This window comes from Xanthomonas hortorum, assembly GCF_040279205.1.
GTDB classification, from domain to species: Bacteria; Pseudomonadota; Gammaproteobacteria; order Xanthomonadales; family Xanthomonadaceae; genus Xanthomonas; species Xanthomonas hortorum_F.
This window is the reverse complement of record NZ_JBEOLS010000017.1, coordinates 1-57,671: the sequence shown is the minus strand read 5'-3', so window position 1 is coordinate 57,671 and position 57,671 is coordinate 1. Positions and strand designations below refer to the sequence as shown.

At 63.2% G+C, this 57,671-nt stretch carries 33 protein-coding genes and 4 pseudogenes (1 of these 37 running past the window's edge); 28 read left to right on the top strand and 9 right to left on the bottom strand.

The window, feature by feature from the left end; translation table 11 throughout:
• The 3 genes from ABS769_RS09210 to ABS769_RS09200 form a co-directional block, all read left to right on the top strand.
• Positions 1–363, top strand: the 3' portion of a protein-coding gene (locus ABS769_RS09210; protein WP_317060294.1) for a S9 family peptidase. The gene continues 1,986 nt to the left of window position 1, outside the view; only the last 363 of its 2,349 coding nucleotides appear in the window; its start codon lies off the left edge, out of view; the stop codon is at positions 361–363.
• The gene (locus tag ABS769_RS09205; protein WP_317060295.1) at positions 360–2,000 is read left to right on the top strand and encodes a DUF5597 domain-containing protein; all 1,641 of its coding nucleotides are present in this window, start codon (positions 360–362) and stop codon (positions 1,998–2,000) included. Before ABS769_RS09210 ends, ABS769_RS09205 begins: the two co-directional genes overlap by 4 nt.
• A gap of 234 nt (positions 2,001–2,234) precedes the next feature.
• Positions 2,235–2,531, top strand: a complete 297-nt coding sequence (locus tag ABS769_RS09200; protein WP_168958412.1) for a hypothetical protein — start codon at positions 2,235–2,237, stop codon at positions 2,529–2,531.
• A gap of 492 nt (positions 2,532–3,023) precedes the next feature.
• Here the strand turns inward: ABS769_RS09200 and ABS769_RS09195 are convergent.
• Both ABS769_RS09195 and ABS769_RS09190 read right to left on the bottom strand, forming a co-directional pair.
• Positions 3,024–4,106: pseudogene (locus ABS769_RS09195) on the bottom strand (DUF5694 domain-containing protein).
• Positions 4,107–4,342: 236 nt separating this feature from the next.
• Positions 4,343–4,613, bottom strand: a pseudogene (locus tag ABS769_RS09190) (hypothetical protein); the annotation flags it as partial.
• A gap of 178 nt (positions 4,614–4,791) precedes the next feature.
• Here ABS769_RS09190 and ABS769_RS09185 point away from each other — a divergent pair.
• From ABS769_RS09185 to ABS769_RS09155, 7 genes and pseudogenes are all read left to right on the top strand, one after another.
• Positions 4,792–7,149 (top strand): Tat pathway signal protein, encoded by a 2,358-nt coding sequence (locus ABS769_RS09185; RefSeq protein ID WP_317060297.1) that lies wholly within the window; start codon positions 4,792–4,794, stop codon positions 7,147–7,149.
• 495 nt (positions 7,150–7,644) lie between these two features.
• Complete coding sequence (locus ABS769_RS09180; RefSeq protein WP_430544128.1) at positions 7,645–10,401, top strand: TonB-dependent receptor plug domain-containing protein; 2,757 nt, start codon at positions 7,645–7,647, stop codon at positions 10,399–10,401.
• Between the two features lie 54 nt (positions 10,402–10,455).
• The gene (locus ABS769_RS09175; protein ID WP_317060300.1) at positions 10,456–14,817 is read left to right on the top strand and encodes an Ig-like domain-containing protein; all 4,362 of its coding nucleotides are present in this window, start codon (positions 10,456–10,458) and stop codon (positions 14,815–14,817) included.
• Complete coding sequence (locus tag ABS769_RS09170) at positions 14,814–16,412, top strand: family 43 glycosylhydrolase (RefSeq protein WP_317060301.1); 1,599 nt, start codon at positions 14,814–14,816, stop codon at positions 16,410–16,412. Before ABS769_RS09175 ends, ABS769_RS09170 begins: the two co-directional genes overlap by 4 nt.
• A gap of 192 nt (positions 16,413–16,604) precedes the next feature.
• Complete coding sequence (locus ABS769_RS09165) at positions 16,605–18,968, top strand: S9 family peptidase (RefSeq protein ID WP_317060302.1); 2,364 nt, start codon at positions 16,605–16,607, stop codon at positions 18,966–18,968.
• Between the two features lie 560 nt (positions 18,969–19,528).
• A pseudogene (locus ABS769_RS09160) lies at positions 19,529–22,422 on the top strand (TonB-dependent receptor domain-containing protein).
• 166 nt (positions 22,423–22,588) lie between these two features.
• Positions 22,589–24,964 carry a beta-L-arabinofuranosidase domain-containing protein gene (locus ABS769_RS09155; protein WP_317060303.1) on the top strand — a complete coding sequence of 792 codons (2,376 nt, stop codon included), beginning with the start codon at positions 22,589–22,591 and terminating at the stop codon, positions 24,962–24,964.
• Between the two features lie 166 nt (positions 24,965–25,130).
• On the opposite strand, the pseudogene ABS769_RS22720 reads toward ABS769_RS09155, so the two are convergent.
• The 4 genes and pseudogenes from ABS769_RS22720 to htpG all read right to left on the bottom strand — a co-directional run.
• A pseudogene (locus ABS769_RS22720) lies at positions 25,131–25,358 on the bottom strand (hypothetical protein); the annotation flags it as partial.
• Positions 25,359–25,368: 10 nt separating this feature from the next.
• Positions 25,369–25,728, bottom strand: coding sequence for a toxin-antitoxin system YwqK family antitoxin (locus ABS769_RS09150; RefSeq protein WP_317060304.1), 360 nt, complete (start codon positions 25,726–25,728; stop codon positions 25,369–25,371).
• A gap of 12 nt (positions 25,729–25,740) precedes the next feature.
• Complete coding sequence (locus tag ABS769_RS09145; RefSeq protein ID WP_317060306.1) at positions 25,741–30,507, bottom strand: RHS repeat-associated core domain-containing protein; 4,767 nt, start codon at positions 30,505–30,507, stop codon at positions 25,741–25,743.
• 303 nt (positions 30,508–30,810) lie between these two features.
• Complete coding sequence (gene htpG, locus ABS769_RS09140; RefSeq protein ID WP_317060308.1) at positions 30,811–32,715, bottom strand: molecular chaperone HtpG; 1,905 nt, start codon at positions 32,713–32,715, stop codon at positions 30,811–30,813.
• A gap of 238 nt (positions 32,716–32,953) precedes the next feature.
• On the opposite strand from htpG, the gene rsmD reads away from it, so the two are divergent.
• The 5 genes from rsmD to ggt all read left to right on the top strand — a co-directional run bounded on the left by rsmD (position 32,954) and on the right by ggt (position 36,919).
• Positions 32,954–33,577 carry a 16S rRNA (guanine(966)-N(2))-methyltransferase RsmD gene (gene rsmD / locus ABS769_RS09135; RefSeq protein ID WP_317060309.1) on the top strand — a complete coding sequence of 208 codons (624 nt, stop codon included), beginning with the start codon at positions 32,954–32,956 and terminating at the stop codon, positions 33,575–33,577.
• Positions 33,574–34,080, top strand: a complete 507-nt coding sequence (gene coaD, locus ABS769_RS09130) for a pantetheine-phosphate adenylyltransferase (protein ID WP_006448932.1) — start codon at positions 33,574–33,576, stop codon at positions 34,078–34,080. Before rsmD ends, coaD begins: the two co-directional genes overlap by 4 nt.
• A 47-nt stretch (positions 34,081–34,127) precedes the next feature.
• Positions 34,128–34,625 carry a hypothetical protein gene (locus tag ABS769_RS09125; protein ID WP_023904336.1) on the top strand — a complete coding sequence of 166 codons (498 nt, stop codon included), beginning with the start codon at positions 34,128–34,130 and terminating at the stop codon, positions 34,623–34,625.
• Between the two features lie 234 nt (positions 34,626–34,859).
• Entirely contained in the window at positions 34,860–35,144 is a 285-nt protein-coding gene (locus tag ABS769_RS09120) for a YfhL family 4Fe-4S dicluster ferredoxin (RefSeq protein WP_003489796.1), read from the top strand.
• Entirely contained in the window at positions 35,141–36,919 is a 1,779-nt protein-coding gene (gene ggt, locus ABS769_RS09115; protein ID WP_317060311.1) for a gamma-glutamyltransferase, read from the top strand. The genes ABS769_RS09120 and ggt overlap by 4 nt, the downstream gene beginning before the upstream one ends.
• 153 nt (positions 36,920–37,072) lie before the next feature.
• Here ggt and ABS769_RS09110 read toward each other — a convergent pair whose 3' ends face one another.
• Complete coding sequence (locus ABS769_RS09110) at positions 37,073–37,441, bottom strand: hypothetical protein (protein ID WP_317060312.1); 369 nt, start codon at positions 37,439–37,441, stop codon at positions 37,073–37,075.
• A gap of 510 nt (positions 37,442–37,951) precedes the next feature.
• Here ABS769_RS09110 and ABS769_RS09105 point away from each other — a divergent pair.
• Positions 37,952–39,694, top strand: coding sequence for a glycoside hydrolase family 9 protein (locus tag ABS769_RS09105; protein WP_317060313.1), 1,743 nt, complete (start codon positions 37,952–37,954; stop codon positions 39,692–39,694).
• A gap of 281 nt (positions 39,695–39,975) precedes the next feature.
• On the opposite strand, the gene upp is transcribed toward ABS769_RS09105, so the two are convergent.
• Entirely contained in the window at positions 39,976–40,608 is a 633-nt protein-coding gene (upp, locus tag ABS769_RS09100) for a uracil phosphoribosyltransferase (protein ID WP_006448928.1), read from the bottom strand.
• Positions 40,609–40,759: 151 nt separating this feature from the next.
• Here upp and ABS769_RS09095 point away from each other — a divergent pair, with 151 nt between their 5' ends.
• From ABS769_RS09095 to ABS769_RS09080, 4 genes are all read left to right on the top strand, one after another.
• Positions 40,760–43,318 (top strand): TonB-dependent receptor, encoded by a 2,559-nt coding sequence (locus ABS769_RS09095; protein WP_317060315.1) that lies wholly within the window; start codon positions 40,760–40,762, stop codon positions 43,316–43,318.
• Positions 43,318–44,436, top strand: coding sequence for a phytase (locus tag ABS769_RS09090; RefSeq protein WP_430544129.1), 1,119 nt, complete (start codon positions 43,318–43,320; stop codon positions 44,434–44,436). The genes ABS769_RS09095 and ABS769_RS09090 overlap by 1 nt, the downstream gene beginning before the upstream one ends.
• Complete coding sequence (locus ABS769_RS09085; RefSeq protein ID WP_317060317.1) at positions 44,433–45,812, top strand: metallophosphoesterase family protein; 1,380 nt, start codon at positions 44,433–44,435, stop codon at positions 45,810–45,812. The genes ABS769_RS09090 and ABS769_RS09085 overlap by 4 nt, the downstream gene beginning before the upstream one ends.
• Before the next feature lie 243 nt (positions 45,813–46,055).
• Positions 46,056–46,763 (top strand): glycosyltransferase family 32 protein, encoded by a 708-nt coding sequence (locus ABS769_RS09080; protein ID WP_317060318.1) that lies wholly within the window; start codon positions 46,056–46,058, stop codon positions 46,761–46,763.
• Between the two features lie 219 nt (positions 46,764–46,982).
• Here the strand turns inward: ABS769_RS09080 and ABS769_RS09075 are convergent, their stop codons facing one another.
• Entirely contained in the window at positions 46,983–48,479 is a 1,497-nt protein-coding gene (locus tag ABS769_RS09075; protein ID WP_317060319.1) for an aminotransferase class III-fold pyridoxal phosphate-dependent enzyme, read from the bottom strand.
• Positions 48,480–48,600: 121 nt separating this feature from the next.
• Here ABS769_RS09075 and ABS769_RS09070 point away from each other — a divergent pair, with 121 nt between their 5' ends.
• The 8 genes from ABS769_RS09070 to ABS769_RS09030 all read left to right on the top strand — a co-directional run bounded on the left by ABS769_RS09070 (position 48,601) and on the right by ABS769_RS09030 (position 57,580).
• Entirely contained in the window at positions 48,601–49,032 is a 432-nt protein-coding gene (locus ABS769_RS09070; protein WP_006448917.1) for an Lrp/AsnC family transcriptional regulator, read from the top strand.
• A 204-nt stretch (positions 49,033–49,236) separates the two neighbouring features.
• Positions 49,237–50,307, top strand: coding sequence for a tRNA preQ1(34) S-adenosylmethionine ribosyltransferase-isomerase QueA (gene queA / locus ABS769_RS09065; protein ID WP_317060320.1), 1,071 nt, complete (start codon positions 49,237–49,239; stop codon positions 50,305–50,307).
• A gap of 69 nt (positions 50,308–50,376) precedes the next feature.
• On the top strand, positions 50,377–51,522 hold the full coding sequence (tgt, locus tag ABS769_RS09060) for a tRNA guanosine(34) transglycosylase Tgt (RefSeq protein ID WP_317060321.1): 1,146 nt from the start codon (positions 50,377–50,379) through the stop codon (positions 51,520–51,522).
• Between the two features lie 131 nt (positions 51,523–51,653).
• Entirely contained in the window at positions 51,654–52,007 is a 354-nt protein-coding gene (gene yajC / locus ABS769_RS09055; protein WP_317060322.1) for a preprotein translocase subunit YajC, read from the top strand.
• A gap of 191 nt (positions 52,008–52,198) precedes the next feature.
• Positions 52,199–54,043, top strand: a complete 1,845-nt coding sequence (gene secD, locus ABS769_RS09050; RefSeq protein WP_317060323.1) for a protein translocase subunit SecD — start codon at positions 52,199–52,201, stop codon at positions 54,041–54,043.
• A 59-nt stretch (positions 54,044–54,102) separates the two neighbouring features.
• The gene (gene secF / locus ABS769_RS09045) at positions 54,103–55,071 is read left to right on the top strand and encodes a protein translocase subunit SecF (protein WP_006448912.1); all 969 of its coding nucleotides are present in this window, start codon (positions 54,103–54,105) and stop codon (positions 55,069–55,071) included.
• Positions 55,072–56,308: 1,237 nt separating this feature from the next.
• The gene (locus ABS769_RS09035) at positions 56,309–56,839 is read left to right on the top strand and encodes a hypothetical protein (RefSeq protein ID WP_317060324.1); all 531 of its coding nucleotides are present in this window, start codon (positions 56,309–56,311) and stop codon (positions 56,837–56,839) included.
• A 246-nt stretch (positions 56,840–57,085) separates the two neighbouring features.
• Positions 57,086–57,580 carry a tetratricopeptide repeat protein gene (locus tag ABS769_RS09030; protein ID WP_350498147.1) on the top strand — a complete coding sequence of 165 codons (495 nt, stop codon included), beginning with the start codon at positions 57,086–57,088 and terminating at the stop codon, positions 57,578–57,580.
• Positions 57,581–57,671 lie beyond the last annotated feature (91 nt).

Below are 57,671 nucleotides of genomic sequence, written 5' to 3'. Positions count from 1 at the left end.
TGCTACGACAACCGCATGGACAAGATCAGCTGGAACGAGCAGTGGATGGGCTGGCCGGTGGATGCCAGCTATGCGCAGGCCTCGGGCGTTGTCAACGCAGCCAAGTTGCAAGGCGATCTGCTGCTGATCGTCGGCGAGCAGGACAGCAACGTGGATCCGGCCTCCACCGCGCAGGTGGTCGATGCGTTGATCAAGAGCGGCAAGGACTTCGACCTGCTCAACGTGCCCGGTGGCGAGCATTCGGTGGGCCGGTCCAGCGGGCCGATCGACTATGTGCAGCGCCGCCAGTACGACTTCTTCGTGCGCCATCTGCGCCATGAACCCACACCGCATTGGAATTCACTACCGTCGGAGGCGCGATGATGCGTTTGTTTGCCTTGAAAGTTGCGCAACCGCGCGGCCGTATCGCAGGCCTGCTGTGGTCGCTCGCAATGTTGGCCGGTAGCACGCCGCTGTTGGCCAATGCAGAAGACCTGCCGCGCTTCGTTACTCAAAACGGCCGCCATGCGGTGTTCGTCGATGGCGCGCCGTATACCGTACTGGCCGCGCAGCTGCACAACTCCAGCGCGTGGCCGGCCGTGCTGCCCAAGGTGCTGGACGAAGTGGTCGCGCTGCATGCCAACACGGTGGAAGCGCCGGTGTACTGGGAGCAGTTCGAGCCATCGCCCGGGCGCTTCGATACCGCCAATGTGGATGCTTTGATTGCCGGCGCGCGCAAGCGTGGGCTGCGTGTGGCGTTGTTGTGGTTCGGCAGCTGGAAGAACGGCCAGATGCATTACGTCCCCGAATGGATCAAGCGCGACGAGGCCACCTACCCGCGCATGCGCGACGCCAACGGCGAACCGGTAGACGTGTTGTCGCCGCATGTGGCCGCCAACGTACAGGCCGATGCGCGTGCGTTTACCGCGTTGATGCAGCACCTGCGCAAGGTCGATGGCGACCGCCACACGGTGATCCTGGTACAGGTGGAAAACGAGCCCGGCGCGATCGGCACGGTGCGCGACCATGGCCCGGCCGGCGAGGCGGCGTTCGCGCAGCCCGTGCCTGCCACAATCGCGCAAGCGCTGGGTAAACCGCAGGGCAGTTGGCAGCAGCTGTTCGGTGCCGAAGCCGCCGAAGCCTTCAATGCGTATGCCACCGCGGCGTATATCGAACAGGTGGCCGCGGCCGGCAAGCGCGTGTATCCGCTGCCGCTCTACGTCAACACCTGGCTGCGCTACAAGGGCAAGCGTTATCCGGGGCTGGATTATCCCTCCGGCGGCGCGACGGTGAACATGTTCGCGCTGTGGCGCGCGGCCACGCCTTCGATCGATTTCATCGGCACCGATATCTATACCAACGATTACAACGAATACACCAAGGTCATCGGCCAGTACGCGCGGCCGGACAACCCGGCCTGGGTGTCGGAAACCGGCTTCGAGGCGGCGACGGCGCCGTATCTGTTTCATGTGCTGGGGCAGGGGGGAATCGGTTTTTCGGTGTTCGGCATGGATGGCAACCAGGACAGCGCCGCCAACCGCGCCGCGATCGCTGCGCATGCGGCCAACTTCAAGTTGCTGGCGCCGTTGCAGCGGATCCTGGCCCAGGCGGCCTTCGACGGCCGGCTGCAGGCGGTGGCCGAACAGCCCGGCGCGCCGCAACGCGCGCTGCGCTTCGGCGACTGGCAGGCCAAGGTGTCGTTCGGTGCGCCGATGTGGGGCGATGCGCCGGCGATCCTGCCGGGCAACGACGACCACGCCGGCCGGCTGCTGGTGGCGCAGCTGGGGCCGGAGGAGTTCCTGGTCACCGGCATGGCCGCGCGCATTGAATTTTTCCGCGACGCGGCCGATACCCGTCATGGACAACTGTTGCGGGTGGAGCAGGGGCGGTATGTGGACGGGCGCTGGCAGGTCGAAAGACAGCTCAACGGCGACCAGACCGACTACGGCCTCAACTTCGGTCGTGTGGATGCGGCGGGCGAGGTGCCTGTGGTGTTGCGTGTGCGGGTTGGCACGTATTGAGCGTGCGTTAGGCGACTGCGCAGCCGTGTGGCGGGTGTGGTCGGAGTCGGTGAGTGCTCTAGACCTGGATTGCAGTTTCTGTCCGCCGGTTGTCCTCACGTAAGGAACGCTTGCCACGCGGCTTGGATGGCGTAAGAGCGACAGCAGCACGGCGTAACTGCCAGCGGCGATTGTGCTGATTGGTCAGTAAACAAGCGTCATTGGTTATTTCTCAGTTTCTGCACCGGAGCCATCATGAGCATCAGTTCTATCGCCAGTTCCGGAATGCAGGTGGCCGCGCTGCGTCAGCAGGTGGCCGCCAGCAATGTGGCCCGCCAGCCGGTGGACGGCAGTCCGCGTCAGGCCGTTGCGGCCAGCACGCAAGCCAATGGTGGAGTGGCGGCCAGCGTGGTCGATGCCAGCTCCGATCCTTCTGCGCCAGCCACCGATCTGGTCGAAGGGCTATCGGCACGCAACGATTTCCAGGCCAACGCCACTGCGCTACGGCGCTCCGACGAGATGTTGGGCAGCTTGTTGGACGTATTGAGCTGAGAGCTCGGAGTGGACGACGGCCGTTGTCGATCTAATGCACGGCTGTCCGTTTGATGCCGTGCTTGGCGACACTTGTCTGCCACTTCGCTGCAGGGCCCTTGCCCGCCCACCATCGCGGGACACGCCGCAAGTACGTCCATGTAGGCTCTTACGCGGCATCCATGCCGCGTAAGGTCCCGCGACGGTGGGCGGGCAAGGGCCAGTCGAGAGTGTCGGTGTGCAGGGTGCAAGCAGTGCATGACATGCGTTGTCTGGATCACAACGAGTCCAATCAGCTCCCCAGTGCAAGCAGAGCGATAGTACGCTCTCCCCCAAGTCACCAATCAACTTACTGGTGCGGTGCCCTTGCCGGTTGCGGGACCGTGTGGCGGCATGGATGCCGCCACCGAGCCTACATGGACGTACTTGCGGCGTGTCCCGCGAGGGGCGAGGGCACCGCGCCCTCGACTGACTAGGCTTTTGACTTAGAGCGTCACGCTGAAGTCGTTGTACTCACTGCCCGCCAGTACTCAACACCTTCTCCGCATCGACGATATCCACGCCCTGTAATTGTCCCAGAAAGTTATCGAACCAGGGCTTGTGCGTGGCGCCCACTACCGCCAGCACACGTGCACCGGGTTGGTCGGCAAAGCTGGCACGCACGTTCGAGACCATGCGCAGGTTGCGGATTTCCCAGCCGGATATGTAGCGGTAGCCAAAGTGCTGCGGCGACCCCTCGCTCAGTGCCGCGCGAAAATCCACTGCGATGGCCAACTGCTGGCTGGCCGGCAGGTTGATCGCGCGATAGAGCTCCAGCAATTTGCCTGCGCTGGCCAGTTGGTCTTCGCGCTCACGCATGGCGTTGGCACGCGGTGCGGCCTTGTCTCAGGCCGCCTGGATGGCCTTGCCGTACGCGACAGGGTCGCCCAGGTCCACGTTGTCGCCGGTGTGATCGTCGGCCGGGTAGACGCGTTGCAAGCCGAGCCTTGCGGCCAGTCGCGCCGCGATCTGGTCGCTCTCGTTAGGGCGAGTTTCCATGGCGCGCAGTCGCGTCACCAACGCCGCATCCAGGCCATCGCCGCTGCGCTGTTCGGCCTGCGCAAGCTGCAACCATTGCACCAGCGCAGAGGACGGATCGCCGGAGGCCAGAAACAGCGCGGCTAGGTGTCGACGCTGTGCCGGTGTGGGCGCGCTCGGCAAGGTGCCGAGCGCTGCGCGTACCTGGCCTAGCGCGGTGGGAACATCCAGCCCGGTGGCACGTGCCGCGTCGCTGGTGTCGGGGCAATAGGTCGCACTGTCTTCGGGTAAATAGACTGCAGGATGACGTCGCATCAGATCGCAGGTTTCTCCCGAAAGATTCTCTACGGTGATGATGGTCGGCTTGTAGGCGGCCAGCCGGTCCATCAACGGTTGCAAGCGCGCCGCACCGATGTCGCTGCCCTTGGGCAACTGTGACAAGTGCACGCTGCCTAGGACCAGCACCTGGGTGCGTGGCGCGGCCATCTCGGCATCCAGCTGCGACAGATCGACCTGTGCGTGCGCGATGCAGGGCGCGATCAAGGCCAGCCACAGCCAGTCACGCGCTGAACGTTTCAACAGCTTGGCGGAGTGCGCACTGGTGTCAACAACCCGTGCTGCCGCGCGGGCAATGTGCGAGATGCGAGGTGGCTGTGGCTGCATGACGTTCCTTGTGTACGGGTGATGGCTGCGCGGCTGTCTGGCGACGATGCAGCTTGCGTCTGTGCCGCAGTGTGGCGGTCACCGCACACTCGGGCGTGGCCGAAAAGTCACTTGGCCAAATGGCAGGGGAGTCACGAGCAACCGCTGCGCCGTTATCGCGATGGCGCTGCACCAACCTGTGCAGCCGGCATGACGCGTGGTTTGAGCAGCGCCGTCAACCGCGCGCCGTCGGCGACGCCGAGTCCGGCGTTGGCATCCCGTCCGTCCGACGCACGCAAGCCGCCGTTGTCGCCATCGCCGCTGTCGCGGAAGGTATCGGGTTGGCCAGACAGGTGCTGCACCACAACGCTGGGTTGGCTGCGATTGCAGCGAGATCCGTGCCAATCACGCAGCCCACGCCGGCAGGGCGGCGCTGGTGCCGCCATTACCGCTGGTTGTGTATCAAACTGCAGACAGCAGGCTCGGCATCGCAGCAGGCACGACTGTGAGTCGATCGATGCCTGCTTGTGTGCAGATTTCCGCACAGGTGCCGGACACGTGCCACAAGACGCCGGGCGCGTTGTCGCGCACGATGGGGCAGAGATCACTTCGGGGCGCAACGATGGACCGTAGAACGTTTTTGCGTCAGGGCATGGCAGCGACCGCGGTGGTGGGTGCAGGTGCTGCGATCGCAATGCCGGGGACACCGCAAACGCCGACGACGCTGCCATCACCGGCTCTGCCACGTCTGGAAGCACTCCCCTCCGCCGCGCATGTCGGCAGCACGCTGTGCCGCTTTCGGCATCTGCAGCAGGACTGGACCGTCTACGAGCATCTCGACAATCCGCAGGGCCAGCTGACGCTGTGGACCGAGGCCGGCATGCTGCGCCTGGACAAACGCACCGAGCCGGCCTATCCGGCCGAGGGCAAGCCGTACTTCGGCATGTCGCTGGCGGAGGTGGCGATGGCCGAGGCGGATCTGCTGGCTGACCGCCTGCTGCGCGATGGCGACCCGGACGAGGCGCAGGTGCGCGATGTCGCGCCGCCACCGGCCTCGCTGCTCGACCCCAAGGACAATGGTGGGCGCTGGCCGTGGACCACGTTTGTCGGCACGCGCGAAAGCCTGGACACCATGCCGATCCTGCCCAATGGCCGCAGCCGCACCTCGCGCCCGGAGCAGGCGTTTGCCGAGTTGGGCGAAGAAGCCCTGATCAAGCGCCGCGAAGAAGGCATGCTGGGTGGCTGGATGCCGGCGGTGCGCAAGGTGATGCGGCGCGAGGGCGAGGCCGATAGCTGGTACGACGTGCTGGTGTTCGCCGATGTGCGTGCCAGCGATCGCTTCGTGGTGCAGACCTGGCATCGCACGATGCACGTACGTGGCGGCGAGATCGTCGGCGTGCATTACACCCACAGCTATCCCGCGTTTTCACCGTCGCGCAAGGCCGCCACGGCCGAACAGTTCTACGCCGCCCTGATCGATTTCGCCGCGTACTGGCAGCAGGCCCTGGACGGTACGGTGCAGGCGCAGCTGCCCGATGCCAGCTGGAACGACATGGCGCAGTTCGCGTTCGCGCGTGAGCTGGTGGTGCGGCCCGGTGGCGATTACCCCAAGTACGGTGCGGTGGAGCGCGACTACTACGGCAACGAGTACGACGGTTTCCAGGACACCTTTACCAGTTCGTTCTACGCCAACCTGGAGTGGGGCCGCTTCGCGCAGGCTGCCGCGGTGCTGGACAATTATTTCGACGACTTCGTGCAGGACGATGGCCTGCCAAACATGCGCGGGCCGGAGGTCGGGCAATTCGGGCTGACCCTGTCGCTGCTGGCGCGCTATCTGCGTTACACCGGCGATGCGGCGCGGCTGCGGCGTCTGCTGCCCAAGATCGCGGCCACTGCGCAGGTGCTATGCGACTTGCACGACCAGGCCCTGGCGTTGCCGCGCAACGCGCATGGCCATGGCCTGCTGCACGGCTGGAACGAATCTGATGCCTGTCTGTTTCCCGATCCATCGCTGTGGTGGAAACCGTACTACGCCAATAGCGCACTGACGATTCGCGGTTGGGAAGACATCGCGCAGATCTGGAGCACGCTCGGTGGCGATGCCGGTTTGGCCAACCAATGGCAGCGCCGTGCCAAACAATTGCGCATGCGCCTGGAAACCAGCCTGCGTGCCAATGTGCGCCGCGATGTATCGCCGCCGTATGTCGGTCCGTTACCGGGCGCCAAACTCACCTTTCGCCAATCGCTGCTGCAGGAAAAACCCAGCGAACAGCAATGGCCGCACCGCGCGTATGCCGAATTGCTGCAGGCCGATGTGTTGCCGGACGCGTTGGCTCACCTGGTGATCGATTGCCTGCGCGGCCATGGCGGCACCAGCATTGGCGTGGTGGCCAATATCGCGCCGCCGGAGCCGGGCAGCCGCGATCTGCTTGGATTCATTTCCTACGGTTATGCGCAACAGCTGCTGCGGCTGGATCGCATCGAAGAGTATCTGTTGTTCGTCTATGCGCACCGCTACCAGGTGCATACGCGCGGCAGCTGGACAGCGGGCGAAGTCAGCGGCATCACCGGCGGCATGCCGTTGTTCTGCATTCCCGCGCAGATGACCATCCCGCTGCTGCTGCGCTGGATGCTGGTCAGCGACGACAGTGCCGGCGAGCAGTTGTTTTTGGCGCGTGCGCTGCCGCGTGCGTGGTTGGGCAGCGGTGCAACAGTCGGCATCACCGCAGCGCCAACGCGCTGGGGCAAGGTCACGCTGACGCTGCGTACGGATGTCGATGAGCGCCGTATCGATGCACAGGTGCAACTGCCGGAGCAGGCGCCCAAGCGCACCTGGCTGACCTTGCGTGCGCCACAAGGCACGCGGCTGGAGCGTGTGCTCGTGGACGGCAAGCCTGCACGCCTGCAAGGCCCGCATGCGGATCGTGTGGCGTTGTCTGGCAGCGCTGCCGTGGTGGCAGTACAGGCGTGGTACGTGTGACGCACCGTGCCGCAGTGCCGGAATCGGCACGCGGCACGCGCTGGGTACAGCGTGGCGTCGGTGGCGTCGATCGCAGGATCCTGTGCGCTCGGTAGCCTGGTTACTTTGCATGTCAGCTGCGCTGATCGCGCCACGGTGTTGGCCGTGATGTCGACATGTCGACACAAGCACGTGAATTTCCGCATGGCTGCCGGATAAATTCGTCAAGACGGCGCCGAGGCGTTGCCGCAAGATTTTTTGACGTGATCTGTCATCGATTGGTCACGTGCTCTCAGGGGGAGAGCAGCGTCGTCGTCTTGCTTGGATAGTTGCCGCTTCGTGCGGCAACTCACTGGTGTCGTGTTTGTCGCGATCGATCTCTCATCTTGCGCTGTCGCAGTGCGGCTTGGCCGTGCGCGCAGGTTGGCCGTTATCCCCACGAAAGCACAAGGAATTCCGATGTCGCCCAGCCGCTCCGCCTTTCTGTCGCAACCTCTTGTTTCCACGCGTCATCCGTTGGTCAAGGCAATTATCCTGGTCTTGTCGATCGTTGCAGTGCCGGCAGGCGCACAGCAGCGCACACCCGACGACGACGCCACCCAGACCCTGGATCAGATCAACGTTACCGGTACCCATCTGCGCCGCGTCGATGCAGAGACGGCCAGCCCGGTCATCGTGGTCGACCGGCAGCGCATCGAAGACAGTGGCAAGAGCACGCTTGGCCAGTTGCTGCAGCAATTGCCGGCGATGGCCGGCTTCATGCCGGGCCCGGCGCTCAACTCCGGTTTCAGCCATGGCCGCGCGCTGGTGTCGCTGCGCAATCTCGGCCCAGAACGCACTCTGGTGCTGGTCAACGGTCATCGCATGGCCGGCCCTGCGAGCAGCGTGGCCTCGGCGCCGGGCGTGGACGTCAATGCGATTCCCGCATCGATGGTCGAGCGGGTGGAAGTGCTCACCGATGGAGCCTCGTCGGTGTATGGCTCCGATGCGATCGGCGGCGTGGTCAACATCATTCTCAAGGACAAGTACGACGGTTTTGCCGCCACGGTCGATTACGCACAGAGCACGCATGGCGATGCCAACAGCCGCACGCTGGGGGTGGAATGGGGCAAGACCTGGGAGCGCGGCGGGTTGATTCTCGGGCTCAGTCGCAATTCGATGAACCCGGTATTCAACCGCGATCGCGGCTACGCGGCCAAGGCCGTGGAATATCTCGACGGCCAGGTCAGCGAAATCCGTGGCGGCAACACGCGCGCGTTCTTGAACGACGGGCGCGTGCTCACACCCGCAGAGGGCGTTGCACCTGGCGCGGTCGGCGAAGATGCGTTTCGCCCGTATCAACGCGCGACCGACAGCTACAACGTCTACGACGCGCAGTATCTGATCACGCCGATCGAGCGCACCAACGCCTCGCTGCACGGCAGTTTCGAGTTCACCCCGAACGTGCAGGGCTATATGGACGTGTTCTGGACCCGCAGCAAAACCACTTCGCGGCTGGATGCGTTCGGCATGGAGATGCAGGGTGCGGCCGACAATTACTACAACCCGTTCGGCGATCAATTGGACCGCTATCTATTGCGCTCCACGCAGGCCAATACGCGCGTCTATACCGCGACGATGTTTCAGACCAACATCGTGGCCGGGCTGCGCGGGCGCGTGGAAGGCACCAGTTGGCAGTGGGATGCCGCAGCCGGCTATGCGCGCTACAAGGACACCTTGGTGCGCACCGGTTTTTCGATCACCTCTGCGTTGAACAACGCGGTGGGGGCCTCGTTCCTTGACAGCGATGGGGTGGTCAAGTGCGGTGCGCCGGGTGCGGTGATTGCCGGCTGCACGCCGATCAATATCTTCAACCCCAACGACCCGGCCACCATCGCCGCGTTGCGCGGCACCCAGCGGCCGGTGGATCTGATCGACGAGAGCCAGATGCGCTTTGTCGATATCAGCGCCAACGGCGATCTGTTCAAACTGCCGGCCGGAACGGTGCAGGCCGCCGTCGGCCTGGTCTATCGCACCAACAAGTTTGCGCAAGGCACCAGCAGCGACGTGGCGGCTGCCGATGCCGACGGCAATTGCGACTACAACGATGGCTGTATCCTCAAGCAGGGGCGCGACGAATCGGTACGCGAGGCATATGCAGAACTGCTGGTGCCGCTATTGAAGGAGGCGCCGTTTGCCAACAGTCTGAATCTCAATCTCGGTTCGCGCTATTCCAAGTACGACGCCTGGGGCGCCACCACCAACAGCAAGGTCGCCATCGAATGGCGGCCGATCGCCAACCTGCTGGTGCGCGCAACCGGCTCGCAGGTATTTCGCGCGCCGGCGCTGGGGGATCTGTATGGCTCGCCGTACACGGCTGTGGTGGATAACACCGGCGATTTCCAGGATCCTTGCGAGGGCCTAACCGGTGCACCTAATCCGGCCTGCGCGAATGTGCCCGGCGATGGCAGCTTCCGCAACACTGCGCAGTTCGATGTGGTGACGTCCGGTGCGAACAACGTCGGTTTTCAGCTCAAGCCCGAGCGCGGTCGCTCCTACAACGTCGGCCTCGTCTACGACCCGGATCGGATGCCCGGCTTGTCGCTCAACCTGGACAGCTGGCGCGTGGTGCTGGACGACATGCTGTCCGGTGTGGGCCTGCAGCAGGTGGTCAACGATTGTTTTGAGGGACGCGACGCCGCGTTCTGCCCGTTGATTCAGCGCGATGCGGCTGGCCAGCTGACCCGCGTGTCGGTGCCGTTTTCCTACAATAGTGGCAAGGTGGATATCCGCGGCTACGATGCCGGCATCCACTACACGCTGGCCGAGACCGCGTGGGGCGATTTCTCTGCCGGTCTGGACGCGACCTTCTTCTCCAGCTTTCGTTTTGCCGGCGAAACGCATAACTATGTTGGCGAAAATTCCAGTTGGGGCAACATGCCGCGCTGGCGTGCGGTGGCCAATCTGGCCTGGGACAACGGGCCGTGGCATGCAAGCTGGACCACCCGCTATCTGGGTCGTACCGTCAACGGAAGCGCGTACGACGATTTTTGCGCCGACACCGAAGCCGATGGTAGCTGCCGTTACTTTCCGATCGGGTCGGTGGTCTATCACAACGCCTCGCTGAGCCGGAAAATCGCGTCGCTGCATAGCACGCTCGCGCTGGGCGTGGATAACCTCGCTAATCGCGCGCCGCCGCGTTTTTACAGCTACTCCAATGCGGCCAACACCGATGCCACCACCTACGACACCTTGGGCCGTTACTTCTGGAGCAGAGTGCGGGTGGAGTTTTGAAGTGCCGATGCGCGTGCTGACCGTGTGGGCTGGCACTTTTCAAGGGGCCTGCGCATGTGCAGATCTCGCGTGATTTCGTTCCTGGATCGGCACCGGCGCTGGCTTCGCCTGGTCCAGCGTTCCGGTGCGGCCGCGCTGTTCTGGGGGTGTGCGGTATTGAGCGTGCCGTCGGCAACCGCCAATGAAACGCATGACACGCCGATTGCGGCGACCAACGCCGCCATCGGCGAGCCACGTTTTCGCGGGCTCGCGCATCCGGTGCCGAACAGTGGTGTGGCCTTCGCGCCTGGCGGACAACTGGCAAGGATCTATGCCGCCGATATCGCACACGGGGCCGGGCAGGCGCCGGGCAAGGATTTCTGGATCGACCGCATGCTGGCGCGCGACGGAGAGGGCGGTGGGGCAGGCGATAACAACCAGTGGTTGTTGACACGTGGCCGCGCCGCTTATCTGGCCGATCACCAACCTGCGCAACCCGGCTTCGTCGGCCAGGTGGCGTACTGGCATGCCACCGACTACGACGCGCTGCTGCGGATCCAGTCCATGCAGGGCCCGCAGCCGGTGCAGTGGAAAGAAGACGCCACGCAGCGACGGCAAACACCCAGCTATTTCAGCAGCGTGTTCGACGATGCCGGCGCGGGCGTGCGCATGCGGCTGGTCAAATACATCACCGAACAGAATGTCGCAGTGGCCAGTCTCACCTTCTCCAGCCTGGATGGCGCAGCGCATGCGCTATCGGTGCAGGCGCTGTCGCCGATGGCGCAGCATGCAGACGGCAATGAATTGACCGGTGCCTTCGCTGCCTACAACGCAATCACCACGGTGTTTCCACGCATGTCTGGCGATGGTTTTCGGGTGGATGGCAAGCATCTGGTGCGCGAGGTGGCCGTGCCTGCCAACGGCGAGGCTGCTGCAGTGAAAGTGCAGCTGGGCCTGCTCACGCACGAGTTGCCGGAAGCGCGCGCCGAGTACCTGCGCATCGCCGCGCAGTCGCCACAGCAGGCCTACCAGGCACATGTCGCCAGCTACAACCACTGGTGGGTGGACAACCTGCCGTATCTGGACACGCCCGACGAAAATATCACCAAGAGCCTGTTCTATCGCTGGTGGGTGCTGCGCTTTAATTTTCTTGATGCCAACGTGCCGGGCAACGACTATCAGTTTCCGGTCGCCATCGAAGGCGTGCTTGGTTACAACAACGCGATCGTGCTGACCACCGGCATGTTTCTGGACGACCTGAAGTATCTGCGCGATCCGTTGTATGCCTACGGCAGCTGGCTCAGTGCAGGCGAGACCGCCGGTGGCGGCAAGTACACCGACAATCCCGGCTCGCCGGAACACTGGTCCAACTCCTACGCGCAATACATCACTGCTTCGGCGTGGCGGTCGATGCAGTTGCATGGCGGGCCGGCCGCACTCGCGCAAAAACTGGCGCGTTATGGCAGCGGCGATGTGGATGGCGTCCTGGCCGCTTACGATCTCAATCACAACGGCTTGATCGAATACGACTGGGCTGCGATGACCGGCAACGACGCCGATGCAGTGTCGTTCGACTGGGCCAAGCAGCACGGGCAGATCCGCATGGATCGTACCGAAAGCGCCTATGTGTATGCCAACGCGCAGGCGGCCGCGCAGGCCGCAGCATTGGCAGGCGACACGGCAACGGCGCAACGCATGCAGGCCACCGCGCAACGTATCCGCAAGGCGGTGGTCGAGGTGCTGTGGCAGGACCATAGCGACTCCGCCGACTCGGTGGGTTTGCACGGCGATCTGCTCAAGCACCGCCAGGCCAGCGGGCCGCGCTTACCGGTGGACTGGAAGGAGACCAATAACTATTACCCCTTCAGCGTGGGCCTGATGCCCAAGCAGGGCGAGCCCGACTATGACCCCAAATATGTGCGGGCACTGCGTCTGTTCGCCGATGCGGCGCAGTACCCGCTGTTTCCGTTCTATACCGCCAACCAGGTGGATCTGCAGGCGCGCAGCAGCGGCGCCGATGCCGGCAGCAACAACTTTTCCACCATCAACGCCACTGTCGCGTTCCGTCTGTTGGGCGAGGCGCTGCGCGATTACCCCAGCCCGTTTCTGAGCGCGCAGAGTTACCGCACATTGCTGTACTGGAACGCGTGGGCTCCCTACATCGACGGCGACAACCACTACCCGGACCAGAACGAATTCTGGGCCAAGGGCAGCGCAGGCAACGGCGGCAAGATCGGCTACCGCTCATGGATCCACCACACCCAGTTGGGTGCGACCAACTTCAGCATGATCGAGGATGCGATGGGCTTGCGCCCGCGCAGCGATGAAAAGATCGAGCTGTATCCGATCGATATCGGCTGGGCGTATTTTGCCGCCGAACATCTGCGCTATCGCGATCGCAACCTGAGCATTGTCTGGGACCGCACCGGCACCCATTACGGCGGCAAGGTGGGCAAGGGATATAGCGTGTATCTGGATGGACAGCTGGCGTTTCGCGTCGACCGGCTGGCACACGTGATCTACGACCCGGCGAGCGGCAAGGTCAGTGCAGCGCCGGATGCGGTCAATCGCAATGGCGTGGCGCATGTGCTCGACGCACACCCCCTGCAACTGGCTGCGATGTCGCAGGTGCGCTTTGCGAGCACCTCGCGTACCGCCCAGATCCTGGCCAAGGCCGGTGTGGATGTGTCACTGCCCACCACTGCCAGCCGCAATCTGGCCGAAGGCGCCGCTGTCACCGCCAGCTTCGCCGCACCCGGATTTGCGGCGGCTACAGCGGTGGACGGCAGCACCGCCAGCACGCCGTTCTGGGGCACGGCCGGCTCGCCGTTGGCTAGCGACTGGATTGCGCTGGACTTGGGCCAAGCACGGCAAGTGGATCAGCTGGTGCTGTATTTCTATCGCAGCTCTTCGCCCGCTGGCGAGCAACACGGCTTTGCGTCTGGCACCATTCCTGGCTACGCCGCGCCGTGGATCTATGCCGTGCAATACCAGGACGGCGCCGGCAACTGGAAGCGCGTTCCCGGACAGGTGCGCGATACAGCGATTGCGCAGGGCAATCGCAACCGCGTGCGCTTTCCGCCGATCCGTGCGCGTGCGCTGCGTGTAGTGGTGACCCACGCCGGCAGCGCACGCACCGGCATCAAGGAAATTCAGGTCTTCGACAGCGGTATGCCCGCACCTGCACTCGCCGGCAATTCGCCGCCGCAGGTGCAGGCGTGGCAGCTGGACGATCCCGGATCCGATGGCACCGTGGTGGTGAATGGCCGCGTGGGCGACGACGGCTTGCCCAACGGCGCGCTGCAGGTGCACTGGCAGACACAGCACGCGCCCGACGGCGGTGAAGCGCTGTTTGCGGATGCTGCCGCGATGCGCACCGCGGTGCGCTTCACCCGCGCAGGGCGCTACACGCTGCGGCTGCTGGCCGACGATGGCGCGCTCGCCGGTCATGCCGATGTGCAGGTGGATGCGCCCGAAGCGCCGGCACTGCAGCAGGTGCCGGTACAGGGCATGGCCACTGCCAGCGCCGAAGTCACCAGTGCGCATCACCGCGTGGAGGCGCTCAACGACGGCTTCATCCCCGCTGCGGGCAGTGTGCCGGGCAACGCGCGTCGCTGGGGCAGTTATGGCCGCGCGCAACCTGCATCGGTCTGGTTGCAGTACCAGTGGCCACGGCCGGTGCGTGTCTCGTCCAGCACGCTGTCGGTGTGGGACGACCAGCCCGACGGCGGCGTGGCACCGCCCTCCAGCTGGAAGCTGCAGTTCCTGCGCGACGGGCGCTGGCAGGACATCTTGGCCAACGGCGGCTACCCGATTGCCGGCGGCGGCGCAGCGAGTACGGCGACTTTTGCGCCCATCGTGACAACCGGGCTGCGTGCAGTGCTGACCACGCAAACGACGACGACCGGGCATGCGGCAGTCGGCGTGGACGAATGGCAGGTGTTTTCCGAACTGCCCAGCCAGCTCGAGGCGATCGACCTGCGCACTGCGCCCGGGCAGCAGCCGACACTGCCGCAGGAGGTCACTGCGTTTTATGCCGATGGCAGCGTGCTGCCGGTTGCGGTGCAGTGGGCGCAGTTGCCGCTGGATCGTTTGAGCGGGGAGGGCGCAGTGGAGCTGCAAGGTTTGGTGGAAGGCGCGATTCCGATCAAGGCCAGCGTCTGGTTGCGCGCCACGCCGCCGGGGCAGATCACCACCGTGCAGGCGTTGCCAGTGGTGAGCGCGATGGCTGGGCATGCGCCGACGCTGCCGGGGGTTGTCAGCGTGCAGTACAACGACGGTTCGCGCGAACGGCTACCGGTGCAATGGCCGGCGCTGGCACCTGCGCGCTACGCGCACCCCGGCGAGATCGCATTGACCGGTACGGCCCAGGGGCGAGCGCCCACCGGGCAGGTGTCGGTCCCGCTGACGGTGCAGATCAAGACCGCCACTCCATGACGCGCATCCTCACTCGCGTGTTCGGACTGGCATGTGCAGTGTCGCTGGCCAATGTTCCTGCATGTGCCGCAACGCCAACGACGACGCCAACGCAAGGCAAGCGCCTGCATGCACCCGGCAACCCGATCCTGGCCGATGGCAGCAGCTATTCGGCCGACCCGGCGCCGCTGGTCGCCGACGGCAAGCTGTACATCCTGGCCGGGCGCGATACCGCCGCGCCCAACCAGAACGCATTCGTCATGCCGGGTTGGCAGATGTTCGTCAGCAGCGACCCGGGCAGCGGGCAGTGGATGCATTACCGCGATCTCCTGCGCCCGCAGCAGGTGTTCGCCTGGGCAGAGAAACGCTACGCCTACGCCGCGCAGATCGTGCAGGGGCCGGATGGGCGCTATTACCTGTATGCGCCGGTGCAGCAACGCAAAGCGCCCAATCCGGATCCGTTTGCCATCGGCGTGGCGGTGGCCGACAGCCCGCTCGGCCCCTGGACCGATGCGCATCCGCAAGGGCCGGTGGTGTCGCAGTCGGTGCCAGGCACCAACGACATCCAGAACATCGACCCAACCGTGCTGGTGGACGAGGATGGGCGGGTGTATCTGTACTGGGGCACCTTCGGCGCGTTGTACGGTGTGGAACTGCAGCGCGACATGGTCAGCTTCAAGGGCACGCCGGTGCGGGTGGAGACGCTGGCCGGCTATTTCGAAGCGCCCTGGCTGTTCAAGCGCAATGGCAGTTATTACCTGGCGTATGCTGCCAACAATGCCGGCCGCGATTCCGCCTGCACGCCCACGCTGTATCACGCGTGCATCGCCTATGCGAGCGCGCCGACTGCGCTGGGGCCGTGGACCTATCGCGGTATCGTGCTGCCGCCGGTGTCCTCGACCACCTCGCATCCCGGCATAGTGGCCTTCAACCAGCAGTGGTATCTGGTCTATCACACCGCCGATGCGCGCGGTGGCGGGCATTTTCGCCGCAGCGTGGCGATCGATCGCCTGGAGTGGGACGACAGCACGCAACCGGCGCGCATTGGCACCGTCACCCCGACCCGGCGCCCGCAGCCGCCCACACCACTGCAGCGCAATCAGGCGCCTGCCGCCTACGCCACCGCTTCAAACGGCCCGGACATTCCGCTGCAGTACTGGATGGCCGCGCTCAACGACGGCATCGTCAAGGCCAATCCGCTGCCGCCGCAACTATGGGGCAGCTGGACACCGAACAATCCGCCGCAGCAGTGGATTCAATACAGCTGGTCACAACCGGTGACCCTGGACCGCACCCGCATCGTGTTCTGGGCCGATCAGCCGGCCGGTGCGCAGATCGGCGTGGCGCCTCCGGCGCGTTGGCATCTGGAATTTCGCCAGGGCGGGCAGTGGCATCCGGTGCAGCCGAGCGACAGCTATGGCACGCGCGTCGATCGCTACGAAGCGGTGTCGTTTGTGCCAGTGACCACGCGCTGCGTACGCGTGGTGCTGGATGCCTCCGGCGCCGGAACCCGCCACGCCGCGCTGGCGGTGCAGGAATGGGAAGTGTTGGCGCCGCAGCCGCAGCGTCTGCCTGCAGCGAGCGCTGCCGACAGTACACACTGCGATGCGCCTTAACGCGGCTGAAAAAGCGCTGGCGCCCACGCTGCGGCTGGATGCTGGCGACGCTACGCAATCGTCGGCGTGCAGGCAGCTCAATCAGGGTGTGCCCGACTCGGGCAATCACCGCATTGCCATCAACCACGCTGTCCCATCTCGACTTGCATGACAGGTGTTGATCGTGACCACGCTCCATTCCCGGATAAACGCATGAAGCCACAGCTGCATCGCACACAGACCTCTCGCTGGCACACCATCGCCGCATGGTGCCTGGGCATCGCGCTCTGCCCGCTATCGGCAAGCGCAGTGGCTGCATCGGTCGCAGCCACGCCCACACCCACACCCACACCGGCGCAGTACGCGCAGGCCATCGGCCTGTCTGATCACTACGCGTCCCTGGTCGACCAGCAGCCGACGGCGCCAGTCTGGATCGATGCGGGACGCTTTCTGTATCGGCGCGGTGTTGCACGCACCAACCAGGCGCCGGCCATCGAGTACCGCCTGGTGGATGCCGCCAGTGGCCGCAATACGCCGGCCTTCGATCATGCGAGGTTGGCAGCGGCGTTGACGCAGGCCGGTGCGCAGGACATCGATGCAACGCAACTGCAGCTGGAGGACCCCACGCTGCAACAGCAGCGCCTGGGCTTTCAGCTGGCGAAGCTGGGCTGGCAATGCGATCTGGCGCGCTACCGCTGCGAACATGTGCCCGAGCGCGATGTGCCGGCTGAGACGATGGACATGCGTCTGCCGTTCAAGCAGGGCGAACGCGAGGCCAAGGTGTCGCCGGATGGCCGCTGGCGCGCCTGGGTGGAGCAAGCCAATCTGGTCATCGCGCCGGTGGGCGGTGGCGAGCGCAGCGTGCTCAGTCGTGATGGTCGTGCCGACGATTACTACGCGCTCGACAGCATCCAGTGGTCGCCGGATTCGCAGCATCTGGCCGCGTATCGGGTCAAGGCGCCACCGCCGCGCATGGTCTATTACATCGAATCCGCACCAGCCGATCAGGTACAACCCAAGTTGCACCAACAGGTCTATCCGAAGCCCGGCGATGTGCTGCCGGTGATGCAGCCGGTGTTGTTCGACATCGCCACGCGCGCGGCGCATCCGGTGGCGATGACCTTGCTGCCCAATGCCTTCAGCTTGAGCGAGATGGTCTGGTGGAAGGACAGCCGCGGCTTTACCTTCGAATACAACGCGCGCGGCCATCAGCTGTATCGGGTCATCGAAGTGGACGCACGCACGGCCGCCGCACGCAGCTTGATCGAAGAAACCTCGCCCACCTTTATCGAATACTCCGAACTCAGCGGCGACCACGAGAACGGCGGCAAGCACGCGCGGCGCGATCTGGCCGATGGCAGGCAGATCCTGTGGGCGTCCGAACGCGATGGCTGGGAGCATGTGTATCTGTACGACGGCCGCAGCGGTGAGGTGATTCGCCAGGTCACCCGCGGCGATTGGGTGGTACGCAAGCTCGATTACCTCGACGAGGCCGCAGGGCAGCTGTATTTCACTGCCTCCGGCATGCAGCCCGGCGAAGACCCGTATTACCGCCACGCCTATCGCATCGGCCTGGACGGCAGCGGCCTCACTGCATTGACGCCAACCGCCGCCGACCATCAGGTCAGTTACTCGCCGGATGGAAAGTGGTTGCTCGACCTTTACTCGCGCGTGGATCTTGGGCCGGTGCTGGAGTTGCGGCGCAGCGTCGATGGCAGCCTGGCGCGCACGGTGGAGCGTACCGATCTGAGTCGTTTGCAGGCCGCTGGCTGGCAACCGCCGTTGCCGTTCCATACCCCCGGGCGCGATGGCAAGACCGAGATCTGGGGCGTGATCCAGCGCCCCCAGCAACTGAATCCGCAGCAGCGCTACCGCGTGATCGAATACATTTATGCCGGCCCGCAAGGCTCGTTCGTGCCGAAGAGTTTCACCACGCGCGTGCCGGCGCTGACCGGGCTGGGCTTTGCGGTGGCGCAGATCGATGGTATGGGCACCAACAATCGCGCGCGCGCCTTCCACGATGTGGCCTGGCGCAATCTCAAAGATGCCGGCTTGCCGGATCGTATTGCCTGGCATAAGGCCGCCGCCGCGCAATATCCGTGGTACGACATCGCCGGCGGTGTCGGTGTGTACGGCACCTCGGCAGGCGGCCAGAACGCGCTGGGCGCGCTGCTGTTTCATCCGGAATTCTATGTGGCGGGCGTGGCCAACTCCGGTTGCCACGACAACCGCATGGACAAGATCTGGTGGAACGAACAATGGATGGGCTGGCCGGTGGGGCCGTGGTACGCCGAGTCGTCGAACGTGGAAAACGCAGCACGGCTGCAAGGCCATCTGCTGCTGGTCACCGGCGACATGGACATGAATGTCGACCCGGCCAGCACTTTCCAGGTGGCCGACCGCCTGATCAAGGCCGGCAAGGATTTCGATCTGCTGGTGGTACCTGGCGGCGATCATGGCGCCGGTGGCGATTACGGCAAACGCCGTCTGCTGGATTTCTTCATGCGCTGGATGCAGCAATCGCCAACGCCGCAATGGAATCGCAACCCGGCAACGCCGACGACGCAGGCACCGTGATGGATGCGGTTTGCGTGCCACGGCACGCTGCCTGATCGCGCACTGTGTGCCCTGGTGGAGTGAGCAGTGCGCGCAGGAGAATGCACATTGCTCGCTGTCATTTTTGCCGGCGCGCCCAAACATCAGTACAGGTAGTGACAAGCGATACGTCAACGCAGCTGCTTCAAACACTGCCGCGTAACGGCACGCCCAGCTGCGGACTGGACTGCCAACACTACGCCAACCGATGATCGTTCAGATGCGAACCATGCTGTTTTCCGCATGCGTGGTCGCCAAATGCGACAAGACGTGGCGCGTGCGCACAGGCACATTGTGACCAGCTGATGAAACTGGAGCGCATGGGCGACTTCAGTGCGGAATGATCTCTTTAGACAACGCGCGTCGTTGCGTGGCCTCTGCTGGTCGCGCGCATCGCAGGTTGTCTGCGTGCCCACTGTATGGCCGTCGCCGAAGATGTCGCTGCGACGCGCCGCTGCCACTTGTCTCCACCCGCGCTGGTGCACGCCGGCACGGGCGTGTGTTGCCCGCCGTTTGTCTGTCGTTTGAATCAGGAGCCCCGCATGCCGATGTTGCTGTTGCCTTTCTCACGGACCACCGTTGCCAGCGTGCGACCCGTGCCGAGCATGCTTGCCACTGCGCTGTTACTGGCGCTTTCGGCAACTGCAGCCGCACCCGTGGCTGCACAGCAGGCAGCACGAGCGATGCGCCGCAAACGCTTGATAGCGTGGTCGTCACCGGCTCGCGCCTGCGCCGCGTGGATACCGAAACCGCCAACCCTGTGATCACCGTCAGCCAGGAACAGATTGCCGCCACCGGCAAGGCCACCGTCGGCGATCTGCTGCAGGAGCTGCCATCCATTGCCGGCAACGCCACCAACCCGTACACCAACAACGGCGGCGGTACCGGCGCCTCGGCGATTTCGCTGCGCGGCTTGGGCGATAAGCGCACGCTGGTGCTGGTCAACGGCATCCGGCTCGCCTACAACGACGTCAACGCGATTCCGGCCAGCATGATCGAGCGCATCGAAGTGCTCAGCAATGGCGCCTCTGCGGTGTATGGCTCCGACGCCATCGGCGGTGTGGTCAATTTCATCCTGCGCAGCCAGTTCGACGGCGTGCAATTCAGCAGCGACTTCGGCACCAGCAGCGAGGGCGATGGCAACCGACGCAACTTTGCCTTGACCACCGGCAAGACCTGGGAGCGCGGCAGCCTGATCGGTGGCCTGTCCTACCACAACATCGACCCGGTCTCGGCAGCGGCGCGCGACTATTCCAAGGACGCGCTGGCATTGACCAACGGCCAACCGGTGAAGCAGGGCTCGTCCGCCACGCCGACCGGCACGGTCAATTTCAACGATGGTTCGGAACAATCGAATCAACTTGCGCAGGCCAACGGTTGCGGGCGCGTCACCCTCAACAGCGGCATCAGCGGCCGCGCCGGTCCGGGCGATTTCCATTGCTACAACGCCAGCGCCGATTCCTACAACTACCAGCCGTTCAACCTGCTGCAGACCCCGCAAAAGCGCAGCAATGCCTTTCTGCTAGGCACCTATCGCTTTACCGACAATGTCGAGGGCTACGTCAACACCTGGTTCAGTAAAACCGAATCCGCCTCGATCATCGCGCCGATTCCGATCTTCTCAAACGGCGACAACATCCTGGTGTCGTCGCAGAGTTACTACAACCCTTTCGGGGTGAACTTCGGCACCGATCGCAGCACCGGCACCTCCTACAACGACCTCAATACGCGCGCCACCGTGCTGGGCAATCGCAGCTATCAATACAACACCTACAATTTCCAGATCAGCCCCGGGTTGCGCGGTCACTTCGGCGACAGCTCCTGGCAGTGGGACGCCAACTTCAACTACGGCAAGGTCAAACAGAAGTCGATCAACAACGGTTTTCTCGACTACGCCATATTCAATCAGGCGATCGGCCCGTCGTTCCTGGATAGCGATGGTGTGGTCAAGTGCGGCAGTGCGGGTGCGGCGGTTGCCGGCTGTACACCGCTGAACTTCTTCAACCTCAACGACAGCAGCAACCTCGCCACGTTGCAGGGCATGGTGGTCAACCCCATCGTGACCAGCGTCTACACCGTCAAGCAATTCGAGGCCAACGCCAATGGCTCGCTGTTCGAGTTGCCGGCCGGCACCGTCAGCCTGGCGACCGGCATCTCCTATCGCAAGGAGCGCTCGACCACCGCCTCCGATGCGCTGTGGACTGGCGATGAAGACGGCCTGTGCGGTGTGATCGAGTTCTGCGCATCCACCTTGAGCGGCAGTTTCGACGTCAAGGAAGCCTATGCCGAAGCCTTGTTCCCGTTGCTCAAGGACTTGCCCGGCATCAACGCGTTGAACATCACGCTGGGCACGCGTTTTTCCGACTTCAGCTCGGTCGGCAGCAAGACCAACAGCAAGGTGTCGCTGGAATATCGCCCGATCGAAAATCTGTTGCTGCGCGGCACTGTTTCGCAGGTGTTCCGCGCGCCCAACATCAACGAGTTGTATGCCGGCGTGGCCGGCGATGCGGCCACCGTCAACGACCCGTGCAACGGTTACACCGGCGGCAACAGCGTGGCCTGCGCAAACGTGCCGACCAACGGCAGCTATCAGCAATCCGATGGTCAGGTGTCGGGCAAGGTGTCCGGCGCGGTGGTGGCCGGTTATCAACTCAAGCCGGAGACCGGCAAGTCCTACGATGTGGGGCTGGTCTACGACCCGCAGTGGATCGATGGCCTGTCGCTGAGCGCGGACTGGTGGCGCATCGATCTGGAAGACACCATCACCACGGTGTCGGCGCAGACCGTACTCAATCAATGTTTCGCCAACTCGGCCAGTTCCTTCTGCGCGCTGATCCATCGCAACGGCAACGGCACCATCAATTACATCGCCGAGCCCACCGTCAACCTGGGCAAGCTCTGGGCCAAGGGCATCGATTTCAATCTGACCTATCGCCTGCCATCCACGCCTTGGGGCAATGTCACTGCAGGTCTCAATGGCACCTATCTCACCCGTTACGACGTGCTGCCCGATACCACCGATCCCAGCTCGGTCACCATCCACAACGTGGGCCGCTACACCCAGGCCTACGGCAATTTCCCGCGCTGGCGCGCGCTGGGGACCGTGAACTGGGCGTTGGACGATTGGAGCGCCACCTGGCGCATCCGTTATGTGGGCAATACCGCCATCGGCAATTCGGATCCGGACCAGAGCCTGTCGGCCGATTCCAGCGAGCCGACGGTGGTGCGCAAGATCGGCACCTACGTCTACAACAACCTGCAGCTCGGTTATAGCGTGGAGCCCTGGCATACGCGCTTTGAAGTGGGCGTGGATAACATCGCCGACAAGCAGCCACCGCTGTATTACTCCAACAACGTGGGCAACGCCAACACCGATGTGGCGACCTACGATCTGCTTGGTCGGTTCTATTGGGGGCGTGCGACGGTGAAGTTTTGATCGCCGCCGTGTCGTCGCTGCGGTTTCAATACACTGGTGCGCGCCACCCGATCCGGTCGGGCGCGCGCAGGCGGCACCGCGCAATCGCTTCTCTGGCGGCTTCTGCCAGTGTGGGTTGTAACGGCGCGCGCAGTCTGCGCGCACCGACAGGAGCTAAGCTGATCCTATGACCGATGTCTTCGTTACCGAGCACACCACCGACCACGCGCTGAGCTTGTCGCGGCGGCGCTTTCTGGCCTGGAGCAGTCTGGCGGTTGCTGCGGGTTTTCTGCGATTTCCCGCGCAGGCCAACGCCGCACAGCCGGGCAGTATCCGCGCGGTACCGTTGGCGCAGGTCAGGCTGACCCCGTCGTTGTTCCTGGATGCGCTGCAGACCAATCGACGCTATCTGATGCGGCTGGAGCCGGACCGTCTGCTGCACAATTTCGTACTGTACGCCGGCCTCGACCCCAAGGCGCCGGCGTATGGCGGCTGGGAAGCGGACACCATCGCCGGACATACGTTGGGTCACTATCTCAGCGCGTTGGCACTCATGCATGCACAGACCGGCGATGCGCAATGCCGCACGCGTGCGCGTTATCTGGTCGCAGAGCTCGCACGCTGCCAGGCGCATGCAGGCGATGGCTACGTGGGCGGATTCACGCGCAAGAACGCCGCAGGCAAGATCGAAAGCGGCCGCGCCGTGTTCGATGAACTGAAGAAAGGCAAGATCGACCCGGCGCCGTTCTATCTCAACGGCAGCTGGGCACCGCTATATACCTGGCACAAGTTGTTCGCCGGCCTGCTCGACGTGCATGCGCATTGCGACAACGCGCAGGCGCTGCAGGTCGCGGCGGGCCTAGCTGGCTATCTGCAAGCGGTGTTTTCTGCACTCGACGATGCGCAGTTGCAGAAAGTGCTGTCGTGCGAATTCGGGGGCCTCAACGAATCCTTCGTCGAGCTGCATGTGCGCACCGGCGATGCGCAGTGGCTGGCGTTGGCGCAACGCCTGCACCATCACGCCGTGCTCGATCCGCTCATCGCCCAGCGCGACGAACTGGTGCACCAGCATTCCAATACCAACATCCCCAAGCTGATCGGCCTGGCACGCGAATACGAAGTGACCGGCGATGCCGCCTCGGGCGCGGCGGCGCGCTTCTTCTGGCACACCGTCACCGATCACCACACCTATGTGATTGGCGGCAATGGAGACCGCGAATACTTCCAGCAGCCCGACAGCACTTCGAAGTTTCTCACCGAGCAGACCTGTGAGCATTGCGCCAGCTACAACATGCTCAAGCTCACTCGCCATCTGTACCAGTGGGGCCCGCAGGCGGAGTTCTTCGATTACTACGAGCGCACGCTGCTCAACCACGTGATGGCGCAGCAGCATCCGCGCACCGGCATGTTCACCTACATGACACCGATGCTGGCCGGCGAAGCGCGCGGCTGGTCATCGCCGTTCGACGATTTCTGGTGCTGCGTCGGCAGCGGCATGGAGGCGCATGCCCAGTTCGGCGATTCCATCTATTGGCAGGACGGGCAGGGCGTTTACGTCAACCTCTACGTGCCCTCCAGCGTGCGCGATGCCGCCGGGCTGGACATGACCCTGCACAGCACGATGCCGGAGCAGGGCAGCGCCTCGCTCCGCATCGATGCCGCGCCGGCCGAGCAACGCACGCTCGCACTGCGCGTGCCCGGCTGGGGGCAGTCGCCGGTGCTGCAGCTCAATGGTCAGCATGTCGATGCGGCCGTCAGCGGGGGCTATCTGCGGATCACCCGCGTCTGGCGCGCTGGCGACTCGCTCAACTTGTCGTTCGAGATGCCACTGCGCCTGGAAGCCGCAGCGGACGACCCGGCCTGGGTCTCGGTGCTGCGGGGGCCGCTGGTCTTGGCTGCGGACCTGGGCGATGCGGCAAAGCCATGGTCGGGCAAGACCCCGGCATTGATCGGCGGCGATGAGGTCTTGCAGCGTTTGCAAACGGTGCCCGGACAATCGGCGTTCGACTACAGCGATGGCGCACAGCACTGGCGGTTCTCCCCGTTCTACGCCCAGTTTGACCGTCGCAGCGCGGTCTATCTGGAACACCGCGATACCGCCGCATGGCAGCAGCAACAGGCCGAGCAGGCCGCAGCAGAAGCGAAACAACACGCGCTCGACACGCGCGCACTGGACCGTGTCGCCCTGGGCGACGAAGCATCCGAAAAAGCCCACGGCCTGCAGAGCGAAAGCTCCTACGCGCTCAGCTACCGCCGCCGCGCCGGCCGCGACGCCCGCACCGGCGGCTTCATCGCCTTCACCCTGCGCAACACCGCGCAGGCCCGCATCCTGCGCCTACGCTACTGGGGCGACGAAACCCGCCGCCGCTTCCGCATCCTTGCCGACGGCGAACTCATCGCCAACGAACGCCTTGACGGCAACCGCGGCCTGGATTTCATCGATGTGGATTACGCCTTGCCTGCAGGGTTCGCCGGCCGCGCCACCCTGCAGATCCGTATTGAACCGGAAACCGGCTATTCGGCCGGACCAGCGTTCGGATGCTGGGTGCTGGAGTCGGCGTGAGTGCCGAAGTCTGCTCGCTGTCGATCTTGCTGCAGCGTGTCTTGTAGAGGGGGAGGTCTACTACAGACGGCAAAGTGAAAGCGCACAGTAATCCCGCGCGAACTTTCGGGCGCGCAGAACAAAAAGCCCCTCTCCCCTCGGGAGAGGGGTTGGGGTGAGGGTACGGGGCAGTGAGGCGGCCGAGCGCGTCGTAGCCCAGGCCGATCTCCGGCGTGGGATTGCCTGCGGGCGTTAGCGCGGTGAGATTGCCGACAGGATCGAAGCCGAAGCCCACTTCCAGTCCGCCGGGGCGGGTGTCCTGGATCGCTTGCGGATTGCCCAGCAGCCCCTGCCGGCTGCCGCCGGCAGGGGGGACGCCAACTTCGGGTACCTGGCTCTGGCTGCTGCGCACGTGTATGTCGGTCTCAGTCTTCTGTTTCTGTTATCTGCCAGACGGTTCCGTCTTTGTTGTACCAAGTATATCTTCCACTCCTCTTTCCGTGTTTGAAAATTCCTTCTTCTTTTAGGGTTCCATTTTCCCACCAGCTGCGATAATGACCATGCAGTTCGCCGTTTTCGTATTGGCTTTCACAGTTGAGATTTCCGCTTTCACCCCATGTCCTGCTTAAGCCATGAGCTTTTCCATTTTTGAAATTTGCGTCGCTAAGCAGCATTCCCTGGGAATTCCATATTCTCAGGTAGCCATTCAGGACATTATTGGTGTATTCGCCTTCCTCGATGAGGTTGCCTTGTGCGTCGTGACGCCGATTTATCTCATTTTTCATATATTTTCTGTATTAACGTGGATAATCACGAGAAGGAGACCATTCAGGGGGCTCGTTGGGATCAGGCGTGCCTCCATTACTCGTGCAGAGTTGGAATCTATATCTTGCACGGTCACGACATGCACGAACCCATCTCGCCCCAAGACTTCCCCATATTACGCATTTACCCGTTTCTTCCTGCCAGCGGTTATAGCATCTATCTGGGTCATCCCCACAGACCGTTCCAGCGATCGCAATTGAGTTGCTGATCAGTTGGCCTAGGGGGAATTGGGATGAATTGACCATTGGTGAGGCCAAAATCCCGCCCAGTATCTGTTCTGCGGAAGGGCCGGGTGGATATGCTGGCTGTCCATTAGCCCCATAGTTGTTCGGGTTATCCGGATTGTTGTACCCACCTGGGAAGCCGCCCAGACCTGGTTGCGGCAGAGGTCTCACCCTTTGAAGCCCATAAGGGTCAATTGATGTCATCGGGGCGGATTCGACATAAGCAAAGGTGGATAAACCACCAGTGAGCCCAATCGGATCACTCTGTCCATACCGTCCGGTAGCAGTGTCGTAGTCCCGGAAGTAGTTCTGATTCAACCCACTCGCCGCATCAAAGCGCTGCCCCGGAAACCGCATATCCAACACCAGCGCCGCACCATCGCCATCCGGATCCTGATTCGGCGCAGTGTTGCCGAAGGCTTCGCCCTTCAAGCTCCACGTCCACACCGCCACATCGCGGGTGGGGTCGATTACTACGCGCGGGCTGCCCAGGTGATCGGGTTCGATGTAGTGCAGTTTGTTGGCGTTGGCTAGCAAGCCTACCGGTAAGTCATCCAGCCAGATCGCTTGTTGCTTGGGTGCGCCGTTGGTGTCGTAGTCGCCCAGCCAGTGGCCGGCTTCATCGTAGAGCGTGTAGGTGTTGGTGGTGCCGAGAAAGCGACGCACCTGCTCGCCACGGCCGTTGTAGCGGTAGTTCATCACCAGCGCGCCTGCACGCTTGGCCATGCTCATGCGGCCGGATGCATCGTAGGAGAACTCCCTCGCTTTGCCGCCGATCGTCAGCGTATTTCCCGTTTTGTCGTAAGTGCGCGCCACGCTTGCTACCGCACTCAGGCGATGATTGGTCGCCGGATAGGTGTAAGCCTGTGTCACGCCGCCGACCTTGGCGCTGAGGCGATTGCCGGTGGCGTCATAGCTATAGCCGTCGATGACTGTTCCAGTGGTACCGTCCGTGAGGGCGGTGAGACGGCCAAGGGTGTCGTAGCCCAGGCCGATCTCTGGTGTGGGATTGCCTGCTGGGGTGAGCGCGGTGAGATTGCCGACAGGATCGAAGCCGAAGCCCACTTCCAGCCCGCCCGGGCGAGTGTCCTGGATCGCTTGCGGGCGGTAGTCTAGATCGTACTGGCGGGCGAGGGTGCGGCCATTGCCGTAGGTCCAGCCGGCGGCCGGGCCGAACGGATAGTAGCTGGCGTTGCTCAGCAGTACCTGGCGGCTGCCACCGGCCGGAGTAATGCCAACTTCGGTGGTCTGGCCTTGCGCGTTGCGCAGGTAATCGACCACCGCGCCATCCGGATAGGTCATGCGCCGCAGCTGCCCTCCGACCGTGTAGTCGTAACGCAGCACTAGTACTTTGCCATTGCTGGTCTGCACCTTGCGGGTAACATCGCCAAACGCGTTGTAGCAATATTCGGTGGTGCCACTGGCATCGCTCATGCGCGACAGGCGGCCGACAACAAACGCTTCGCCGGCCGCACAGACCGTCGGCACAACGTCGTAGGCGTAACTGATATCCAGGCCGTCGGTTGGCTTTGGATAGGTCAGCTTGGTGAGGCGATTGAGCGCGTCATAGCCGTAAGTCGTGATAACCCCACGCGCATCGGTCTGAGTGGCGCGGTTGCCGGCGATGTCGTAGGTGTAAGCGGTGACGCCGGTATCTGGACTGGCCAGTTTTGTCAGGTCGCCAAACCCGTTGTACTCGTACGTGGTGCCCAATCCCTTTGGATCGCTGACCTTGGCCAGGTTGCCTTGGTAGTCGTAAGTAAATTTGGTTTCGGCCTTGATGCCGCTGGCGTCCTGCAAGCTGCGTGCGAGCCTGTTCAGCGGGTCATACTCGCTCAGCGTGGCGGTACCCAACGCGTCATTCACTGCGACGGTGTTGCCTTTTGCATCGTAAGCGAAATCGGTCGGATCGCTTGCAGCCGTTGCCTGCGTCTTGAGTTGTCCAAGCTGGTTGTAGACGCGTGATAACGTACGCTTCAGCGTTCCGGCGACATCTCGGGTGTCTTCCTTGATCTGGTTGCCGGCGTTATCCAAGGTGTAATGCACCGTGTTACCGGCATTGTCGGCGACATCGGTCAGGCGATGCGCACCGTCATATGTGAAGGTAGTGAATCCGCCGTCAGGTTGCGTGACTTGCTTGATCAGGCCCGTGGGCCAGTAATCGATGCGTGTGATACGGTCGTCCAGGTCGCTCGCTGGATCGGCTCCGCGCACTTTGGTCGCGGTCAGCCAGCCGCGACGGTGGTAGCTGTAGTCGGTGATGTTGCCGTTTGCATCTTTGATGGAAAGCGGACGACCTGCGCCATCGTAGGCGAGATACTCAGTCACCTGTCCAAGTGCATTGGTGGCTTTCCAAAGATCGCCTTTGCGGTGCGGGCAGGTTGTGGGCGCTCCAGCGCACGAACTATCGTCGCTTCCGTAGTAGGTGTAGGCAGTCGTATCCGGTACATCCATACGCGCACCATCGGACAGTGTGATTAGCCCCAGGATGGGGCAGCTACCCGCATCGAGAGCTGCTTGTACGCAGTATTCATTGCGTGAGGTTCTCACTACACCGGTGACAGCGTCTGTTTGTGTCCGGGCAATTTGCTGGCCACGTCCATTGTAGGTAAGAACGGTGGACTGGCGTAACTTGCCTTTGGGGTCGTAAATCTTGTGTTCGAGCAGTGTGTTTTTGGCGACATCGCGAACGAACTCCTCGCGTTGTTGCTGCGCGGTACCCGCAGCCTTGACGATTGCGGATAGATATGTCGGCTGGTACTCGTACTTCGTGACGGTTCCCGCGCGATCGGTTTTCGATTGCAAGCGTCCGTCGGCTAGGTAAGTATTTTTGTCGTTTCCAGCTTCACTGGCGAGGTTCTCCAGCGATCGATACAGGCCGGATCCTGCACTGAATATCTTCTTTTCGCCAAGTGCATAGGTCACGCTTGTTGTCGTTGAGCTATCGTAGCTAAGCGAGACGGCGTCCACCTGTTCGCTTCCGGACTCCAAAGCACTACCAATGACGCGGCCATTGGGCTCGTAATTGAACGTGCCGTAGCGACGCCCATCTTCCGATGTGATGCCGGTGAGGTGATGTATCAATTTAGGGTCGGCAAGACCTTGCTCGTGATAGTGATAGCGCTTTACGCTGCCATCGCCATAATCTGCTGCGGTAAGATTTGAGTCGCGATCATAGTCATAACTAATCAGGCTTCCATCGGGAAGTGTGATGGATCGTAGGCGATCAAGTGCGTAGTTGAATTGGATCTTTCTGCCGGACGCGTCGGTCGCCGATGTCAATTGTTCTTCGATGTAAGAGAGTGTGACGTCATTAGAGGGGGTTGCCGGATTTCGTACGGATAGCAGCACACCGTCGCGGTTGAAGTCCCGAATCTCACCAGAAGCCTCAAAGAGACGATACTGCGCCTCTGGCGTATTCAGATAAATCATAATGCGATTCGAGTTTGCTCCTCGATAGATGTTTCCATCTACTTTGACGAAGTTTTCGTAGTTCCCCTCCGCATCGATCAAGACGGGGGAGTACGTGTCTGTTGAGACCAGATAGTCGCTATAGCTATGCGACCAGCCAACCGCAAAAGGGTTGTCGCGGTCGCGGAATTGAGCGAGTGAGTGGTAGTACCTGGAAAAGGGTCTCCCCGCGAACATGAAGTCGGTTTCGGTCCGCGTCTTGTCACCAGTGGTGGGGTGACAGGGGTTTGCGGTGGAGCAACTCGATATCTGGCCCGCTCTGGCGGACATGAACGAGAAATCCGCGCTCGATCCGCACATCAGCGCTTGCGGAAGCTCGTTCTCGGTCCAGCCGCCGCCGAAGTTGGGGGAAAGTCCGGACTCACACGAAATCAGGCGTCTCTTGTAGATCGACCAATTGAGCTTTCCCTTCGTCACCGTGCCATTGGATGCGGTGCAAGTGGTCTCGCTGCTAAAGTCTTTTTGACCGTAGCGGATGGCATTCCCGCTCAAGCCGAGGTTGGTGGTGTTGTAGTCGCGGGTTGTTTTTCCGAGGTCGAGGCTGCATCCACTTTTGATGCGAGTGCGAAGATGCGCTAACGCAGCGCTAATCAGTTCGCCCTCGTTCGTGCAATATGTCGAATAATTTGGATCCTGCGGCGCGGCACAGCCTGGATTACCCTGGCCGTGGACACCCATGTCAACCGTATAAATCGGATCGGCAATTTGTTTCGCTGGACGATCCAGAACGTCGTAACGTAGCGAAAGCTGCCCCGTAAGCGGATTGGTCACAGAGGTGAATGTGTGTTGGAGATACTGTCCGACGCCGGTATATCGCGTGCTGGCCGCCAACGCCGCCAGTGCCTCCACTTGCGTCGGATAGCATCCTCCCGATACGCAAAATTCAGCAGGCGGCAACGCCTGTGCCAAGACTGGCTCGATAGGAGCTGATGCAATATAGGTAGCTGTGCAAAGTACAACTCTGAGCAGCACAGTCGGCACTTTGCAAAGACGTGTGTGCGACGAACGTAATGCAGAATCAGTTTCCTGAGAAACGCTGTCCATGCAATCTTCCTTTGATATGAGCCTTTAGATCTCCTGTCGGCTTGGCCGACGGGAGCACTTCCTGTTTGACGCTACATCCATGCAGTCGCGTGCGAGCCTACGCCTTCATCACCATGGCGTCCAGCGCTTGGCGCCCGAATAGCAGCGGCTTGTCGAAACTGCCCCGCTCAGTGACGAGGCTCAGTTCTGATAAGAATTGGCGCGGGAGGACGCTCTTTGCTATGGAGATTGCTGTAGACACTCAAATACAAAGACCGGCGATGACGCCGGTCTTTGTGTGTTTACCCCACCGCCACAACGGATTTAGGCAGACAACTCCAACAACAACTTGTTCAACCGCTTCACATACCCGGCCGGGTCCTTGAGACTATCGCCCGCCGCCAACGCAGCCTGGTCAAACAAGACGCGGCTCAGGTCACCGAAGCGGTCCATATCCTGCTCCGCATCCAGCTTTTCGATCAGTGGGTGGGCCGGGTTGAATTCGAACACCGGCTTGGTTTCCGGCACGGCCTGGCCGCTGGCTTCCAGCAGCTGACGCATCTGCAGACCCAGGTCGCCCTGGCCGATGGCGAGGATGGCCGGGGAATCGGTCAGGCGGTGCGAGACGCGCACTTCGGCCACGTCGTCGCCAAGGGCGGCCTTGATGCGCGAAGCCAGGCCTTCCTTGGATTTGGCGACTTCTTCCTGCGCCTTCTTGTCTTCTTCCGAATCCAGCTTGCCCAGGTCCAGGTCGCCGCGTGCCACGTCCACGAACGACTTGCCGTCGAACTCGGTGAGGTAGCTCATCAGCCATTCGTCGATGCGGTCGGTGAGCAGCAGCACCTCGATGCCCTTCTTGCGGAACACTTCCAGATGCGGGCTGTCCTTGATCTGCGCGTAGCTTTCGCCGGTGAGGTAATACAGCTTGTCCTGGCCTTCCGCCAAACGGCCGACATAATCGGCCAGGCCAACGCTCTGCGCACCGGTGGTGTCGTGCGTGGAAGAGAACCGCAGCAGGCCGGCGATCTTTTCGCGGTTGGCATAATCTTCGGCCGGGCCTTCCTTCAACGCCTGGCCGAAGTTGCGCCAGAACGTCACGTACTCTTCGGGCTTGTCCTTGGCCAGTTTCTCCAGCATATCCAGCGCACGCTTGGTCAGCGCGGACTTCATCGAATCCACCACCGGGCCCGATTGCAGGATCTCACGCGAGACATTGAGCGACAGGTCGGACGAATCCACCACGCCCTTGATGAAACGCAGGTACAGCGGCAGGAACTGCTCGGCCTGATCCAGCACGAACACGCGCTGCACGTACAACTTCAGGCCCTTGGCCGAATCGCGGTGATACAGGTCGAACGGTGCGCGGCCGGGCACGAACAGCAGCGAGGTGTAATCCAGCTTGCCTTCGACCTTGTTGTGGCTCCACGCCAGCGGGTTGCCCGCATCGTGGGCAACGTGTTTGTAGAACTCCTGGTATTCCTGCTCGCTGATCTCGCTCTTGGGGCGCGTCCACAGCGCGCTGGCGCGATTGACCGCTTCCCACTGCGGCTCGGCCGGCGCATCGGCGTCTTCGCCGTGATGCTCCTTGCGCATTTCGATCGGCAGGCCGATATGATCGGAATACTTCTTGAGGATGCCGCGCAGCGTCCAGCCGTCGGCGAAGCTGTCTTCGCCTTCTTTCAGCTGCAGCACGATGCGGGTGCCGCGCTCGGGCTTGTCGATGCTGGCGATTTCGAACTCGCCTTCGCCACGCGAGGACCAATGCACGCCTTCGTTGGCGGGCAGGCCGGCGCGACGCGAATACACGTCGACCTGGTCGGCGACGATGAAGGCGCTATAGAACCCCACGCCGAACTGGCCGATCAGGTTGGCGTCCTTCTTCTGGTCGCCGCTGAGGTGCTTGAGGAAGTCGGCAGTGCCGGATTTGGCGATCGTGCCCAGATGCGAGACCGCATCTTCGCGGCTCATGCCGATGCCGTTGTCGTCGATGGTGACGGTGCGCGCGTCCTTGTCGTAGTCCACGCGGATGCGCAACTCGCCGCCGCCTTCCAGCAGTTCCGGCTTCACCAGTGCTTCGAAACGCAGCTTGTCGGCGGCGTCGGCGGCATTGGAGACCAGCTCGCGCAGGAAGATTTCCTTGTTCGAGTACAACGAGTGGATCATCAGCTGCAGCAGCTGTTTGACCTCGGTCTGGAAGCCAAGCGTCTGCTTGTCGGTATCAACGGTCATTGGGGTCGTGCTCCGTGGTGGCCAAGGCCGCAGTGCGGCCGATGGCCTGGGGGATGAGGTCGCACGGGGATTTTTTCAAGGCAAGCCGGTGGATCCGGCAATGTCGGCGCACTGCGACACCAGCGGCGCCAGCGCCGGGCAGCGCTATCATGGCGGCCCCGTTTGCCTTGCCTTGCTCCATGCCGCCACGCGTCCTGCCACTCTCCCGCGCTTGCTGTCCTCCATCAGGAACGTTGCGATGAGCCGCCCCGCACGGCCGGCGCCGCGTGGCGCGGAAGGGCAGGTGCGCATCGTCGGCGGGCGCTGGCGCAACACCAAGCTGGCGGTGCCGGATCTGCCGGGCCTGCGCCCGAGCAGCGACCGGGTCCGCGAAACGGTATTCAACTGGCTGATGCCGCGCCTGCCTGGTGCGCGTGTGCTGGACCTGTTCGCCGGTTCCGGTGCGCTGGGCCTGGAAGCGGTGTCGCGTGGGGCTGCACATGCGACCCTGATCGAGCGCGACCCTGGCCTGGTGCAGCGGCTGCGCGAGCACGTGGCCAGGCTGGAGGCGGCCGATCAGGTGCAGGTGCTGCAGGAAGATGCGCTGCGCTGGCTGGAGCGCGCACCCGCCGCGCAGGCCAGCATCGTGTTCGTCGACCCGCCGTTTGCCTCCGGCCTGTGGCCGAGCGTGCTGGAACGCCTGCCCGCGCACCTCACACCGGATGCCTGGCTGTATCTGGAAGGCCCGGCCGAACTACCGCCGCAGGTGCCGGCCGGCTGGCATCTGCACCGCGAAGGCGCCACCCAGCAGGTGCGCTATGCGCTGTATCGCCGGGCCGCTGCTACACTGAACAGCGACCCGACCCCGGTAGTTTCCGTATGAGCGTGGCCAACAGCCGCACTGCTGTCTATCCCGGTACCTTCGACCCGATCACCAACGGTCACATCGACCTGGTGAATCGCGCCGCGCCGTTGTTCGAGCGGGTGGTGGTTGGTGTTGCTTACAGTCCGTCCAAGGGGCCGGCGCTGCCGCTGGAGCGCCGCGTCGAGCTCGCCCAGGAGGCCTTGGCCGCACACGCCAACGTGGAGGTGCGCGGTTTCGATACGCTGCTGGCCCACTTCGTGCGCGACATGGGCGCCGGTGTGCTGCTGCGCGGTCTGCGCGCGGTGTCCGACTTCGAATACGAATTCCAGATGGCCAGCATGAACCGCCATCTGATCCCGGAGGTGGAGACGCTGTTTCTCACCCCGGCCGAGCAATACAGCTTCATCTCGTCCTCGCTGGTGCGCGAAATCGCGCGGCTGGGCGGGGACGTGTCCGGTTTCGTTCCGGCTTCGGTCGTCGAGGCCTTGCGGCAGGTGCGGCAATCCCGCGCGCAGGCCTGATTCTCTAGCAGTCACATCACCACATGCTTTTCAAAGGGAGGAGTTTCATGAAACACACAATGCGCGCGCTGGTGCTCGCTTCGATCGCCGCTCTGGCCGTCACCGCCTGCAAGAAGGAAGAGCCGGCACCGACCGCCGCCGCAGCCCCGGCTGCGCTGACCGCACCGTCCAAGGACGACAACGCCGGCTGGAAGAAGTACCTGCAGGAAGTGGTTGGCCAGAACCTGGGCGCCACCACCAACAGCCCGTTCCTGTACTACTTGCCGCCGGAGTCCGATGCCGAGTTCGCCGGCAGCTACGAGCGTCAGCTGGAAAGCGTCAAGACCGCGCTCGCGCGTGGCGTGCAGCCGGGCAACATGCTGGCATTCGGCTCGTCGGCCTCGACCAAGATGGCCGACCTGATCGACGCCGCGTTCAAGGACGTGCCGGCCGATTCGATGAAGGGCGTGCGCGTGTTGTTCATTGGCAATGCCGCCGAGAATGCGCGCGTGCAGACCATCGTCCAGCCCAAGGGCGTGGAATACACCTTCGTTGAAGCCAAGTAATGCCGTACCAGGCCGGACGCGCGGGAGGGCGCATCCGGCCGCAGCATGCGGATCCAGCCGCATGCTGCTGAATTCGCATGCCACCGGAGCCGGCCGTGTCAGGCCGGTCTCCGACAGCGCCCACGGCGTTGTCCCTTGGTTGGTCCGCGCCATCTGCGCCCGCCTGCAGCAGTACGTTGCGTTCCAGCGCCTGCGGTTGAATCGCGCTGCGGCGCATCGCATGGTGTTGCCGATATGTCGCTGAAAATCAACGAGCTCTGCGTCAACTGCGATGTCTGCGAGCCGGCGTGCCCGAATCAGGCCATCTCGATGGGCGAAACCATCTACGTCATCGACCCGGCACGCTGCACCGAGTGCGTGGGCCATTTCGACGAGGCGCAATGCGTGGTGGTGTGCCCGGTCGAATGCATCGACCCGGATCCGGCCATCCCGGAAACCCATGATCAATTGCTCGCCAAGCTCATGCAGCTGCAGCGCGATCACCCCGAACTGTACGAACAGGAGCCTCCCGCCCCGTGAGCATTTTTTCCCGACATTTCTCTGCGCGCGGCCTGTTGCTGCTGGCCTTCGTGCTGGCACCGCCGGCGTGGTCTGCCGATGGCAGCAAACCTGTGGCGGCGGCGACCGCGCCGGTGGCGGCGCATCCGCCGGGCGCGGCGATTGCCAGCGGACACACCCTGGCCACCGATGCCGGCCTGCAGATCCTGCGCGAAGGCGGCAATGCCTTCGATGCGGCCATCGCGGTATCGTCCACGCTGGCGGTGGTCGAGCCGATCAGTTCGGGCCTGGGTGGCGGTGGCTTCTTCCTGCTGCACGATGCCAAGACCGGCAAGGACGTGATGCTGGATGCGCGCGAGTACGCGCCCGAGTCGGCCAGCGAGGCGCAGTTCCTCGACAAGAAGGGCGAGCTGGATCGCGACCGCTCGGTCAACGGCCCGTGGTCGGCCGGTATTCCCGGGCTGCCCGCCGCGCTGGTGGAACTGGCCTCCAAACACGGCCGGCTGCCGCTCAAGCAATCGCTGGCACCGTCGATCCGCATCGCCACCGAGGGCTTTCCGGTGTACGCGCGCATGGCCAAGGGCTATGCCTCGCGGCGTGAAGTGATGGAGCGTTATCCCGGCACGCGCGAGGTGTATCTGCGCGGCGGCAAGCCCATTGCCGAAGGCGACATCTTCAAGCAGCCCGAGCTCGCACATACGTTGAAGCTGCTTGGCGACAAGGGCTTTGATGGCTTCTACAAGGGCGAAATTGCCAAGAAGCTGCTGGCTGGCGTCAAGCAGGCCGGCGGGCAATGGAAGGCCGCCGAGCTGTCCGGGTATCGGGTGAAGGAGCGCACGCCGATCCAGTTCGATTACCGCGGCTGGAAGATCACCACCGCGCCGCCGCCGTCCTCCGGCGGGATCGCACTCGCTGCGATGCTGCAGATTCTGGAAGGCTGGGATCTGGACAAGCTAGACGACGCACACCGCACCCATCTGGTGGTCGAAGCGATGCGCCGCGCCTACCGCGACCGCACCTTTTTCCTGGGCGACCCGGACTTTGTCGCCGTGCCGCAGCGCGTGCTGACGAGCAAGGATTACGCGCAGGGCCTGCGTGCCACGATCAACCCGGAGAAGGCCACGCCCAGCGATCTGCTGTCGGGCAATCCCACCCCGCTGGAAGACGACGAGACCACGCATTTCTCCATCATTGATGGCGAAGGCAACCGCGTCGGCGCCACCCAGACCGTCAACCTGCTGTACGGCTCCGGGCTGATCCCCAAGGGCACCGGCGTGCTGCTCAACGACGAGATGGACGACTTCGCGCTCAAGCCGGGCACGCCCAATGCCTTCGGCGTGATGGGCTATGCCGCCAACGCGCCCAAGCCGGGCAAGCGCATGCTCAGCTCGATGACGCCGACCTTCATGGAATCGGCCGACAAGGTTGCGGTGATCGGCACCCCGGGCGGCAGCCGCATCATCACCATGGTGCTGCTCGGCATCCTGGGTTATGACGCCGGCCTGGACGCGCAGCAGGTCAGCGCCTTGCCGCGTTATCACCACCAGTGGCTGCCGGACGTGATCGAGGCCGAGAGCAACGCGTTCTCGCCGCAGACCGCCAAGGCGCTGCAAGCGATGGGCCACGCGCTCAAGCTGCCCGGCGACACCGCCGCCGGCGGCCGCGGTTCCAGCCATGTGTGGGGCAACCTGCAGACGGTGGAGTGGGACAAGCGCAGCAACGTGCTCAGCGGCGGCAGCGACCCGCGTAACCCGGTGGGCAAGGCGCAAGTGCAACTGGCGACGCCGGCGCGTTGAGTGCGGCCATGTCCTGTACTCGCATTGCGAAGGACGCAATACGCATGTCGGTGCCTGCATAGTGACGCAGGGTGGGCCACGGCCCACCCCGCGCTGTCCGCAACAGCCTGTCAGCGGCGCATGCGCCAACACTGGCGCAATCGCCGCATGCGATCAGTTGAGCTTGAAGTAGGTTCCGTTGTGCTGTGCGTCGTAGCAGGTGGCGCCTTGCAGACGTTTGTCGTTGGTGTTGCCGGGTGACTGTGGATAAACATGGCACGCCAGATACGGAGCCGGGTTACCGGTGAAACGGAGCGTGAAGTGTTGCTTGCCATCGGTCGCACTGGTGTGGACCCCGCCATTGGCCAGGATCGTGACCTCGCACGTGGCCTGCGGCGCGGTTTCGCACTGCTGCAATAGCGTCTGCAACGGTCCTGTGATGTTGGTGTACATGCCGGAGATCCAATTGTTGAGGGTCTGGTTGGCATTGGCGTTCCATTGCTTGGTCGCCAGCGCGGTCTGACTCAGGGTCAGCAGACCCATCGACAGCATTGCGGCGAGGCATCTCCCTATGCGCGGACGCCGCCGCATGCTGCACGGCCTCGAGCCAGTGCGGGTGGAATGGGAGAGGCGTGTGATCGGCTGGGTAGTCATCTGTGATCCTTGGATGATGAGGAAGGCCATGCCCTGGCCACTCGGGATGGCGAGTGCGGCAGGTCGATGCGGTGCGGGGATACATGGCATCGCCGCACCGCCAAGTTAGATCGATGCTGCTGGAAAGAATTGGCGGAAATGACGGCAATTGCCGGGCTTTCAACGTGAAGTCGCTGCCTGCGGTGAGCGGTTTGCAGCGTTTCCGCGAAAGGGCCGACCAACCCGGTGGAATTGCTGATACCGCACTGCGCGCATCGGCAGCCGGTCGCAGAATCGGAGCAGATCGCGGCCTGTACTGCGGTAGGGTGATGGTGCGTGGCTGGGCAACCGATGGCACGCCCCGGCCAATGTCGTCAAGGTGTGCTTGTCGCTGCTATGCAATGTCGCCACCATTGGGACATGAATCCTTTCCACGCCATCCCGACCGTCGTTCTCGCGCTTGCTTCTGCAGGCTGTTCCGCCCAGACCGCGGATGACCCTTCCGTTGGCCGCATCCACGTCAATCAGCTCGGCTATCTACCCGGTTCGTCCAAGCTTGCTGTCGTCGGGTTGCCGCAAGGCGCGGCGGCCGGCTCGGACCGCTTCACAGTCGAAGATGCGCAGGGCCGCCGCTTGCTGGAGGGCAAGCTGCAAGTTGCCGCGCCATGGTCGCCGGCCGGCCAGCAGGCGCGGGTGGCGGATTTTTCCGGCGTGCGTACAGCAGGCACGTATCGCTTGAAAATCGACGGGCTGCCGGCGTCCGATCCGTTCCCGATCGCGGCCGGCGCGTATCAACCAGTGCTCGATGCATCGCTGAAGGCGTTCTATTTCAATCGCGCCAGCACTGCGCTGCCGGCGCAGTTTGCCGGGCGCTACGCGCGTGCGGCCGGACATCCGGATACGCAGGTGCGTATCCACCCTTCCGCGGCATCGGCCACGCGTCCGGCCGACAGCGTGATCAGTGCGCCCAAGGGCTGGTACGACGCCGGTGACTACAACAAGTACATCGTCAATTCCGGCATCAGCACCTATACCTTGCTGGCCGCCTACGAGCAGTATCCGGCGCTGTTCAAGGCGCAGGCGCTGACCATCCCCAACGACGCGCCCGGCGTGCCCGGCATCCTGCAAGAAACCTGGTGGAATCTTGAGTGGATGCTGGCCATGCAGGACCCGGCCGATGGCGGTGTGTACCACAAGCTCACCGACAAGCAGTTCGATGGGTTGGTGATGCCCGAGCAGGCCAAGCAACAACGCTATGTGGTGATGAAGGCCACTGCGGCCACGCTGGATTTCGCTGCGGTGATGGCGGCGGCCAGCCGCGTGTATGCGCCGTTCGAGAAGCAGTATCCGGGTGTGTCCGCACGCATGTTGAAAGCCGCGCGCAGTGCCTGGGCGTGGGCGCAGCAGCATCCAGATGTGATTTATCGCCAGCCTGATGACGTGCGCACCGGCGGCTACGACGATGCGCAGGTGGACGACGAATTCGCCTGGGCTGCGGCGGAGTTGTATGTGACCACGCGCGAGGATGGCTTCTACGATGCGATGATCGCGCGCAATGTGCCGGCCAGCGTACCGGGCTGGAGCAATGTCGGCGGACTGGCGTGGATGTCGCTGGCCGAGCATCGCGACCAGCTCACCCCACATGCCGACCGTGCACGCATCGCGCGTGAGATCACCGGTCTGGCGCAGCGTCTTGCCGATGAGTGGCAGTCTTTTCCCTGGCGTCTGGCGATGACGGACACCGACTTCGTGTGGGGCAGTAATGCAGTCGTGCTCAACCGCGCGATGATGTTGATGCAGGGCTACCGGCTGACCCGGCAGCGGCCATTTCTGGATGCCGCGCAGTCGCAGCTGGATTACATCCTGGGGCGCAATCCGCTCGGGTTGTCGTTCGTCACCGGGGTAGGGCTGCGCAGCCCGCTGCATATCCACCATCGCCCCTCCGAAGCCGATGGCATCGACGCGCCGGTGCCGGGCTGGCTGGCCGGCGGCCCGCAACCGGGGCAGCAGGATGCCAAGGACTGCAAGGTGGCGTATCCCTCAAAACTGCCGGCGTTGTCGTATCTGGATAACGCCTGCAGTTATGCCAGCAACGAGGTGGCGATCAACTGGAATGCGCCGCTGGTGTATGTGAGCGCGGCGATTGAGGCGTCTACGCGGTAAGGCGGGCGTTTTTCGACGCAGTGCCCGATGCCGCGGCTGTTTCTTCTCCCACCGGGAGAAGGTGGCGCGTAGCGCCGGATGAGGGTGCGCCTCAGTGAGTTGTCAATGCCTGCAATGACAAACGCGTCGCCACGCGCCGTCAGAAGTGAATCACCGACTGCTTCGCTTGACGTACCCTCACCCCAACCCCTCTCCCGAGGGGAGAGGGGCTTCAATTCGCCGATTACCGCATCGGCGCTGGTCCAGCGCGGATCAGTTTTCGACGTGGTCGCTGAAGCAGCTCACTCCACCCGCGTACCAAAAATCCGGTCGCCTGCATCGCCCAGGCCGGGCAGGATGTAGCCCTTCTCGTTGAGGTGATCGTCGATCGCGGCGGTGTACACCTCCACATCCGGATGCACCGCTTCCAGCGCTTTCAGGCCTTCCGGTGCGGCGACCAGGAAGATGCCCTTGATGCGGCGTGCACCAGCGCGCTTGAGCATGTCGATGGTGGCGATCAGGGTGCCGCCGGTGGCCAGCATCGGGTCCAGGATCAGCGCGTCGCGTTCTTCCAGGCGGCCGGTGAGGCGTTCGAAGTAGGGCACCGGCTGCAGGGTTTCTTCGTCGCGCTGCAGGCCGACCACGCTCACGCGCGCGGCCGGAATCAGCGCCAGCACGCCCGGCAACATACCCAGACCTGCGCGCAGGATCGGTACCAGGGTGATTTTTGCGCCGGCAATCCGCTGCACGGTCACCGGCCCGGCCCAGCCGGGTTGCACGTGCGATTCGGTGTCCAGATTGGCGGTGGCCTCGTAAGCCAGCAACGTGCCCAGCTCGGTGACCAGTTCGCGGAAGCCCTTGGTGCTCAAGGCGGCATCGCGCAGCAGACCGATCTTGTGTTGAACGAGGGGGTGGCGAACTTCGACGATTTTCATGGGCAGCGACAGGCGGGAGAGACCCACAGTGTGCCGCAGCCGGCGGCAGCGTCGCCACACATTGCGCGTGATCGCGCTTGCAGATGTCATGTCAGTGAAACGTCGTAGACATAGTGTGCCCACCCATTCTTAACCAATTGGGGAAGCACCCGTGCTCAACAAGACTCCGCTCTGCCTGGCGATCACGCTGACGTTGGCTGCGGCCACGTGGAGCCCGCTGGCGCTGGCGGCCGAGGGTGCTGCTGCTGGCGGCGCAGCAAGCGCCGCGGCCATCGATCTGGAGCGGCTGGAAGTGCGCCCGCAAACGGAGTCGCAGGTACGCGCGGTGGATCTCAAACGCAGTTCCGATGCCATCCAGGATGCGGTCGCGTCCGATGCGATGGGCCGCTACCCCGACAAGAATGTTGCAGAATCCTTGCAGCGCCTGCCCGGCGTCAGCGTGACGCGCGATCAGGGCGAGGGCCGCTTCGTGGTGATCCGCGGTCTGGATTCGGCGCTCAACAGCGTCACCATCGACGGCATGACCATGGGCACGCCGGAAGACGGCACGCGCTCGGCGCCGCTGGACGTGATTCCCTCCGATTCCACCGAGCGCCTCAAGGTGGTCAAGTCGCCAACGCCTGACATGCCGGGCGATTCCATCGGCGGCGCAATTCAAGTGGAGTCCACCTCCGCATTCGATCGCGATGGCCGCACCTTGCGCGGCTCGGTCGAAGGCAGCCACCAGTCGTTGTCGGGCAAGACCAGCCCGAAGGGCGCGTTCAACTACAGCGATATCTTCGATGGCACCTTCGGTGTGGCAGTGGGTGTGAACTATCAGGATCGCGAATTCGAATCCGACAACACCGAAGTGGCCTACGACAGTTTCGATGGCGGTGCGGCCGATGATCTGTTTGCCGGCGAAGTGCAGCGCCGCAAATACTTTATCGAGCGCACCCGCATGGGCGCGAATCTCAATCTGGATTGGCGCCCGGATGAAGACAACCGCTATTACCTGCGCACGCTGTACAGCCGTTTCGACGATGCCGAAACGCGTCAGCGCACCATCTTCGGCCTGGCCGATGGGCAGGTCAGCGCCAATGGCGATGGCACCTACAACGTGGCCGATCTGCCGGCCGATTCGATCTCCAAGCGCGTGCGCTATCGCACCAAGAAAGAAGACACCATGGCTTTGAGCGTGGGCGGCGAAAATCGCCTGAGCGCGGCCACCGTGGATTACAAGGTGGGCTACACCAAGACCACCGAGCGCGTGAACGATGAAATGGAAGCGCGCTTCAACTATGACGGCGACGATCTGTCGGCCACGGTCGATCAGAACAGCGGGATTCCGCGTTTGGGATTCTCCGACAATGGCTGGCAGAGCAACGACGATTTCGTGTTCGACCGCTTCGTGCTTGCGCCCAAGCGGGTGGACGACAGCGAGCGCAGCGCGCAGGTCAACGTGCGCTTCGATGGCGAGCATGCCAGCCTGAAGATGGGTGTGCTCGGCCGCTGGCGCGAGCGCGATGTCAATGTGGACGAACGCGAGCTGCGTCGCGGCCCGGCGATCGACTTGAGCGACTGGACCACCGCCGCGCCGGAACACCGTGGCGGCACCTTGGGCGAAAGCATCGGCTCGGATGGCATGCGCCGTTACTGGAACACCTCCGGCAATCTGTACAGCGCACGTCCGCAGGATGTCGGCGGCAATCAGCAGGTCTCGCTGCAGGACGACTACACCGCCACCGAAGATGTGTTTGCGACGTACGCAATGGGCACCTGGGACATCGGGGCGCTGCGCATGATTGCCGGCGTGCGTGTGGAGAACACCCAGTTCAATGCCACCGGCAATCAGGTGGACGTGGCGGAAGACGGCCGCTCGGCCACGGTGACACCACGGGAGGCATCCAGCAGCTACACCAACGTGCTGCCGGGCCTGCACCTGCGCTACGACACCGGCAACGACTGGGTGCTGCGGTTTGCGGCCAACAAGACCTTGTCGCGCCCATCGTTCGGCGATGTCTCGCCGCGCGTGAGCATCAATCGCGGCGATGAGGAAGTGAGCATCGGCAATCCCGATCTCAATCCTTACCGTTCCACCAATCTGGATCTGTCGTTCGAAAAATACATCGGCAGCACCGGCCTGATCTCGTTGGGCGTGTTCAACAAATCGATCGACGATTACATCGTGCAGACGATCAGCACCAACGATGCGGAATTCCCGGATTTGCAGGTCACGCGCTCGATCAATGGCGACACCGCAAAAGTACGCGGCGCCGAGTTCAATTGGCAGCAGACCCTGGACTTCCTGCCGGAAGGCTGGAATGGCCTGTTGGTCGGTGCCAGCGCCACCGTGCTGGACAGCGATTTCGATCCTGGCCTGAGCGACCGCGCCGGTGAGGACTTCACCTTGCCGCGTTCGTCCAAGCGGATCTACAGCGGCCATCTGGGTTACGAAAAATACGGTTTCAGTGCGCGTGTGGCAGCGGTGTATCGCAGCGAATACCTGGACACCATCGGCGCCAGCCGCGCGTACGATATCTATGTCGCTCCGCATACCCAGCTGGATTTCAGCATGAATTACCAATTCAACAGCCACGTCAGCCTGTATCTGGAAGCGCAGAACCTGCTGGACGAACCGCTGGAGCTGTACCAGGGCGTGCCCTCGCGCACGCTGCAGAATGAAGAGTACGGCCGTACTTATGCGCTCGGCCTGAAGGTGGCACTGTGATCGCAACGCGCACGCGGCTCCACACCACGTTACTTGCCACCGCACTGGCGCTGACGGCTTGCGCCAGCGCGCCGGTCGACCGCGAAGCCGACGAGGCACTGCTGAAAGACCCGTTGCTCAGCGAGGCCAAGGTGGCGCATGAAGTGGTGCCGGAAGCCTTCATCACCACTTCCACGCCGTCCGACAATCTGGATTCGCCGGCCAGCTGGATGGCGCCGGATGGCAGCCGCTGGCTGATCGCCACTGCCAAGGCCACGCATGCGTTGGTGGTGTTCGATGGCGACAGCGGCAAGCGCCTGCGCGTGGTCGGCGGCAAGGGCAAGGCCCTGGGCAAGCTGGATCGCCCGAACGGGATCTCGGTGGTCGACGATCTGCTGTTTGTGGTCGAGCGCGACAACCGCCGTGTGCAGGTGTTCTCGCTGCCGGACTTCAAGCCGTTGACCGCCTTCGGCCAGGACGAACTGCGTGAGCCTTACGGCCTGTGGGTGCGCAAGCACGACGGCGGTTACGAGGTGGTGGTCAGCGACAACTACATGTCGCCCGCCAACAAGGATCTGCCGCCGCCGGTGGCCGACCTCGGTCAGCGCTTCCGGCGTTATCAACTGAACAACGCAGGGCAGGGCTGGCAATCGCAGCTGACCCAGAGCTTTGGCGATACCACCGAAGCGGGTGCGGTGCGGATTGCCGAATCGGTGTTCGGCGATGAAGCCAATGCGCGCTTGATGATTGCCGAAGAAGACGTGGCCGTGGGCACGCAGCTACGCGAGTACGGCATGGATGGACGTTATCGCGGGCGCAATGTCGGCACCGGCCTGTTCAAGGCGCAGGCCGAGGGCATGACCTTGCTGGCGTGCAGCGATGGCAGCGGGTACTGGATCGCCACCGATCAGTTCAAGGACCGCAGCGTGTTCCAGGTGTTCGATCGCCAGAGCCTGGCGCATGTGGGCGCATTCGCCGGCCGGGTGACCGCCAATACCGACGGCGTGTGGCTGGATCAACGCGGCGATGCGCGCTTCCCCGGTGGCGTGTTCTACGCATTGCATGACGACCAGGCGGTGGCCGCATTCGATTGGCGCGATATCGCACGCACGCTGCGCTTGAAAGACTGCGCGCCATGAGCGCTGGGCCTGCGTCGGTATACGCGCTGCTCTCGCTCATCGCGATGAGCAGCGCTCAATCGTTCGCCGCCGAGCGGGCTGCCGAACCGAATACGCAGGTGCCGGCGGGCTCCACCCACTATGTCGCCGACGGCTTTCCGGACCGCATCGTCGCCACGCCCGCGCAGGATGCGGCCACCGGCTTCGCGGTGGCCTGGCGTACCGATGCCAGCGTCAACCAGCCGTGGCTGGAACTGGTCGTCGCCGGCGACTCGCCCGACGTGGGTACGCCGCGCCGCATTCGCGCCAGCACCGCCACGCTGAGCAGCGAAAACGGCAGCTCGCATCACCACCGCGCCGATATCGATGGATTGAAGCCGGACACGCTGTACGCCTACCGCGTACAGGGCAACAGCACCTGGGGCGCATGGAATCACTTCCGCACCGCCGCCAGCCCGGACACGCCGCTGACGCTGCTGTATTTCGGCGATACCCAGAACAAGAATCTCAGCCTGGTTTCGCGGGTGATCCGCCAGGCCTGGCGCTCGGCGCCGGAGGCGCGGCTGGCGCTGTTCGCTGGCGATCTGGTCAGCGGCAAGGACGGCCAGGACGACAACGAGTGGGCCGAATGGTTCGAAGCCGGACGTTGGTTGCTGGAAGGCACCGCAGTGGCGCCGGCGCCGGGCAATCACGAGTATCACGAAGAGGGCGAAGACACCCCGCAGGCGACGCGCACGCTCGGCAGCCATTGGCCGGTGACCTTCGCCTTGCCGCGCAACGGGCCGTCGGCCACCGCGCGCACCAGCTATTGGTTCGACTACCAGGGCGTGCGCATCGCCGTGCTCGACGGTACCTCGGTGCTGGATCTGGGCACCGGCCCGGCGCAGGCGCAGTGGCTGGACACCGTATTGGCCGATAATCCGCATCCGTGGTCGATCGTGCTGATCCACCAACCGTTCTTCTCGCCGCGCGCCGATCGCGAGAACGAAAAGCTGGTCGAGCAGGTGCTGCCGGTGATCCGTCGCCACAAGGTCGATCTGGTGCTGCAGGGCCACGACCACACCTACGGCCGTCGCGGCGATGAGGCCGGGCAGGCGACGCCGGTGTTCGTGGTGTCGGTGGCCGGGCCCAAGCAGTACCGGCTCTCGGACATGGCCCGCAAGACCATGCGCCCGGTCGGCGAAGATACCCAGCTGTATCAGGTGCTTCGCATCGATAACCAGAAGTTGCTCTACGAGTCGCGTACCGCCACCGGACGTCTCTACGATGCCTTCGAGCTCAAGCGCGATACGAGCGGGGCCAAGCGGTTGATCGAACACGAAGCAGGGCGCATCGCCCCACGCGATTGCCCACGCAGTGCAACGCTCAAGGGACGGGCGGATCGCTGCTGGGAATGAGGGCGCTGTGACGAAATTGAAAGAATTGGGGCGGCTCGGCGCACCGAGTTAGGGAGATGTGAGGAAACTTCGCTGATGCATTGATTTTTCCAATGGTTACCTCGTATGCCAATTGAAAAGTGTGAGTTAAATCACACAAAAAATGGGCATAGGGTGTGGTTAGCCGGATCTCCATCCGGGTAGCCGGGTGTCAGGTCGGCGCTGGATGGAGGTGTTGGTGCCCCCAGCCCCCGAGAAACCACCATGATTCCCCATGTGTTTCATCTGACCGCGCCGACCAAGCAATTGCAGTGGGAAGAACGCAGGATCCAGGCCCGTCTGCAGCGGCTCTTGCCGGACTGGGTCTGCTACGTCTGGGATGATGCGGACAATTCGGAACTGATGCGTCGCGCGTTCCCGGAATTCGCCGAGCGTTACGAGGCGATCCGCTTCGGCGTGATGAAGGCCGACATCGCCCGCTGTGCCTATATGCACGCGCACGGCGGCTTTTATTTCGACACCGACTACAAGCTGCTGCAGCCGCTCAGCGCCGACCTGTTGGTACAGCAATGCGTGCTGCCGATCGAGGATGGCGCGCTAGGCAACGATCAGTTCAAGATCGGCAATGCCGTATTCGGTTCCCAGGCAGGGCATCCTTTGTGGCGCGCCTTTATCGAGCACATCTTCAATGTGCATGCGCCGGAGACGCTGGAAGATCACCGGCAGATTCCGATGATCTCCGGCCCGCGCGGGCTGACGCGCTTCTACAACGCGTATGGCGAGCAGTTCTCCGGCATCGTGTTCCCGCCGCGCGATGCATTCCATCCGGACCGTACCTGGTTCGGGCTCGGTCACCGCGGCGGCAAGATCGCGGTCGGCTCGCATCTGTGCTGGGCATCGTGGCGCGGCAAGTCGACGCGCCGGGCGGTGACCAATTACCTGCGTCGCAAATTGAGCGCAGTGCCGATCTGATTGCTGCCGGTCGCCATGCAGATCTGTTGAACGGATCTGCATGGCGGCACCGGGATGATTCCCGCTGTGGCACTCAACGCGGCGTTTTGTGCGGTTCACGCTGGTGAAGGGGGCTTGCGCAAGCGCGCTTCGCATCGTGCTTGCTATGTCACAAATCTCGCGCCATCAGCGCGGCAGCCCGCAGGACTCCGCGTTTCAGGCGTTGAGAGATGTGCAGCCTCAGGCGGCCTCGGCCTGCACCTGGCGCGGGCCTTCCTTGAGCGCACGCGCGATCAAGCCGACCAATAGATCGAGCTCGTCTTCGTCCATGGCGAAGTGCGGCGTGAAGCGCAGCGAATTCTCGCCGCCGTGGATCACGTTGACACCGCGGTGGCGCAGCCATTCCTCGGTGGACCCGGCGCCGTAACACTTGAACTGCGGTGCCAGTTCGCAGGAAAACAGCAAGCCGGTGCCCTGCACTTTGGTGATCAAGCCGCCCAACTCGGACTGCAAGGCTTCCAGCTTGGCGATCGCCTGCGCACCGCGGCTACGGATGTTGGCGCGCACCTGCGGAGTGAACAACGCCAGCGTGGCGCAGGCCACATCGAGCGCGCGCGGATTGGTGGTCATGGTGTTGCCGTAGGTGCCCTTGCGATACACCTGCGCGGCGTGTTCGGTCACGGCCAGCACCGACAGCGGGTACTGCGCGGCATTGAGCGCCTTGGAATAGGTTTCCAGGTCCGGCGGGTCGAGCTGTTCGAAGCCGGGGTAATCCACCACCGACAGCACGCCGTGCGCGCGCAGGCCGGCCTGGATCGAATCCACCAGCAGCAGGCTGCCGTGCAGGCGGGTCAGCTCGCGCGCAGCGGCATAGAACGCGGCCGGCAATGCGCGCCCCGGGTCGCCTTCGCCCATTACCGGCTCCAGGAACACCGCCTCGATAAACCAGTGATTGCGCGCGGCCTCCTCGAAGGCGCGCTGCAGCGCCGCCACGTCGTACGGCGCGATTGCGATCACCGAATCCTCGTCGCGGTAACTGGCCAGGTACTTGGTGTAGGTCTTGCGGCTGGAATCGGAATACAGGCCGGGGCGATCGGTGCGGCCATGGAAGCTGCCCTTGACCACCACGCGCTTGATGGTGGCACCGGCATGCCGCGCGCCCGGGTCGGTGTGCAGCTTGGCGTTGGTGTCGACGATGCGTGCGGCCAGGCCGACCGCTTCGGAACCGGAGTTGAGACACATGAAGCGCGCAAACGGGCAGCCGCCGCGGGTATGCCCGATCTCGGCGCGCAATGCGCGGTCCAACCGGCGCTGCGCCAGGCTGGGCGTCATCACGTTGGCCATCACCTGCGGGTGTGCCATGGCCTCGAGCACCGGCGCGGGCGTGTGGCCGAAGCCGAGCATGCCGTAGCCGCCGGCGTCGTACAGCACCGCGCCCTTGAGCGTGATCACCCAAGGGCCGCGCGCGGCCAGCGCCACGTACGGGGTCACCGCATCGTCGGCATAGAAGTTGATGAAGCCGTCCTGCACCGCACTGATCTGGGCGTCTTCGTCCAGGTCCAGCAGATCGGCCACTTCCTCGCGCACCAGCGCGTATTCGGCGGCGGCCGCATCGATGGCCTGGGCGAGATCGTCGTGGGTGCTGGCCAGGCGCACGATGCTGGCATCGTCCAGGCCATCGGTCAGGCGGCGGCCGGCATGGGCACGCAGCGGGGCGAGCGGGGCAAGGACGGACATGGCGCATCTCCTACAAGGTGGCGTTCCCTTTCTATTATCGGCAGAAGATCGGCGTTTGGCAGCGTGAATCCGGGCAGGAAGTCAGGTATTTTCGTCGAATCGACGAACCATTTGGGCAAAAGTGAAAATCACTCCCTCCGACGAACGCCTGCTGTCGCTGTTGCGCGAGGATGCGCGCGCCTCCACCGCGCAGATCGCGCGCCGGCTCGGGCTGTCGCGCACGACCGTGCAAAGCCGCATCGAAAAACTCGAACGTGACGGCGTGATCAGCGGCTACACCGTGCGCACCCACGACGCCTACGAACAGGGCCGCATCCGCGCGCACATCCTGATCACCGTGCTGCCCAAGAAGATGCCGGCCGTGGTCAAGGCGCTGCGCGACATCCCCGAGGTGCGCCTGCTGCACTCGGTCAGCGGCGCCTACGATCTGATCGCCCTGGGCGTGGTCGGCGGCGTCAACGAAATGGACGTGCTTACCGACGCCATCGGCGCCATTGACGGCGTGGAGCGCACGACGACGTCGATCATTTTGTCGACGAAGTTTGAGCGGTGAGGGGCCGGGATTGGAAATTGGGGATTGGGGATTCGTAACAGCGGGCTGGCTGGTGTCGGACGCGTTCCGGTCCCCGGATCCTGCTCCTGCGAATCCCAAATCCCGAATTTCCAATCCCCGCCTCACCGCGAATCCCCAATCCCGAATCTCTAATCCCGGCCGCAGTTACAATATCCGGCTCCTCAGCCATCCGATCCTGCGGCCTTGAAGAAGTCCGATTTCAACTATTCGCTACCCGACGAACTGATCGCCCAGGCGCCGCTGGCCGAGCGCGCGGCCAGTCGCTTGCTGGTCGTTCCGCCGTCGCCGCAGGCGCTGGTCGACCGCCAGGTGCGCGATCTGCCCGAGCTGCTGCAGCCGGGCGATCTGCTGATCTTCAACGATACCCGGGTGATCCCGGCGCGCCTGTTCGGGCAGAAGGCCAGTGGCGGGCGGGTGGAAATTTTGATCGAGCGCCTGCTCGACGAACGCGAGGCGCGCGTGCAGATCGGCGCCAGCAAGTCGCCCAAGGCCGGCAGCCTGATCGCGCTCGATGCCGGTGGGCAGGCCGAAGTGCTGGGCCGCGATGGCGAGTTCTATCTGCTGCGCTTTGATATTCCTTCGCCGCTGCAGCAGTGGCTGCCGGAGGCCGGGCAGCTGCCGCTACCGCCGTACATCCGCCGCGAGCCGGGTGTGGAAGACCGCGAGCGCTACCAGACCGTGTTCGCCCGCGAAGTCGGTGCGGTCGCCGCGCCCACCGCCGGCCTGCATTTCGACGAGGCGCTGCTGGCGCAGTTGCGCGAGCGCGGGGTGGAGTTCGGCCATGTCACCTTGCACGTGGGTGCCGGCACCTTCCAGCCGGTGCGCGTGGACGCGTTGGATCAGCACGTGATGCATAAGGAGTGGCTCAACGTCGGTGCTGCACTGGTCGAGCAGGTGCGGCGCACGCGCGCACGCGGCGGCCGCGTCATCGCGGTGGGAACCACCGTAGTGCGCTCGCTGGAAAGCGCCTGGCGTAAAACCGATGCCGCACCCGATGGCGAACTGCTGCCATTCGCCGGCGAAACCCAGATCTTCATCCTGCCCGGCTATCGCATCCGCAGCGTCGATGCGATGGTCACCAACTTCCATCTGCCCGAAAGCACGCTGCTGATGATGGTCTCGGCCTTCGCCGGCCGCGAACGCATTTTCGCCGCCTATCAACACGCCATCGCGCAGCGCTATCGCTTCTTTTCGTACGGCGATGCGATGCTGTTGTGGGGCAGGGATTGGGGATTGGGGAGTGGGGATTCGTAACAGCACTCCGTTCGCCGCCTTCTCGCTTTTGCCAATCCCGAATCCCCAATTTCAAATCCCGGCCCCTCAATGTCCCGACTTCAATTCCAGCTCCAAGCCGCCGACGGCCATGCCCGCCGCGGCCGCCTGACCTTTCCGCGCGGCACCGTCGAGACGCCGGCGTTCATGCCGGTGGGGACCTATGGCTCGGTCAAGGGCGTCCTGCCCGAGCAGATCCGCGCGCTGGGTGCGGAGATCATCCTGGGCAACACCTTCCATCTGTATCTGCGCCCGGGTCTGGATGTGATCGGCGATCACGGCGGGCTGCACGGGTTTGCGCGCTGGGACGGGCCGATCCTCACCGACTCGGGCGGATTCCAGGTGTTTTCGCTGGCGCATCGCCGCAAGATCACCGAGCAGGGCGTGACCTTTTCTTCGCCAACCGATGGCGCCCGCGTATTCCTGGGCCCGGAAGAGAGCATGCAGATCCAGAAGGTGCTCGATTCGGACATCGTGATGATCTTCGACGAGTGCACGCCGTACCCGGCCACCGAAGAGGTGGCACGGCGCTCGATGGAACTGAGCCTGCGCTGGGCGCAGCGCTCGCGCGACGCGCATGACGGGCTGGGTAACGATGCGGCGCTGTTCGGCATCGTGCAGGGCGGGGTGCATCCGGACCTGCGCAGTCGTTCGCTGGATGGGCTGCAAGGCATCGGCTTCGACGGCTATGCCATCGGCGGGCTGGCGGTGGGCGAGCCCGAGCATGAGCGCAATGCCATGCTCGAACACCTGCATCCGCGCCTGCCGGCCGAGCGCCCGCGCTACCTGATGGGCGTGGGCCGGCCGGAGGATCTGGTCGAAGGCGTGGCGCGTGGTGTGGACATGTTCGACTGCGTGATGCCGACCCGTAACGCGCGCAACGGCCACTATTTCACCTCGTTCGGTACCGTGCGCATCCGCAACGCCAAGTACGAGCGCGACCTGGACACCATCGAGCCGGGCTGCGGGTGTCATGCCTGCAGCAGCGGCTACACGCGCTCCTACCTGCGCCATCTGGACCGCTGCAACGAGATGCTGGCGCCGATGCTGGGCACCCTGCACAACCTCTGGTACTACGAGAAATTGATGGCCGACCTGCGCGCGGCGATCGCCTCGGGAACCTTTGTGGAGTTCCGGCGGTCCTTCTATGCGGCACGCGGCGCCATCACGCCGCCGTTGCCGGGGGAAACCAGCTGACACCGGCCGTCCGCGCCCTTGCGCGGACGGTTTGGAACCCGCATGGCATAATTCCCGGCTGTTCCGCTTCGGCGGTACCTGAATAGCGAGCGGGCCGCTTGGCGCGCTGGCACCAAACTAGGATGCATTGAATGAATCTGCTCGATTTCCTGATCCCCGTCGCCCAGGCGCAGGCCACCGGTGGCGCGCCGGCCGCCGGCCCGATGGGAAGCCTGTCCACCTTCGCGTTGCCGATCATCCTGATCGCGGTCATGTATTTTTTGATGATCCGCCCGCAGATGAAGCGCCAGAAGGAGCACAAGTCGCTGCTGGACAAGCTGGCGCGCGGCGATGAAGTGATCACCTCCGGCGGCGTTGCCGGCGTGATCAGCGACATCGGCGACAACTTCATCACCGTGGAAGTGGCCGACAACGTGCGCATCCGCGTGCAGAAGAGTGCCGTGGGCCATGTGCTGCCCAAGGGCACGCTGAAGTCGGCCAGCTAAGAGCGGCTCCAAAACTACTGCGCGCACCGTCAGGCGGGCGCAGTCGGCGCCGGGAACCGGCGGGTCGCAATACTCCCGTCCCGGCACCGCCCGCATCCACCTGACGACCGCTCGCGACCGTGTGTTGGCCGCTTGAAGTCGTTCTCACTGCTAGGCGCGTCGCCGGGATGGTGTCGCGCGGGACTGTCGCAATGCTCGAATTTCCTCGCTGGAAGTATTTCCTGATCCTGCTGGTGCTGGCGGTCAGCGCGTTGTACGCGCTTCCCAACATCTACCAGAAAGACCCGTCCGTGCAGATCACCGCCAGCCGCGGTGCCCAACTCGACGACGCATTGCGTAGCCGCATCGACGCCGACCTCAAGAGCGCCGGCATCACGCCCAAGGCCGTCACCAAGGAAGGCGAGAGCCTGATGGTGCGCCTGCCCAACCTGCAGGCACAGACCCGCGCCAACGACGTGCTGCGCCAGCAACTGGGCGAGAACTACACGGTGGCGCTGAATCTGGCCTCGACCGTGCCGGACTGGCTGGCCAAGCTGGGCGGCCGGCCGATGGTGCTGGGCCTGGACTTGGTCGGTGGCGTGCATTTCGCCATGCAGGTGGATCAGAAGGCCGCGCTGGAAAAGCGCCTGGACGGCTTTGCCGAAGACATCCGCACCACCTTGCGCGATGGGCGCATCGCCTATCGCTCGGTCGAGCGTCGCGGTGACAACAGCATCCAGGTCAGCCTGAGCGAGGGCGCCAGCGCCGATGCCGCGCGCACCGCGCTGGCCAAGGCGCAGCCGACGCTGGTCTACAACGTCAGTGGGCAGAACATCACCGTCAACGTCCCCGAGGCCGAACTCAAGCAGATCGCCAGCGGCGCGATCGAACAGAACCTCACCACCTTGCGCAATCGTGTCAACGCGCTGGGCGTGTCCGAACCGACCATCCAGCGCCAGGGCGAAGACCGCATCGTGGTCGAATTGCCGGGCCTGCAGGACACCGCCGAGGCCAAGCGCCTGATCGGCGCCACCGCCTCGCTGGAATTCCGTGCGGTGGTCGAAGGCAATGCCGAAGACGCCGTGCGCAGCGGCACCATTCCGCCGGAAGCCAAGGTCTACCGCCTGCGCGACAGCAATGCGCCGGTGTTGCTCAACAAGCGCGCGCTGGTGACTGGTGACCAGATGGTCAGTGCCAGCGTCAGCAACGACCAGAACGGCATGCCGGCGGTGGCGGTGACGCTCAACAACGTCGCCGGCCAGCGCATGCTCGACTACACCAGTGCCAATGTCGGCAAGCTGATGTCGGTGGTCTACATCGAGCGCATTCCCACCGTGACCATGGTCGACGGCAAGGAAGTGCGCAGCGTGCGGGTCAAGGAAGAAGCGCTGTCGCCGACCCGTATCGCCGGCGTGTTCGGCAAGAATTTCCAGACCACCGGTCTGGAAAAGACCGAAGCCGAGAACCTGGCCAAGTTGTTGAAGTCCGGCTCGCTGGCCGCGCCGATGGATTTCGTCGAGGAATACGTGATCGGCCCGAGCCTGGGTGCGGAGAACGTGGAGCGCGGCGTCACTGCGGTGGTGTTCTCGTTCGTGTTCACCCTGGTGTTCTTCACCATTTACTACCGCATGTTCGGCGCGATCACCTCGGCGGCGCTGCTGTTCAACCTGCTGATCGTGATCGCGGTGATGTCGCTGTTCGGCGCCACCATGACGTTGCCGGGTTTTGCCGGTCTGGCGTTGTCGGTCGGTCTGTCGGTGGATGCGAACGTGCTGATCAACGAGCGTATCCGCGAAGAGTTGCGTCTGGGCGTGCCGCCCAAGTCGGCGATCGTGGCCGGTTACGAGAAGGCCGGTGGCACCATCCTCGACGCCAACCTGACCGGGTTGATCGTCGGCGTGGCGTTGTATGCGTTCGGTACCGGCCCGCTGAAGGGCTTCGCGCTGACCATGATCATCGGTATTTTCGCCTCGATGTTCACTGCGATCACCGTATCGCGCGCGCTGGCGGTGCTGATCTATGGCAGCCGCAAGAAGCTGAAGTCTGTCGCTATTTAATGCGAGTCCCTCGCAAGAGCCCGCACATCCATGTGCGGACTTTCCAGGAAAATCTTTGAATGAAAATTTTTCCGCTTCATCTGATCCCGAACGACACCAAGATCGACTTCATGCGCCTGCGCAAGCCGGTGCTGATCTTGATGCTGGTGTTGGCGATCGCCTCGATCGGCATCATCGTCGGCAAGGGCTTCAACTACGCACTGGAATTCACCGGCGGCACGCTGGTGCAGACCTCGTTTCAGAAGACGGTGGACGTGGACCAGGTGCGCGAGCAGCTGGCCAAGGCCGGCTTCGAAAACGCCCAGGTGCAGAACGCGCGTGGCGGCAACGAGGTGATGATTCGCCTGCAGGCGCGCGAGCAGCACAACAACCGCGACGATGCCGCAACCACCGTCGCCGAAGAAGTGCGCAAGGCCGTCAGCACCGAGCAGAACCCCGCCACCGTGCAGCCGGGCGAATTCGTCGGCCCGCAGGTCGGCAAGGACCTGGCCTTGAACGGCGTGTACGCCACGGTGTTCATGCTGGTGGGCTTTCTGATCTACATCGCGTTCCGCTTCGAGTGGAAGTTCGCCGTGGTCGCCAGCCTGACCGCCTTGTTCGACCTGCTGGTCACGGTGGCCTTCGTGTCGCTGACCGGCCGCGAGTTCGATCTGACCGTGCTGGCCGGCCTGTTGTCGGTGATGGGCTTTGCGATCAACGACATCATCGTGGTGTTCGACCGCGTGCGCGAAAACTTCCGCGCGCTGCGCGTGGAGCCGCTGGAAGTGCTGAACCGCTCGATCAACCAGACGCTCTCGCGCACGGTGATCACCGCGGTGATGTTCTTCCTGTCGGCACTGGCCCTGTACATCTACGGCGGCGAGTCGATGGAAGGCCTGGCCGAGACGCACATGATCGGTGCGGTGATCGTGGTGATCTCCTCGATCATCGTGGCAGTGCCGATGCTGAGCATCGGGCCGTTCGCTGTGACCAAGCAGGATCTGCTGCCCAAGGCCAAGGATGTGGAGGCGCTGGCGCGTCGTCCTTGATCGGTTGGCAAAAGGTGTGACGAAAAAACCGCGCATTGCGCGGTTTTTTCGTTTCTGGCGTTGGGCGTCGTGACTGCATGGTGTGCACTGTGACGCCATTACTCAAGATTGAATACTAGGGATTTCGTCGGACACGTGATGCCGATCGATACGCAGTACGTTGCGGTAGAGAACCGCTGGCCAGGATGAAGCGCCGCATCCAACTGAGATCCGCCTGCTCGGTGCGTAGGCTGTAGTGCCGAACGCGCAAGCGGTCGCGCACTCGATCGAGCAGCCGCGTCGGCGGACGTGCTGTTACGCCATTGTTTTTTGGGTGTATTTCATACGCCTATGTCCTTGCTGGATAAAACTAGAAACCGCGCAAAGGTAGAGTCCGCTTGCCGTCGCGTAATCCCTTGATGGCGGCTAGGATTTCCCCATTCACAAAGCGCCAGCGATCGAAGATACTCCGTGCAACACCGCATTTCGGCGGTCCAATAGTAGTTAGGCCGTGGTGGAGCAAACGCATTGGTGGTTGCAGCTTCGGTGAGTTGGCCGGCACGCGTGCGGTCGGCTCCGGGTAGCACAGTCATCGCCGTTTTTGGTAGCGGTAAGTTCAGCGCTCCGCCTTCGCACGTCATTGCCGCGCTGCGCTCATTGCACTTGGTTTCGGTGGCATCACGCGCCGCTGCATCGCTGGGCAAGCTCCATCCCGCAAGCTGTGGCACACTCGGTCCAGGCGGCAGTGCTGGGGAGCATGGTTGCACCATCCAACCTTCGCGGCCACTCACTGCCTAACAACTCATTCAAGCCGAAGTTGCTTCGCAACTCGGCTTAATTCCAGAGTTAGGCCTACAAAAAACTCTTCAGCGATCTTCCAAACAAGAATGGATTACTTACTGAAAATTATCGCGCCTGGCCCTCGGCCACCTTACTTTCAAGTTGCGGAGCACCTGTGGGGCGTAGGTTGTAATATCGACTCAGACGGTGACAGCGCTACCCCAGAGAATTGTCAGTGGACGGAGCTGAGTTTGTGCTTGCGCAGCAGTCCGGAGCAAAGGGTAGACATTGATCCACTTTCCAGAGACCCCCTGGTTCTTGTGGTCCGCTCTCCGGATCAATCACTTTGTCGGCAGACAGCAGATTTCATTACCTCTGTCTCTGGTGGTGAGATACAGTGGGCCTAACAATTCATTCAAGCCGACGCCGCTTCGCGGCTCGGCTTAATTCAGGCATTAGAGCGCAGAAGGAGAGACTGGTGATCTTGGATGAAGAAGTGGTTTGGAAGCGCAATGAAGAACTGGCGGAGATGATGAGTCACACCAAGGGCGAAAGCGACAGAGGAATAACACTGATAGTCGCGGCACACATTGAAGAATGTCTACGCCGGATCCTTGAATCCGTTCTTATCGACTCCACCGAAACAAAGAACTTATTCGAAGGGCCGTACGCGCCTTTTGGTACATTGTCTGGAAAGTCTCAAGCCGCTTTCGTGATGGGACTTCTAACGAAAAGTGAGCGCGACCGCATAGATGCGGTGCGTCGGGTCCGCAATGTCTTTGCTCATCAGGCAAGCGCAAGCTTCGAGCATCCCGACATAGTTAAAATTTGTAACAAGCCTGCCGTAAACTCTGGCCGCATGACTATCCGTGATGAGTTCATACACACTGCAATCAATGTAGTTCTCCCGTTGCTATACCGGGATCTTCAGATTGTAAATTGGCGACGCCAGGAGCTGACTCAGGACGTTGTCAATGCATGGCACGACCCTCGGCCAGATGCGCTCTAACAATTCATTCAAGCCGAAGTCGCTTCGCGGCTCGGCTTAATTCAGGCGTTGGGCTTCACCACATTTTTATCGCATCTGATAGGGGGAAAAATGAGCTTCGTTTCAGCGCAGTGCCCGAGCTGCCTAAAGAGCATTCAAGTGCCGACGGACGTTGATCGCTCAAAGTGCATGTACTGCGGAGCAGACATCTCAGCCCCTCTTTTGACGGCAACGGCGCCGGCCGTAAGCGTTACTAATCTTCTCGGAATGGCGCGAACCGCGTCTTTGGCAGGAAACGCCGCCGAGGCGGAGGCGTATTTCAATCGTGTTCTCGAGCTTGATCCGCGCAACTCGGAAGCCTGGCTTGGTAAAGGGAAGTCTGCAGCTTGGCAATCCAGCCTCGGCAACATGCGTACACAAGAGATGGCGGTGGCCTTCGGACACGCCATTGGCACTTCAGAAGCGGCCAGTCGATCCGAGATGATTGAGGGCTGTGTTCACGAGATGAACCATGTCGTAGCGACTCTATACGGCATGGCGAACAAGCAGATGCATGAGTTTGTTTCGCTAGAGAACACTTGGAATTCCTATGTAATCCAAGTTTCCCAACTTCTTAATGGCCTCGAGTCCGCCCTTGAGTGGGATCCAAACAGCATACCCACACTCGAGAACATCGTGCATCTTTGCAAAGACAACATCGAGGGCGTTACGTATCGCGACCAATTCCGACGTCCCCCCGCCCTGAGTAGCGGCCTGGTTTAGAGTCCGGGGCTGATGATATCGGTGTTTGCCAGATGTTGGGCATACGCAGCCGGGGTCATGCCGCAGATTGCTTTTTTGGGTCGGTCCTCGT

What these genes read in the sequence shown, in the direction of transcription:
- coaD (WP_006448932.1), top strand. Translation starts at nt 33,574, where the DNA reads ATGAGCGTGGCCAACAGCCGCACTGCTGTCTATCCCGGTACCTTCGAC.
- upp (WP_006448928.1), bottom strand. Translation starts at nt 40,608, where the DNA reads ATGAAAATCGTCGAAGTTCGCCACCCCCTCGTTCAACACAAGATCGGT.
- ABS769_RS09200 (WP_168958412.1), top strand. Translation starts at nt 2,235, where the DNA reads ATGAGCATCAGTTCTATCGCCAGTTCCGGAATGCAGGTGGCCGCGCTG.
- ABS769_RS09205 (WP_317060295.1), top strand. Translation starts at nt 360, where the DNA reads ATGATGCGTTTGTTTGCCTTGAAAGTTGCGCAACCGCGCGGCCGTATC.
- ABS769_RS09125 (WP_023904336.1), top strand. Translation starts at nt 34,128, where the DNA reads ATGAAACACACAATGCGCGCGCTGGTGCTCGCTTCGATCGCCGCTCTG.
- ABS769_RS09150 (WP_317060304.1), bottom strand. Translation starts at nt 25,728, where the DNA reads ATGAAAAATGAGATAAATCGGCGTCACGACGCACAAGGCAACCTCATC.
- ABS769_RS09030 (WP_350498147.1), top strand. Translation starts at nt 57,086, where the DNA reads ATGGCGCGAACCGCGTCTTTGGCAGGAAACGCCGCCGAGGCGGAGGCG.
- yajC (WP_317060322.1), top strand. Translation starts at nt 51,654, where the DNA reads ATGAATCTGCTCGATTTCCTGATCCCCGTCGCCCAGGCGCAGGCCACC.
- secF (WP_006448912.1), top strand. Translation starts at nt 54,103, where the DNA reads ATGAAAATTTTTCCGCTTCATCTGATCCCGAACGACACCAAGATCGAC.
- ABS769_RS09185 (WP_317060297.1), top strand. Translation starts at nt 4,792, where the DNA reads ATGGACCGTAGAACGTTTTTGCGTCAGGGCATGGCAGCGACCGCGGTG.
- htpG (WP_317060308.1), bottom strand. Translation starts at nt 32,715, where the DNA reads ATGACCGTTGATACCGACAAGCAGACGCTTGGCTTCCAGACCGAGGTC.
- ABS769_RS09145 (WP_317060306.1), bottom strand. Translation starts at nt 30,507, where the DNA reads ATGGACAGCGTTTCTCAGGAAACTGATTCTGCATTACGTTCGTCGCAC.
- ABS769_RS09075 (WP_317060319.1), bottom strand. Translation starts at nt 48,479, where the DNA reads ATGTCCGTCCTTGCCCCGCTCGCCCCGCTGCGTGCCCATGCCGGCCGC.
- ABS769_RS09155 (WP_317060303.1), top strand. Translation starts at nt 22,589, where the DNA reads ATGACCGATGTCTTCGTTACCGAGCACACCACCGACCACGCGCTGAGC.
- ABS769_RS09085 (WP_317060317.1), top strand. Translation starts at nt 44,433, where the DNA reads ATGAGCGCTGGGCCTGCGTCGGTATACGCGCTGCTCTCGCTCATCGCG.
- ABS769_RS09110 (WP_317060312.1), bottom strand. Translation starts at nt 37,441, where the DNA reads ATGGGTCTGCTGACCCTGAGTCAGACCGCGCTGGCGACCAAGCAATGG.
- rsmD (WP_317060309.1), top strand. Translation starts at nt 32,954, where the DNA reads ATGAGCCGCCCCGCACGGCCGGCGCCGCGTGGCGCGGAAGGGCAGGTG.
- ABS769_RS09170 (WP_317060301.1), top strand. Translation starts at nt 14,814, where the DNA reads ATGACGCGCATCCTCACTCGCGTGTTCGGACTGGCATGTGCAGTGTCG.
- ABS769_RS09105 (WP_317060313.1), top strand. Translation starts at nt 37,952, where the DNA reads ATGAATCCTTTCCACGCCATCCCGACCGTCGTTCTCGCGCTTGCTTCT.
- tgt (WP_317060321.1), top strand. Translation starts at nt 50,377, where the DNA reads ATGTCCCGACTTCAATTCCAGCTCCAAGCCGCCGACGGCCATGCCCGC.
- ABS769_RS09080 (WP_317060318.1), top strand. Translation starts at nt 46,056, where the DNA reads ATGATTCCCCATGTGTTTCATCTGACCGCGCCGACCAAGCAATTGCAG.
- ABS769_RS09165 (WP_317060302.1), top strand. Translation starts at nt 16,605, where the DNA reads ATGAAGCCACAGCTGCATCGCACACAGACCTCTCGCTGGCACACCATC.
- secD (WP_317060323.1), top strand. Translation starts at nt 52,199, where the DNA reads ATGCTCGAATTTCCTCGCTGGAAGTATTTCCTGATCCTGCTGGTGCTG.
- ABS769_RS09175 (WP_317060300.1), top strand. Translation starts at nt 10,456, where the DNA reads ATGTGCAGATCTCGCGTGATTTCGTTCCTGGATCGGCACCGGCGCTGG.
- ABS769_RS09120 (WP_003489796.1), top strand. Translation starts at nt 34,860, where the DNA reads ATGTCGCTGAAAATCAACGAGCTCTGCGTCAACTGCGATGTCTGCGAG.